General features: G+C 70.2%; 40 protein-coding genes. 19 read left to right on the forward strand and 21 right to left on the reverse strand.

Features of this window, described 5'->3' with window-relative positions:
* Positions 1–405: 405 nt before the first annotated feature.
* Entirely contained in the window at positions 406–1,047 is a 642-nt protein-coding gene (locus ADK57_RS42720; protein ID WP_053755157.1) for a DNA-3-methyladenine glycosylase, read from the reverse strand.
* Positions 1,048–1,257: 210 nt separating this feature from the next.
* Between ADK57_RS42720 and ADK57_RS42725 the strand changes: the two genes are divergently transcribed.
* The 3 genes from ADK57_RS42725 (at position 1,258) to ADK57_RS42735 (ending at position 3,275) form a co-directional block, all read left to right on the forward strand.
* Positions 1,258–2,040: a sporulation protein gene (locus tag ADK57_RS42725; protein ID WP_053755158.1), complete on the forward strand. Its 783-nt coding sequence runs from the start codon at positions 1,258–1,260 to the stop codon at positions 2,038–2,040.
* A gap of 43 nt (positions 2,041–2,083) precedes the next feature.
* Positions 2,084–2,623: a YbhB/YbcL family Raf kinase inhibitor-like protein gene (locus tag ADK57_RS42730; protein WP_053755159.1), complete on the forward strand. Its 540-nt coding sequence runs from the start codon at positions 2,084–2,086 to the stop codon at positions 2,621–2,623.
* Between the two features lie 145 nt (positions 2,624–2,768).
* On the forward strand, positions 2,769–3,275 hold the full coding sequence (locus ADK57_RS42735; protein ID WP_053755160.1) for an HNH endonuclease: 507 nt from the start codon (positions 2,769–2,771) through the stop codon (positions 3,273–3,275).
* A gap of 68 nt (positions 3,276–3,343) precedes the next feature.
* On the opposite strand, the gene ADK57_RS42740 is transcribed toward ADK57_RS42735, so the two are convergent.
* The 3 genes from ADK57_RS42740 to ADK57_RS42750 all read right to left on the reverse strand — a co-directional run bounded on the left by ADK57_RS42740 (position 3,344) and on the right by ADK57_RS42750 (position 5,756).
* Entirely contained in the window at positions 3,344–4,300 is a 957-nt protein-coding gene (locus ADK57_RS42740; RefSeq protein ID WP_053755161.1) for an SPFH domain-containing protein, read from the reverse strand.
* 141 nt (positions 4,301–4,441) lie between these two features.
* Positions 4,442–4,873, reverse strand: coding sequence for an NfeD family protein (locus ADK57_RS42745; protein ID WP_053755162.1), 432 nt, complete (start codon positions 4,871–4,873; stop codon positions 4,442–4,444).
* A gap of 85 nt (positions 4,874–4,958) precedes the next feature.
* Positions 4,959–5,756, reverse strand: a complete 798-nt coding sequence (locus ADK57_RS42750) for an ABC transporter ATP-binding protein (RefSeq protein WP_053755163.1) — start codon at positions 5,754–5,756, stop codon at positions 4,959–4,961.
* 151 nt (positions 5,757–5,907) lie between these two features.
* Between ADK57_RS42750 and ADK57_RS42755 the strand changes: the two genes are divergently transcribed.
* Positions 5,908–6,696, forward strand: a complete 789-nt coding sequence (locus ADK57_RS42755; RefSeq protein WP_053755164.1) for a hypothetical protein — start codon at positions 5,908–5,910, stop codon at positions 6,694–6,696.
* A 237-nt stretch (positions 6,697–6,933) separates the two neighbouring features.
* On the opposite strand, the gene chpE is transcribed toward ADK57_RS42755, so the two are convergent.
* From chpE to ADK57_RS42770, 3 genes are all read right to left on the reverse strand, one after another.
* A complete protein-coding gene (gene chpE / locus ADK57_RS42760; RefSeq protein WP_053755165.1) occupies positions 6,934–7,179 on the reverse strand; it encodes a chaplin ChpE in 246 nt (81 codons plus the stop codon).
* A gap of 157 nt (positions 7,180–7,336) precedes the next feature.
* Positions 7,337–7,978, reverse strand: coding sequence for a response regulator (locus tag ADK57_RS42765; RefSeq protein WP_053755166.1), 642 nt, complete (start codon positions 7,976–7,978; stop codon positions 7,337–7,339).
* Positions 7,971–9,149 carry a GAF domain-containing sensor histidine kinase gene (locus ADK57_RS42770; protein ID WP_053755167.1) on the reverse strand — a complete coding sequence of 393 codons (1,179 nt, stop codon included), beginning with the start codon at positions 9,147–9,149 and terminating at the stop codon, positions 7,971–7,973. The genes ADK57_RS42765 and ADK57_RS42770 overlap by 8 nt, the downstream gene beginning before the upstream one ends.
* Before the next feature lie 186 nt (positions 9,150–9,335).
* On the opposite strand from ADK57_RS42770, the gene ADK57_RS42775 reads away from it, so the two are divergent.
* The 3 genes from ADK57_RS42775 to ADK57_RS42785 all read left to right on the forward strand — a co-directional run bounded on the left by ADK57_RS42775 (position 9,336) and on the right by ADK57_RS42785 (position 12,174).
* The gene (locus tag ADK57_RS42775) at positions 9,336–10,031 is read left to right on the forward strand and encodes an SDR family NAD(P)-dependent oxidoreductase (RefSeq protein WP_053755168.1); all 696 of its coding nucleotides are present in this window, start codon (positions 9,336–9,338) and stop codon (positions 10,029–10,031) included.
* A complete protein-coding gene (locus ADK57_RS42780) occupies positions 10,028–11,125 on the forward strand; it encodes an S-adenosylmethionine:tRNA ribosyltransferase-isomerase (protein ID WP_053755169.1) in 1,098 nt (365 codons plus the stop codon). The genes ADK57_RS42775 and ADK57_RS42780 overlap by 4 nt, the downstream gene beginning before the upstream one ends.
* A 299-nt stretch (positions 11,126–11,424) precedes the next feature.
* Complete coding sequence (locus ADK57_RS42785; protein WP_053755170.1) at positions 11,425–12,174, forward strand: transglycosylase SLT domain-containing protein; 750 nt, start codon at positions 11,425–11,427, stop codon at positions 12,172–12,174.
* A gap of 84 nt (positions 12,175–12,258) precedes the next feature.
* On the opposite strand, the gene ADK57_RS42790 is transcribed toward ADK57_RS42785, so the two are convergent.
* Complete coding sequence (locus tag ADK57_RS42790; protein WP_053755171.1) at positions 12,259–14,826, reverse strand: FHA domain-containing protein; 2,568 nt, start codon at positions 14,824–14,826, stop codon at positions 12,259–12,261.
* A 240-nt stretch (positions 14,827–15,066) separates the two neighbouring features.
* On the opposite strand from ADK57_RS42790, the gene ADK57_RS49615 reads away from it, so the two are divergent.
* Positions 15,067–17,019, forward strand: coding sequence for a streptophobe family protein (locus ADK57_RS49615; protein ID WP_420711972.1), 1,953 nt, complete (start codon positions 15,067–15,069; stop codon positions 17,017–17,019).
* A 145-nt stretch (positions 17,020–17,164) separates the two neighbouring features.
* The gene (gene serB / locus ADK57_RS42800) at positions 17,165–18,379 is read left to right on the forward strand and encodes a phosphoserine phosphatase SerB (protein ID WP_053755172.1); all 1,215 of its coding nucleotides are present in this window, start codon (positions 17,165–17,167) and stop codon (positions 18,377–18,379) included.
* A 74-nt stretch (positions 18,380–18,453) separates the two neighbouring features.
* Here serB and ADK57_RS42805 read toward each other — a convergent pair whose 3' ends face one another.
* The 4 genes from ADK57_RS42805 to ADK57_RS42815 all read right to left on the reverse strand — a co-directional run bounded on the left by ADK57_RS42805 (position 18,454) and on the right by ADK57_RS42815 (position 20,919).
* Positions 18,454–18,972, reverse strand: coding sequence for a SixA phosphatase family protein (locus tag ADK57_RS42805; RefSeq protein ID WP_053755173.1), 519 nt, complete (start codon positions 18,970–18,972; stop codon positions 18,454–18,456).
* A gap of 65 nt (positions 18,973–19,037) precedes the next feature.
* The gene (locus tag ADK57_RS42810; RefSeq protein WP_053755174.1) at positions 19,038–19,244 is read right to left on the reverse strand and encodes a hypothetical protein; all 207 of its coding nucleotides are present in this window, start codon (positions 19,242–19,244) and stop codon (positions 19,038–19,040) included.
* A 180-nt stretch (positions 19,245–19,424) separates the two neighbouring features.
* The gene (locus ADK57_RS52140) at positions 19,425–19,541 is read right to left on the reverse strand and encodes an SGM_5486 family transporter-associated protein (RefSeq protein ID WP_086023195.1); all 117 of its coding nucleotides are present in this window, start codon (positions 19,539–19,541) and stop codon (positions 19,425–19,427) included.
* A gap of 67 nt (positions 19,542–19,608) precedes the next feature.
* Positions 19,609–20,919, reverse strand: coding sequence for a CynX/NimT family MFS transporter (locus ADK57_RS42815; RefSeq protein WP_053755175.1), 1,311 nt, complete (start codon positions 20,917–20,919; stop codon positions 19,609–19,611).
* A 70-nt stretch (positions 20,920–20,989) separates the two neighbouring features.
* On the opposite strand from ADK57_RS42815, the gene ADK57_RS42820 reads away from it, so the two are divergent.
* Positions 20,990–21,682, forward strand: a complete 693-nt coding sequence (locus tag ADK57_RS42820; protein WP_053755176.1) for a FadR/GntR family transcriptional regulator — start codon at positions 20,990–20,992, stop codon at positions 21,680–21,682.
* On the opposite strand, the gene ADK57_RS42825 is transcribed toward ADK57_RS42820, so the two are convergent.
* The 3 genes from ADK57_RS42825 to fabG all read right to left on the reverse strand — a co-directional run bounded on the left by ADK57_RS42825 (position 21,660) and on the right by fabG (position 23,673).
* Positions 21,660–22,007: a hypothetical protein gene (locus ADK57_RS42825; protein ID WP_053755177.1), complete on the reverse strand. Its 348-nt coding sequence runs from the start codon at positions 22,005–22,007 to the stop codon at positions 21,660–21,662. The genes ADK57_RS42820 and ADK57_RS42825 overlap by 23 nt on opposite strands.
* A gap of 173 nt (positions 22,008–22,180) precedes the next feature.
* Positions 22,181–22,948, reverse strand: a complete 768-nt coding sequence (gene fabI / locus ADK57_RS42830; protein ID WP_053755178.1) for an enoyl-ACP reductase FabI — start codon at positions 22,946–22,948, stop codon at positions 22,181–22,183.
* 5 nt (positions 22,949–22,953) lie between these two features.
* Positions 22,954–23,673, reverse strand: a complete 720-nt coding sequence (gene fabG, locus ADK57_RS42835; RefSeq protein WP_053755179.1) for a 3-oxoacyl-[acyl-carrier-protein] reductase — start codon at positions 23,671–23,673, stop codon at positions 22,954–22,956.
* Between the two features lie 240 nt (positions 23,674–23,913).
* On the opposite strand from fabG, the gene ADK57_RS42840 reads away from it, so the two are divergent.
* From ADK57_RS42840 to tyrS, 3 genes are read left to right on the forward strand one after another with little or no spacing between them, the layout of a single operon-like run.
* Entirely contained in the window at positions 23,914–25,437 is a 1,524-nt protein-coding gene (locus ADK57_RS42840) for a TldD/PmbA family protein (RefSeq protein ID WP_053755180.1), read from the forward strand.
* On the forward strand, positions 25,434–26,828 hold the full coding sequence (locus tag ADK57_RS42845; RefSeq protein ID WP_053755181.1) for a metallopeptidase TldD-related protein: 1,395 nt from the start codon (positions 25,434–25,436) through the stop codon (positions 26,826–26,828). Before ADK57_RS42840 ends, ADK57_RS42845 begins: the two co-directional genes overlap by 4 nt.
* Positions 26,829–26,871: 43 nt before the next feature.
* Positions 26,872–28,140, forward strand: coding sequence for a tyrosine--tRNA ligase (gene tyrS / locus ADK57_RS42850; RefSeq protein WP_053755182.1), 1,269 nt, complete (start codon positions 26,872–26,874; stop codon positions 28,138–28,140).
* Positions 28,141–28,198: 58 nt separating this feature from the next.
* Here tyrS and ADK57_RS42855 read toward each other — a convergent pair whose 3' ends face one another.
* Entirely contained in the window at positions 28,199–28,477 is a 279-nt protein-coding gene (locus ADK57_RS42855; RefSeq protein WP_053755183.1) for a GlsB/YeaQ/YmgE family stress response membrane protein, read from the reverse strand.
* Positions 28,478–28,722: 245 nt separating this feature from the next.
* Here ADK57_RS42855 and ADK57_RS42860 point away from each other — a divergent pair, with 245 nt between their 5' ends.
* Both ADK57_RS42860 and ADK57_RS42865 read left to right on the forward strand, forming a co-directional pair.
* Positions 28,723–29,121, forward strand: a complete 399-nt coding sequence (locus tag ADK57_RS42860; protein WP_199830803.1) for a DUF3099 domain-containing protein — start codon at positions 28,723–28,725, stop codon at positions 29,119–29,121.
* A gap of 243 nt (positions 29,122–29,364) precedes the next feature.
* Positions 29,365–29,583 (forward strand): hypothetical protein, encoded by a 219-nt coding sequence (locus tag ADK57_RS42865; RefSeq protein WP_053755185.1) that lies wholly within the window; start codon positions 29,365–29,367, stop codon positions 29,581–29,583.
* Positions 29,584–29,623: 40 nt separating this feature from the next.
* On the opposite strand, the gene moaA is transcribed toward ADK57_RS42865, so the two are convergent.
* The 3 genes from moaA to ADK57_RS42880 all read right to left on the reverse strand — a co-directional run bounded on the left by moaA (position 29,624) and on the right by ADK57_RS42880 (position 32,743).
* Positions 29,624–30,613, reverse strand: coding sequence for a GTP 3',8-cyclase MoaA (gene moaA / locus ADK57_RS42870; protein WP_053755186.1), 990 nt, complete (start codon positions 30,611–30,613; stop codon positions 29,624–29,626).
* A gap of 157 nt (positions 30,614–30,770) precedes the next feature.
* Positions 30,771–32,390 carry a cation acetate symporter gene (locus ADK57_RS42875; protein ID WP_053755187.1) on the reverse strand — a complete coding sequence of 540 codons (1,620 nt, stop codon included), beginning with the start codon at positions 32,388–32,390 and terminating at the stop codon, positions 30,771–30,773.
* The gene (locus tag ADK57_RS42880; RefSeq protein ID WP_053755188.1) at positions 32,387–32,743 is read right to left on the reverse strand and encodes a DUF485 domain-containing protein; all 357 of its coding nucleotides are present in this window, start codon (positions 32,741–32,743) and stop codon (positions 32,387–32,389) included. Before ADK57_RS42880 ends, ADK57_RS42875 begins: the two co-directional genes overlap by 4 nt.
* Before the next feature lie 253 nt (positions 32,744–32,996).
* Here ADK57_RS42880 and ADK57_RS42885 point away from each other — a divergent pair, with 253 nt between their 5' ends.
* The 4 genes from ADK57_RS42885 to ADK57_RS42900 all read left to right on the forward strand — a co-directional run bounded on the left by ADK57_RS42885 (position 32,997) and on the right by ADK57_RS42900 (position 38,700).
* Complete coding sequence (locus ADK57_RS42885; protein WP_053755189.1) at positions 32,997–34,526, forward strand: S8 family serine peptidase; 1,530 nt, start codon at positions 32,997–32,999, stop codon at positions 34,524–34,526.
* Between the two features lie 82 nt (positions 34,527–34,608).
* Positions 34,609–36,177 carry a S8 family peptidase gene (locus ADK57_RS42890; protein ID WP_199830804.1) on the forward strand — a complete coding sequence of 523 codons (1,569 nt, stop codon included), beginning with the start codon at positions 34,609–34,611 and terminating at the stop codon, positions 36,175–36,177.
* A gap of 92 nt (positions 36,178–36,269) precedes the next feature.
* Positions 36,270–37,592 carry a CoA transferase gene (locus tag ADK57_RS42895; protein ID WP_053755190.1) on the forward strand — a complete coding sequence of 441 codons (1,323 nt, stop codon included), beginning with the start codon at positions 36,270–36,272 and terminating at the stop codon, positions 37,590–37,592.
* Between the two features lie 100 nt (positions 37,593–37,692).
* A complete protein-coding gene (locus ADK57_RS42900) occupies positions 37,693–38,700 on the forward strand; it encodes a CopD family protein (protein ID WP_053755191.1) in 1,008 nt (335 codons plus the stop codon).
* 87 nt (positions 38,701–38,787) lie between these two features.
* On the opposite strand, the gene ADK57_RS42905 is transcribed toward ADK57_RS42900, so the two are convergent.
* Both ADK57_RS42905 and ADK57_RS42910 read right to left on the reverse strand, forming a co-directional pair.
* On the reverse strand, positions 38,788–39,462 hold the full coding sequence (locus ADK57_RS42905; RefSeq protein WP_053755192.1) for a lysoplasmalogenase: 675 nt from the start codon (positions 39,460–39,462) through the stop codon (positions 38,788–38,790).
* Positions 39,459–40,331, reverse strand: a complete 873-nt coding sequence (locus tag ADK57_RS42910; protein ID WP_053755193.1) for a sterol desaturase family protein — start codon at positions 40,329–40,331, stop codon at positions 39,459–39,461. Before ADK57_RS42910 ends, ADK57_RS42905 begins: the two co-directional genes overlap by 4 nt.
* Positions 40,332–40,521: the final 190 nt, after the last annotated feature.

Consider the following 40,521-nt stretch of genomic DNA (forward strand, 5'->3'; position numbering starts at 1 on the left):
CAGACGGGGTATCAACATATCTGGCGTTGACTTTTGGCACGCTGTTGAGTTCTCAAGGAACGGACGCTTCCTTCGTACTCACCCTCTCGGGCTTTCCTCCGGGCGCTTCCCTTCGGTCTTACGTTTCCGACTCTACCAGATCCTTTCGGTCCTGATTCCCTGTCGGCGGGATTTGCCGTGAGGCTTCGGCTTTCGCCTGTCGGCCTTTCGACATTCACTACGTTAGCCGACTCCCCCGCCAACTCATAATCGAGTCCCGCGAGTTCCGAATTCAGGCATGCGAGCACGCCGAATTCGCCCCCAGCGAGGGGGAGTCGTAGGTAGTGGTTTGGCCGCTCCGGCTGCTGGCGATCGCCGTACCCGGTTCAGCGGCTCGGGCCACGTTACGCATCTTCGGGGGGCGAGTCAACTTCGGCGGCGCCTGGGCACGTGGGCCCGATAGGGGCTCACCGTCGGGTCGTTGGCGATCCAGAAGCGCCAGGGATGGACGCCTCCGTCGCCGGCCACTCCGGTGCGCGGGCCGTTGCCTACCTGGTCGGGGGTCACGGGGGTACCCGCCAGGACCCGCAGAGGTGTGTCCCCGGCGGCACACGCGTCCGTGCCGTCCAGTGCGCGGTCCACGCCCAGGGCCGTGGCCAGTCGGGCCGGGCCTTTGGCCAGTTCCATGTCGTTTCGGGCCGAAAGTCGACGTTTGCGGGCCAGTTCGGCCCCTTCGACGATCTCGCCGGCGCGGAGGAGGACGGCGCTCGACTCCCCCTCCGGACCACACACCAGGTTCATACAGAACCACATGCCGTAGGTGAAGTAGACGTACACGTGTCCAGGCGGACCGAACATCACGCCGTTGCGGGCCGTGCGGCCGCGATAGGCGTGGGAGCCGGGGTCGTTCGGACCGTCGTAGGCCTCGACCTCCGTGAGGCGCAGGGTGATCGGACCGTCCGGGGTGGTGCGTACGAGCAAGCGGCCCAGGAGGTCGGGGGCGACCTCCAGTACAGGCCGGTCGAAGAACGCTCTGGCCAGGGGCGTACGGTCGGGGGTCGCGATCATGCCGTCCGAGGGTAGTGCAGACGGGTGGGTGCGACGGGGTGGTCAGGGGGCGTTCGCCTTGCCAGGGTGAGAGCCCGGAACCGGGCGCGGTCGGATCGCGTTTGTATGGATCAAGCACCCGCGCGCGTGAAGCGCCGGAAGCGTAAGAAGCAGGACGACGGAACCGATGGAACAGGCGGTGCCCGAGGGGCCGCTTGGAGAGGGAGAGACATGGCGTTCAAGAAGCTGCTCGCGAGCCTGGGTGCCGGCGGGGCTTCGGTGGAGACGGTGCTGACCGAGGTCAACGTCGTTCCGGGTGGTGTCGTCCAGGGCGAGGTGCGGATCCAGGGCGGGTCCGTCGACCAGCAGATCGAGGCGCTGTCGGTCGGGCTGCAGGCCAAGGTCGAGGTCGAGAGCGGCGACCAGGAGTACAAGCAGGACATCGAGTTCACGAAGCAGCGGCTCGGCGGTGCCTTCGAGCTGAAGGCGAACGCCGTGCACGTGGTGCCGTTCGGGCTGGAGATCCCGTGGGAGACGCCGATCACGATGATCGACGGCCGGGCGCTGCCCGCAATGCACATCGGGGTGACCACGGAACTGGAGATCGCCCGCGCGGTGGACTCCGGTGACCTGGACCCGGTCAACGTGCACCCGCTGCCGGCGCAGAAGGCGATCCTGGACGCCTTCATCCAGCTGGGCTTCCGGTTCAAGAACGCGGACATGGAGCGCGGCCACATCCGGGGTACGCGGCAGAAGCTGCCGTTCTACCAGGAGATCGAGTTCCTGCCGCCGCAGCAGTACCGGGGGCTGAACCAGGTGGAGTTGAGCTTCGTCGCGGACCAGAACGCGATGGACGTCGTCCTGGAGATGGACAAGAAGCCGGGCCTGTTCAGCGAGAGCAGCGACACCTTCCGCTCGTTCCAGGTGGGTCTGCAGGACTACCAGGGCACCGACTGGGCGGCGTACCTCAACCAGTGGCTGTCCGAGGTCGGCAGCAAGCGCAACTGGTTCTAGGCTCGGAAGCACTCACTCCAGAACCGATTCAGGAGGTACCGAGGTGACCGAGCTCAAGCGGCGGCCGCTCCCCCATGACTTCCACCCGCCCGTCCCGTCGTTCACGGTGACGAGCGAGGACGTCGCGGAGGGGGCGACGCTCAAGGAAGCTCAGGTCTACGCGGCCGGCAACACCTCGCCGCAGCTGCGGTGGGAGGGCTTCCCGGCCGAGACCAAGAGCTTCGCCGTGACGTGCTACGACCCCGATGCCCCGACGGGCAGCGGGTTCTGGCACTGGGTCGTGTTCGACATCCCGGCCTCGGTGACCGAGTTGCCGGTGGGTGCGGGCAGCGGCAAGTTCGAGGGGCTGCCGGAGGGTGCCGTACACGCGCGGAACGACTACGGGTCGAAGGACTTCGGTGGTGCCGCGCCGCCGCCGGGGGACGGGTCGCACCGGTACGTCTTCACGGTGTACGCGGTGGATGAGGAGAAGCTCGGTCCCGACTCGGACGCCAGCCCGGCGTACGTGGGCTTCAACCTGCGCTTCCACACGCTGGCGCGTGCCCAGCTGATCGGTGAGTACGAGGTGCCTGCCGAAGACTGACATTCACGGAACGTTTGCCCGCCTCTGGTCTTGGAAGTGATCAGGGGCGGGCATTTTTTATTGCGTTGTCCATCTCGGCATGCCCGGCCAGAGTTGATCCGAGCCCGCCAGGGGGTGGGCCGGTGCACACGGGAGGTGGGCTGACATGCGGGACACGCTGGTATTGAACGCGAGCTTCGAGCCGCTGTCGACGGTGACGTTGAACCGAGCCGTCGTTCTGGTGCTTCAGGACAAGGCTGTTGTCGAGCAGTCCCACCCCGAACTGCGCATGCGCGGAGCCGCGGTCGACATACCGGCGCCCCGGGTGATCAGGTTGTGCAGGTATGTACGGGTGCCGTTCCGAAGACAAGCCCCGTGGTCGAGGCGGGGTGTCCTGGTACGCGACCGGCACAGGTGCGCGTACTGCGGAAGGCGGGCGACGACCGTGGACCACGTGGTGCCGCGGTCGCAGGGTGGTCAGGACACCTGGCTGAACACGGTGGCCTCGTGCGCGCAGGACAACCACCGCAAGGCGAACCGGACTCCGGACGAGGCGGGTATGCCGCTGTTGCGGCTGCCGTTCGAGCCGAGTCCTGCGGACGCGATGCTGTTGTCGCTGGGCCACGAGGACTTCGGGGCACTGCCGGAGTGGCTGGCTCAGCCCGCGGCCTAGGCTGCACCTTACGTGGATCCGGGGCCCACCTCCGTCGGGAGGTGGGCCCCGGTCTCGTATGGCAGCCGTCAGTCGATCGACGGCTTCTCGCGGCGTTCCGTGCCCGTGCCGCCGTTGCCGGAGTTGCCTCCGCCGCCCGAACCGCCGCCCATGCCACCGAAGTTGCCCATGGCTCCGGACAGGCCCTTGAGGGCGTCGCCGATTTCGCTGGGGACGATCCAGAGCTTGTTGGCGTCTCCCTCGGCGATCTTCGGGAGCATCTGGAGGTACTGGTAGGACAGGAGCTTCTGGTCGGGGTCTCCGGCGTGGATCGCCTCGAAGACCGTACGGACGGCCTGGGCCTCGCCCTCGGCGCGCAGGGCGGCGGCCTTTGCCTCACCCTCGGCGCGCAGGATCTGGGACTGCTTCTCACCTTCGGCGGTGAGAATGGCGGCCTGGCGCGTACCTTCCGCGGTGAGGATCGCGGCGCGCTTGTCACGGTCGGCGCGCATCTGCTTCTCCATCGAGTCCTGGATGGAGGTCGGCGGCTCGATTGCCTTCAGTTCCACGCGGTTGACGCGGATGCCCCACTTGCCGGTGGCCTCGTCGAGGACGCCACGCAGGGCCGCGTTGATCTCCTCACGGGAGGTCAGGGTCCGCTCGAGGTCCATGCCACCGATGATGTTGCGGAGCGTGGTGACCGTGAGCTGCTCGATGGCCTGGATGTAGCTGGCGACTTCGTAGGTCGCGGCCCGGGCGTCGGTCACCTGGTAGTAGATGACCGTGTCGATGTTCACGACCAGGTTGTCCTGGGTGATCACCGGCTGGGGCGGGAACGGCACGACCTGTTCACGCAGGTCGATGCGGTTACGGATGGTGTCGATGAACGGGACGACGATGTTGAGGCCCGCGTTGAGCGTCCGCGTGTAGCGCCCGAAGCGCTCCACGATGGCGGCGCTCGCCTGTGGGATGACCTGAATCGTCTTGATCAAAGCGATGAAGACCAACACCACCAGGATGATCAAGACGATGATGACCGGTTCCATCGTGCTCCCCGTACCCTTCTCCGCCTCGGCGCTTTCGGAAGATCTTATGTCTGTTGAAGATCTTGCTGGTCGAGTCTGTCAGACCGTGATGTGCCTCGTGGGGCGTTCGGTTCAGTTACGTCATGCCTGTGTCCTGCAAGGTCACATGACGATCGCCGTCGCACCCTCGATCTCCACGACGTCCACTTCCTCGCCCACTTCGTAGGCGCGGTCGGTAGCAAGAGAGCGGGCGGACCAGACCTCCCCGGCGAGCTTGATCCGGCCGCCGGATCCGTCGACGCGCTCCAGCACCACGGCCTGTCTCCCCTTCAACGCCTCCACACCGGTGGCGAATTGGGGTCGCTGTGAGCGATGCCGGGCGGCGATGGGCCGTACGACGGCGATCAGGGCGACCGATACGGCGGCGAAGACGAGTACCTGGACGGTGATGCCCCCGCCGACCGCGGCCGTGACCGCCGCGGCGGCGGCGCCCGCCGCGAGCATGCCCAACTCCGGCATCGCGGTCACCACGAGCGGGATTCCGAGCGCTACCGCGCCGACGAGCCACCACACCCATGCGTCGATGTCGTTCACATGGTCATGGTAGGTCCGCAGGTACTGCCTCCGACAGGGCGCCGGAGCCTCGGAAGAGGCTTCTTGCCCAGGGGAGTTCGCAGGATCAGGCCATCGGGAGGCCCTGCGCGGTCCAGCGCTCGCCGACCTGTTCGACGACGAGCGGGAGGCCGAAGCAGAGGGAGAGGTTGCGGGAGGTGAGTTCGAGCTCCAGCGGACCGGCGGCGAGGACCTTGCCCTGGCGGATCATCAGGACGTGGGTGAAGCCGGGAGCGATCTCCTCGACGTGGTGGGTGACCATGAGCATCGAGGGGGCGATCGGGTCGCGCGCGAGACGGCCGAGACGGCGTACGAGGTCCTCGCGGCCGCCGAGGTCGAGGCCGGCGGCGGGCTCGTCGAGGAGCAGCAGCTCGGGGTCGGTCATGAGGGCACGGGCGATCAGGGTGCGCTTGCGCTCGCCCTCGGAGAGCGTGCCGAACTTGCGCTCCAGGTAGTCGCTCATGCCGAGGCGGTCGAGGAAGGCGCGGGCGCGCTGCTCGTCGATCTCCTCGTACTCCTCCTGCCAGCCGGCGGTCATGCCGTACGCGGCGGTCAGCACGGTCTGCAGGACCGTCTGGCGCTTGGGCAGCTTGTCCGCCATGGCGATGCCGGCCATGCCGATGCGGGGGCGCAGTTCGAAGACGTCGGTGCCGGGGGTGCCGAGGGTCTCGCCGAGGATGGTGGCGGTGCCCTTGCTGGGGTACAGGTAGCTGGACGCGACGTTCAGGAGGGTGGTCTTGCCGGCGCCGTTCGGGCCGAGGATGACCCAGCGCTCGCCCTCCTTGACCGACCAGGAGACCTGGTCCACCAGAGCCCGGCCCTCGCGGACCACGGATACGTCCTGAAGCTCCAGAACATCGCTCATGAGCGCGTTGTCTCCCCTTGCAGTGTGGCCGGTCTCGGCTGTCGCGTTCGCCTGTGGCGCGGTCCGCCGCGCCGGTGGGCGCAGCCCTCAAGGAAATCTACGCCACCGGTCGGCCGCTCCATTCCATCGGTCCTGTCCTTAGGGTGGAGGCATGCTCTCGGAACCACGCTCTGGACTCCTTGCCGCTTGGGGAAATGCCCTGTTGGCCGGATTTGTCTCACCGGACGACGCCGTACTCGCGATCGTCGGCGAGGACGCCGTGCACCGGGTGGAGGGGGTGCCGGGTGAGTCGGCGCCCGTGGGTCTCACGCTCGCGCTGGGGAGGCTGCGGTCGCTCGGTGTGACGGGGCTGCGGGTCGCGCTGCCTGCGCCCGGGCATCCGCTGGGGCTGAGCGGGCCGCCGGAGTTCAACGCGCGGGCGTTGGAGCCCGAGGAGGCGGTGATCTGTTACGGCGCCGCGCTCGGGCTGGTGCCCGAGGTGTACGAGGCCGGGCCCGACGGCGATGTCCATGTCGAGGTCGTGTGGCACTGCCTTGCCGTGCGGGAGGCGCCGCCCGCCGATGTGCCGTCGCTCGGGGAGGCCGAGCGGGAGCTGGCGGAGGCGCTGCGGGACGCGACCGAGGTGCTGACGCGGCTGGACGTGGCGGGGTCGGGACCGATGGCTGAGGCGGCGATCGACGCGTATCGGGCGCGGGCCGAGCGGGGGCGGGAGGTGTTGGCGCCGGGGTATCCGCCGCGAGCGGTGCGGGTGCTGGAGCTGGCGCAGCGGGTGGGGTTGCTGGTGTCGCTGGCGTACGAGCACGGACACGGGGGTGCGGTGAGCGCGTCCGAGATGTCGGCGCGGGGTGTGGCCTTGCGGCCGGTGGAGCGGACCGCTCGGCGGGCGACTGTGGCGGCGTACAACGCGTATGTGGAGGAGCGGGAGCGGGGCGTTCGCTGAGCGTCGGTGGTGCTGGTGAGCGATGTGGGTGCTCGGGAGTGGGCTGCGGGTCCGGGAAGGCATGAGGATTGCGTGTCCGACCCGGCCGCGGATCGTGCGCTGATCAAGGCCGGAGAGATCCGGAACGGTAAGGAAATTCGAGGCCAAGCGCCCGTTCGGATCATTCGAGCGAGAAGCTGACCGGCCTCCCGGGGAACCCCCGGGAGGCCGAAGTCATGACCTGCTCGGCGACTGGCGTCAGTGGTTGATGCCCAGGTTGCCGAAGGCGGGGTTCAGCACACCGATCACGTTCACGCTGTTGCCGACCGCGTTCACCGGGACGTGCACCGGGGCCTGGACGAGGTTGCCCGAGACGACACCCGGCGAGCCCACGGCCTTGCCGTCGGCGATCGCTCCGTCGGTGGCGGAGGCCATACCGGCACCGGCGGCGATCAGTCCACCGGCCACCATCGTCACGGCCGCTGCCTTCTTCAGGTTCTTCACTTCTGAGCCCTCCCTAGTGATTGCCGCGACAGTCGCCGCAGCACGCACTGGAGAACGGCGGAGGTCCGCGAAGGATGCGCCATCCGGGGGACATTCCCACGACGGTATGAATCTCAGTCCGGAGCGGAACCCTCCAGATTGCCGTACGGAACGATTGTCAGCCGGTCATGCCATGGCGTACGGCCCACAGAGCCGCCTGTGTGCGGTCCGCCAGGTCGAGCTTCATCAGGATGTTCGACACGTGCGTCTTGACGGTCTTCTCGGAGAGCACCAGTGCACGGGCGATCTCCCGGTTGGAGCGGCCGTCCGCTATCAGCCCGAGCACCTCGCGCTCCCGCTCGGTGAGCGAACCGCCTCTCCCCTGGCCGGAGTTGCTCTCCTCCTGGGACAACAGCGCACCCGCGACCTCGGGTTGGAGCAGGATGTGTCCCGCGTGGACGGAACGGATGGCGCCGGCCAGGGCGTCGGGGTCGACGTCCTTGTACACGTACCCCGCGGCGCCCGCGCGCAGGGCCGGTACGACCGTGCGCTGTTCGGTGAAGCTGGTGACGATCAGCACACGCGCGGGGTTGTTCAGCTCGCGGAGCTTGCGCAGCGCGTCGACCCCGTCCATGCCCGGCATCTTGACGTCCATGAGGACGACGTCGGGTTTCAGTTCCTCGGCGCGGGCGACGCCTTCGGCGCCGTCGGCCGCCTCGCCCACGACCTCGATGTCGTCCTGCACTTCGAGGAAGGTGCGCAGGCCCCGGCGGACCACTTGGTGGTCGTCGACGAGCAGCACCTTGATTGCGTCAGCCACCGGGGACCTCCATCTCGATGGTGGTGCCCTTGCCGGGCGCCGATTCCACGGTCAGTGCGCCGCCGGCCCCGCTCGTCCGGTCCCGCATGGAGACCAGGCCGAGGTGGCGTCCCGCACGGCGTATCCCCTGGGGGTCGAAGCCGCTGCCGTCGTCCGTCACCCGCAGGACGGCTCCGCCGCCGCGCCGGTCCAGGGTCACGTCGACATGCTCGGCGCCCGAGTGCCGCAGGGCGTTGTGCAGGGCCTCCTGGGCGACGCGCAGCACTGACTCCTCCTGGGCGGCGGGCAGGGCGCGCACTCCGAGGCTTGTGAAGGTCACGCGCGCGGCGTGGGCGCGGTCGAGGACCTGGATGTGGGTGCGGAGGGTCGCGACGAGGCCGTCCTCGTCCAGTGCCGCGGGGCGCAGCTCGACGACTGCCGCGCGCAGTTCGTCGGCGGCCTCGGCGGCGAGCACGGCCACCTGCTGCAGCTCGCCCTTGGCGCGGGACGGGTCGCGGTCGACCAGGGCCGCGGCGGCCTGGGCGGTCAGGCGCAGTGAGAACAGCTTCTGGCTGACCGCGTCGTGCAGTTCGTGGGCGAGGCGGGAGCGTTCCTCGGCGATGGTGAGCTCGCGGCTGCGTTCGTACAGGCGGGCGTTGGTGAGGGCGATCGCGGCGTGCTGGGCGAGGATCGCCAGGAGTTCCTCGTCCTCCTCGGTGAAGCCGCAGCTGCCTTCCGGCTCGGGGCGCGGGGGGTGTGGTGGGTTTCCCTCCGCAGGGCGCAGCTTGTTGGCCAGGAACAGCGCGCCGATGACCTCGTCGCCGTCGCGGATCGGCAGGCCCAGGAAGTCGGACATGTCGGGGTGGGCGGACGGCCAGCCCTCGAAGCGGGGGTCCTTGCGTACGTCGGCGATGCGCTCCGGCCTGGCCTCGTGCAGCATCGCGGCGAGGATGCCGTGCTGGCGCGGGAGGGGGCCGATGGCCTTCCACTGCGCGTCGCTGACGCCGTCGACCACGAACTGGGCGAAGCCACCGTGGTCGTCGGGCACGCCCAGGGCGGCGTACTGCGCGTCGAGCAGTTCGCGGGCCGAGGCGACGATCGTCTTGAGGACGTCGCGCACCTCGAGGTGCCTGCTCATGGCCAGCAGCGCCGTGCTCACCGCGGCGAGGCCGGACCGGGGGCCTTGACTCATGCCCTCACCGTACCGGCGGGGTGTGACAGTCCGTATCCGCCCTGTGGCGGCCGCCTCCTAGGCCGGGAGACCTAGGGCGAAGGGCCTCGCGGCTTTGCGGCCCGCGTCCGAGGCGGCGACCACTGCCCGGTTCCTACGTTGGGGGCACGCCGATCAGGAGGCGTCGAGGACGAGGGGACGTGTGTCATGCCGGTAGCGATCATCACGGGGGCCTCGAAGGGACTGGGGCGGGCGCTGGCCGACGCCCTGGCCGCCCGGGGCTGGGATCTGGTGCTCGACGCCAGAGGCGCTCAGGCCCTCACGGAGGCGGCGCGGGCCGTCTCCGCGCACGGGACGCGGGTGACGGCCCTGCCGGGGGACGTCACGGACGCCGGGCACCGGAGCGAGTTGGTGGCGGCAGCGTGGAAGCTCGGCGGGGTCGACCTGCTGGTGAACAACGCGAGCGCGCTGGGCGCCGAGCCGCTGGTGCGGCTGGAGAAGCTGCCCCTGGAGGGGCTGCGGCGGGCGCTGGAGGTCAACGTGGTGGCGGCGCTGGGGCTCGTCCAGGAGGCGCTGCCGCTGTTGCGGACGTCCGAGGCGGGCGCGGTCATCGCGGTCAGTTCGGACGCGGCCGCCGAGGCGTACGAGACGTGGGGCGGCTACGGGGCGTCCAAGGCGGCCCTGGACCATCTGGCGGCGGTGCTGGGCGAGGAGGAGCCCGGGCTGCGGGTGTGGGCGGTCGACCCGGGTGACATGGCGACGGACCTGTATGCGGCCGCCGTACCGGAGGACAGGGATCCGCGGCCGGATCCGGTCGGCGTGGTGCCGGCGTTCCTGCGGCTGCTGGACGAGCGGCCCGCGAGCGGGCGCTACGGGGCTCCCGCTCTGCTGGAGGAGCGATGACGCTGGCGGTACACGTCCCGGAGGAGCTGTCGGCGCGGGTGCCGGCCGAGCAGCGTGGGCCCGGGCTCGACCGGGATGCCGTACGGCTGCTCGTGTCACGAGGGACCGCGGTGTCGCACCACGCGTTCGTGGAGCTGCCCCGGCTGTTGCGGGCCGGGGACCTGCTCGTCGTGAACACCTCGCCCACGCTGGCCGCCGCCGTCGACGGGCGGGTCGGGCAGGCGCGCGTGGTGGTGCACTTCTCCACCCCCGGGGACGACGGGCGGTGGGCGGTCGAGCTGCGGGATCCCGACGAGAAGGGCACCACGCGCGCGCGTGCGGGCGGGCCCGCCGGAACGGAGGTGCGGCTGCCCGGGGGTGCGCCCGGTGGTGGGCGGCTGGTCCTGGAGGAGCCGCTGAGCACACAAGGCGAGCGGTTGTGGTGGGCGCGTGTGACGGGGGCGGAGGTCCTCGGCATGCTGAGGGAGCACGGGCGGCCCATTCGTTACTCCTACACGGAGCGGGACCAGCCGTTGTCCGTGTACCAGACGGTGTTCGCGCTGCCGTCGCCCGACGGAGCGGGCAGTGCGGAGATGCCGAGTGCGGCGCGGCCCTTCACCGCGCGGCTGGTGGCGGAGCTGGTGAGCCGGGGGGTGCAGTTCGCGCCGGTCACGCTGCACACCGGGGTGGCTTCGGCGGAGGCGCACGAGCCGCCGTATCCGGAGCGGTTCGCGGTGCCGGAGGCGTCCGCGCGGCTGATCAACGCGGTGAAGGCGGGGGACGGCAGGGTCGTGGCGGTGGGGACGACCGCCGTGCGGGCCGTGGAGTCTGCTGCCGGACCCGACGGAGTCGTACGCGCGCGTGCGGGGTGGACCGATCTCGTGGTGACCCCGGAACGCGGGGTGCGGGTGGTGGACGGGCTGCTGACGGGGCTGCACGAACCCGAGGCGTCGCATCTTCTGATGCTGGAGGCGGTCGCGGGGCGGGCGGCGGTCGACCGCAGTTACGGGGAGGCGCTGCGTGAGCTCTACCTGTGGCACGAGTTCGGGGACGTGCACCTCATCCTGCCGAAGGAGAGGCCTCACACAGAGCATTGCGTCAGCAACTCTTGGTGAGACTGCCGTGCCCCCGATGTGAGCCCGCACATAGGGCGCAGATCACGTACTAGGAGAAATAGGAGACAAACCCCTCCCGCGTGAACGGGGCAGACGTTCTGGTCTGTCCCGTTTTGCCCCTCCCCGATCCACTACCCGGGATCGTACGTCACACCTTTGCCTCGGGTTTTTGCGGCCGCTAAGAATGGCTGCCGTCGCTCAGAGCGCCGCGGGTTTTGCCCGCGGCGTTCGTGCCGGAAGCACCACCGTCCCCCACCGGACGCCGAGCGACTCCGCGCTATTCGAAGAGGTCCACGCACATGCTCAAGAACATCAAGACCCGAAGTCGTGCCCTGACCCGGACGCACAAGATCGCGATGACCGGTGTCGCCACGCTCGGCGCCGCCACCATCGCGTTCACCGCTGTTCCGGGCGGACAGACGACCACCGCCGAGGCGGCCGCCGCCCCGGCACGAGTGGCCTACAGCTCCGAGCAGCTCCAGGGCCTGCAGTCGGGTGTCACCGAGCAGCTCGCCGGTGCCGGCCTGAAGAGCCAGGCCGCCGAGGCGAAGAAGAAGGCCGAGGCGGACGCCAAGGCGAAGGCCAAGGCCGCCGCGGCCGCCGCGAAGAAGAAGGCCGCCGCGGCAGCCGCCAAGAAGAAGGCCGAGCAGGCGCGCAAGGCGAAGGAGGCCGCCAGCCGGTCCGCCAAGCGCGCCCAGGTCAAGGCCGTCGCCGCGAAGAAGAGCTACGCCAACAACCTCGACGGCTGGATCAAGGAGTCCCTGGACATCATGAAGTCCAAGGGCATCCCGGGTTCGTACAACGGTCTGTACCGGAACATCATCCGGGAGTCGTCGGGCAACCCGAACGCGATCAACAACTGGGACATCAACGCCATCAACGGCATCCCGTCGAAGGGGCTGCTCCAGGTCATCCCGCCGACCTTCAAGACGTACCACGTCCCGGGCACGTCCTGGAACATCTACGACCCGGTCGCCAACATCACCGCCGCCTGCAACTACGCGGCCGACAGGTACGGCTCCATGGACAACGTCGACAGCGCGTACTGAGGCCGCGCGGACCTCTTCACGCCGAAGGGCGGCACCCCCACCGGGGTGCCGCCCTTCACCGTCGTACAAGGCGTACGGCAGTGATCACTTGCGCATGACCTCGGGCTCGTGGCGGCGCAGGAAGCGGGCCACGAAGAAGCCGCAGATCACGCCGAGGACGATCAGGGCGGCCATGTCCATGCCCCAGGCGCCGACGGTGTGCTCCCACAGCGGGTCCGTGTCGCCGCCCTCCTTGGGCGGGCTGATCTTGTTGAAGTCCAGCGTGGCGCCCGCGGCGGCGACCGCCCAGCGGGACGGCATCAGGTACGAGAACTCGTTGACGCCGATCGAGCCGTTCAGGGTGAACAGGCAGCCGGTGAACACGACCTGGATGATCGCGAACATGACCAGCAGCGGCATGGTCTTCTCGGCCGTCTTCACCAGCGACGAGATGACCAGGCCGAACATCATCGAGGCGAAGCCCAGCGCCATGATCGGGATGGAGAGTTCGATCATGGTGGAGCTGCCGAGGACCAGGCCCTGCTCAGGGATCTCCCGGCTGGCGAACCCGATGACGCCGACCAGCAGGCCCTGGAACACGGTGATCAGGCCGAGCACGAACACCTTGGACATCAGGTACGCCGAGCGTGACAGGCCGGTGGCGCGCTCCCGCTCGTAGATGACCCGTTCCTTGATCAGCTCACGGACGGAGTTCGCGGCGCCCGCGAAGCAGGCGCCGACCGCGAGGATCAGCAGGACCGTGGTGGCCGTGCCGTTCGGGATGATCCGCCCGGTCTGCGGGTTGGCCGGATTGGGCAGCAGGCTGTTGCCCGAGTCGATGAGCAGGCTCACCGCGCCCAGGACCGCCGGCAGGATCACCATCAGCGCCAGGAAGCCCTTGTCGGAGGCGATCACCGAGGTGTAGCGGCGCACCAGCGTGACGAACTGGGACATCCAGCCCTGCGGCTTCGGCGGCTTCATCGCCTGCATCGGCGGCATCTGTACGGACTGCGGCGCAACGGCGTCGATGTCCGCGGCGTACATCTGGTAGTGCTGCGAGCCCTTCCAGCGGCCCGCCCAGTCGTAGTCGCGGTAGTTCTCGAAGGCGGAGAAGACATCGGCCCAGGTGTCGTAGCCGAAGAAGTTCAGCGCCTCCTCCGGCGGGCCGAAGTAGGCGACGCTGCCGCCGGGTGCCATCACGAGCAGCTTGTCGCAGATCGCCAGTTCTGCCACGGAGTGCGTGACGACGAGGACCGTACGGCCGTCGTCCGCCAGGCCGCGCAGCAGCTGCATGACGTCGCGGTCCATGCCCGGGTCGAGGCCGGAGGTCGGCTCGTCCAGGAAGATCAGCGACGGCTTGGTGAGCAGCTCCAGGGCCACGGAGACGCGCTTGCGCTGGCCACCGGAGAGGGAGGTGACCTTCTTCTCCTTGTGGATGTCCAGCTTGAGCTCGCGCAGCACCTCGCCTATACGGGCGTCGCGCTCGGCGGCCGTGGTGTCGGCCGGGAAGCGCAGCTTGGCCGCGTACTTGAGGGCCTTCTTGACGGTCAGTTCCTTGTGCAGGATGTCGTCCTGCGGGACCAGACCGATGCGCTGGCGCAGCTCGGCGAACTGCTTGTACAGGTTCCGGTTGTCGTAGAGGACGTCGCCCTGGTTGGCGGGGCGATAGCCCGTCAGCGCCTTGAGCAGCGTCGACTTGCCGGAGCCGGACGGGCCGATGACCGCGATCAGCGACTTCTCCGGGACGCCGAAGGAGACGTCCTTGAGGATCTGCTTGCCGCCGTCGACCGTGACGGTCAGATGGCGGGCCGAGAAGGACACCTCGCCGGTGTCGACGAACTCCTCGAGACGGTCGCCGACCAGACGGAACGTCGAGTGACCGACGCCGACGATGTCGTTCGGGCCCAGCAGCTGCGAGCCGCCCTTGGCGATCGGCTGGCCGTTGACGTACGTGCCGTTGTGCGAGCCCAGGTCGCGGATCTCGAAGCGGCCGTCGGGCGTGGCGTGGAACTCCGCGTGGTTGCGGGAGACCTGGAGGTCGGAGACCACCAGGTCGTTCTCCAGGGCGCGGCCGATACGCATGACGCGGCCGAGCGAGAACTGGTGGAACGTGGTCGGGCTGCGGTCGCCGTAGACCGGCGGCGCCCCCGCGCCACCACCGGGGCCCTGCTGCTGCGGGATCGACGGCGCCTGGTGGGCCTGTTGCGGCTGCTGCGGCTGCTGCGGCTGCTGCGGCTGCTGCGGCTGCTGCCAGCCGGCCGGCGGGGCCTGCTGCTGCGGCGGTGCCTGCGGCGCCCAGCCGGGATTCGCGCCCTGAGCCGCGTACGGCTGCTGCTGGGGCTGGGCCTGTGGCGAAGCCACGGCGGCCGCGGTGCCGGAGAGGCTGACCAACGGACCGTCGGTCGCGTTGCCCAGATGCACGGCCGTGCCCGGGCCGATCTCCAGGTGGTGGATCCGCTGCCCCTGCACGAACGTGCCGTTGGTGCTGCCGTGGTCTTCGATGACCCAACTGCGGCCGCTCCAGCTGATCGTGGCGTGACGCCAGGACACCCTGGCATCGTCGAGCACCACGTCCCCCTGCGGATCACGTCCGAGGGTGTATGGCCTGGACGGGTCGAGCGTCCAGGTCCGTCCATTCAATTCCAGTACGAGTTCCGGCACTCCATGCCCCACTGAGTAGTCCCCCGAGTTACCCCCAACACAGGGAGTCTAGGGATGTCGAACATCGTCGGGAACTATTTCAGGCTCGGCCCCCTGACCGAAAGTCGGGCCTTGTGAAGAAGGCATACGCCCGCTTCGGCTGTTTCCGTTGACGGGGTTGAAACCGGCCCGGAGAGTGGTAATCCACGCGAGGGGGACATGCGCGGCGACTCGGCCGCGTCGCGGATCGGGGGGTCTGCCATGAGTGCGTCCATGAGCGTCGAGACCACGAAGCCCGGCACGAGGCTGCCGTGGGGGGACATCCTGCTGTCCGCGATCGCCTGCGTGAGCTGGGCGTTGATCGGCATGGCGGGCACGGCCGCGCTCGGCCTGCATCTGCTCGAAGCCGATACGGCCGGTTCGCTCGGGCCGATGACCGCAGCGGTGGTGGCTCTTGGGGCGGGTGGTTCCGTCACGCCGTCCGGAGATGTGTCCGCGTTCGGTCTGACGGGCGCGGAGGCGGCCACCGCCATCGAGATCACGCCACTTGGGGTGAGCCTGGTCGGAGCGCTGCTGCTGTCGTGGTTCTTCCTACGGTCCCTGCGCGGGGCCGGAGTTGTGATCGCACCCTCCGAACTCCTCGCTCGTGCGGGCGCGGTGGTCGCGCTGTTCGTGGCGATGCTGGGCGGGCTGGCCTGGGCGGGACACGACATCATCACGATCGACGGAAGCGCACTGGGACTCGACGACCTGCCCGGCGGGGGTGGCGGCGGCATCGAGATCCCGGGGTTGGGCGACGTCGGGGACATCGGGGGGCTACTGCCCGACCAGGTCGGCGACCTCATCGACGCGAAGGCCGCGGTCGGCTTCACCGTCGACACCGCGCCGACGCTGCTCGGCGGGCTCGGCTGGTCGGCCGGGATCCTGCTGATCGCCCTGCTGGCCTCGCGCCGCACTCCGCTGCCGCGCGGTTGGGAGGCCGTGCACCGAGTCGTACGGCCGGCCGCTTCCGCCCTGGTCACGGTCCTGCTGGTGGCGGTGGCGGCCGGGTTCGCGGCGGCCGCGTACGCGGCGATCGGCGACGACCACCCGAAGCGGATCGCGGGGGCGGCGCTGCTGGGGGCGCCGAACGGCGTGTGGCTGGGCATCCCGATCGGCCTGTTCGTGCCGTTCGACGGCAGGGCGACAGGAGTGCTGACGAACTTCCTGCCGGCTCCGCTGGACGAACTGCTGAACTCCGAGTCCGACCAGTCCGTGACTCTGGGGCGGCTGGCGGACCTCGACGGGCGGGTGTGGCTGCTGGGGGTCGCGACGGCGCTGATGATGCTGCTGGCGGGGGTGCTGACGGCGGTGCGGACGCCGGTGGGTGTCGGGGGCGGCGGCGGTTCCGCGGTCGTACGGGATCCAGCCGTACGGGATCCAGCGGTACGGGATCCAGCCGTACGGGTACGGGATCCGGGCGCCCTCGGTTTCGCCGGGCGGTGTGCGCTGCGGCTGGGCATCGCCACGGCGCTGACCTTGCCGCTGCTCGCCTGGCTGACCGAGCTGTCCGTGGACGCCTCGCTGTCCGTGCTCGGCTTCGACGCGTTCGGCGCGGGGATCAACCTGCGCGGGAACCTCGGCATGGCGCTGCTGCTGGGCGCCGTGTGGGGTGCGGGCGCGGGTGCCGCCGGTGCGCTGCTCGCCCGGGCGGCCGGGGCGGCGGGGCGACAGGCGGCGCCGCCGGCACTGGGTGACGGGCGGTGGGGACAGGGGGCCGGGGGTGCCGGGCCTTCTGTGACGGTTGGGGGCGCCGGGCAGCTGACTGCCCCGTACGCAGGTGAGACCCGTGATTCTCATGAGGAACAGCAGAGGGATCCGCACGCGAGCGGGTCCGGGCCCTACGTCCCCGGCTCGCCGTACCGGCCGCCGAACCCTGCGACCAATCCGTATCTGCGGGTGCCGGACGAGTTACGGGAACCGGAGGACGCGCGGCCGGACGACGAGCCGCGTCGGCCCGGTGGCCCTCGGTCGCCCGGCGACGACGTGTATGGCGCGCCCACGATGGCCCGACCGATCGGGCCGCCGCCGCGGTGGCCCCGGAAGCCTTCCGGCTCACGGCCCGGGGAGCGGCCGTCGTCCGCGCCGGACGAGAGGCGGCCACCACCACCACCGCCACCGCCTCCTCCGCCGCCACCGCCTCCGCCTCCGCCTCCGCCTCCGGGGAGGCCGAAGGGACGCCAGTGATCCCCCGGGGGCGGCGCAGCCGTGCGCAGCGAAGACGTGGCCGGTACGTAAGGTCGGCGCCACCGGTCCGCCACCCAGTGTTCCGTGTCCGTCAGGCGGACCTCGGGCGCGGAAGGCACTGCGTGCCGGATACGGTGGGAACACCATGAGCGCTTCGCAGACCTCGTCCTCTGACGTCCCCACCCTTCTCGTCAAGATCTTCGGGAAGGACAGGCCGGGCATCACGGCCGGACTCTTCGACACCCTCGCCGCCTACTCCGTCGACGTGGTCGACATCGAGCAGGTCGTCACCCGTGGCCGGATGGTGCTGTGCGCGCTCGTGACCGCGCCGCCCAGCGGGCTGGAGGGCGAGCTGCGGTCCACCGTCCACAGCTGGGCGGAGTCGATCAAGATGCAGGCCGAGATCATCTCCGGCCTCGGCGACAACCGTCCGCGCGGGCTGGGGCGGTCCCTGGTCACCGTGCTCGGGCATCCGCTCACCGCGGAGGCGACGGCGGCGGTCGCCGCGAAGATCACCAAGGTCGGCGGCAACATCGACCGTATTTTCCGGCTCGCCAAGTATCCGGTGACGGCGGTCGAGTTCGCGGTGTCCGGCGTGGAGACCGGGCCGCTGCGCACCGCCCTGGTGACCGACGCGGCGGCGTTCGGCGTCGACGTCGCGGTGGTCGCGGCCGGGCTGCACCGCCGCGCCCAGCGCCTGATCGTCATGGACGTGGACTCGACACTCATCCAGGACGAGGTGATCGAGCTCTTCGCCGCGCACGCCGGCTGCGAGGACAAGGTCGCCGAGGTGACGGCGGCCGCGATGCGCGGGGAGCTGGACTTCGAACAGTCGCTGCACGCGCGCGTGGCGCTCCTCGAGGGACTGGACGCCTCGGTGGTGGACAAGGTGCGCAGTGAGGTACGGCTGACGCCGGGCGCGCGCACGCTGATCCGTACGCTGAAGCGCCTCGGCTACCAGGTGGGGGTCGTCTCGGGCGGGTTCACCCAGGTCACGGATGATCTGAAGGAGCGGCTCGGGCTCGACTTCGCCCAGGCCAACACGCTGGAGATCGTCGACGGCAAGCTGACGGGCAAGGTCACCGGAGAGATCGTGGACCGGGCGGGCAAGGCACGGCTGCTGCGCCGGTTCGCCGCGGAGGCGGGCGTACCGCTGGCGCAGACCGTGGCGATCGGCGACGGGGCCAACGACCTGGACATGCTCAACGCGGCCGGCCTCGGGGTCGCCTTCAACGCCAAGCCGGTGGTGCGGGAGGCCGCGCACACCGCGGTGAACGTGCCGTTCCTCGACACGGTCCTGTATCTGCTGGGCGTCACCCGCGAGGAGGTCGAGGCCGCGGACATGCACGAGGAGAGCTGAGTCCGTCCCCGCACCGAGAGCTGCGAAGGGCCCGGCGCCTGCGCGGTGCCGGGCCCTTCAGCGCGGAGAACGATTCAGTCGGACGGCGCCCAGTAGTCGGCCAGCGTGGCCACGCCCGGCTCCAGGGACTTCCAGGAGCCGTCGAACGACAGTACGGCGAAGGCGGCGGCCGGGAAGCCGCGGTCGCTCATCCGCTCGCGGGCGTCACCCTCGGCCGAGCCGGCCAGGATGTCGGCGAGGCCCTGGACGCCCGGGTTGTGGCCGATGAGCAGGACGTCCTGCGCGTCGTCGGGGGTCTCGTTGAGCAGGGCGATCAGCTCGCCGGGCGAGGCCTCGTAGATCCGCTCCTCGTAGACCGTTTTCGGCCGGTGCGGGAACTCATGGACGGCGAGCTTCCAGGTCTCACGGGTCCGGGTCGCGGTGGAGCACAGGGCCAGGTCGAAGGGGAGGCCGGTGTCGGCCAGCTTGCGTCCGGCGACTGCGGCGTCCATGCGGCCCCGCTCAGCGAGCGGCCGCTCGTGGTCGGTCACCTGTGGCCAGTCGGCTTTCGCATGCCGGAAGAGGACAATCCTGCGGGGTTCTGCGACGCTCATAGGATCCAGCTTCGCACGAAACAGGCCATAGGGCGCAGGTAGTTGACCGGCGGCTCCGGCTGTGTTCAGCGTGTTATCAGCTGCTGCACCCGTTCGACGAGATGGGTGACGGCGGGGTCGCCGGACGCCGCCTGCGCGTCCGTCGGGTTCAGGATCAGCACCAGGAGCACGATGAACGCGAGCGTCGGCAGCGCGAGGGCCCACCAGGGCAGCCGACTGTCGACGCCACCGCGGGTCGCCGGGTGGGGCCGGGTGTGCGTAGGAGCCGACATGGGTGCCTCCGCCGTCTTCGAGTGGCCTGTGCCCGCCTCTCGCGGTCACATCTCGAAGTTACGGAATCTCCGACCCTCAACCCATCCGGTGATCCACCCAGTTGACCCTGACACTCGCCCCCTAGGGGACAGGGGGGTTAGCCCCACCATCGGCCCGGCGGACGATCACGTGGGGCACGGTCACGGCGAGGCGATCGTCGCGATGATGGCGATGATCACGAAGATGGCGAAGAACGAGCCGAAGACGAGGAGCATCTTCTTCTGGCCGTTCTGGGGGTTCGGATCGAGCACTGGCATACGGCAAGTCTCGCACCCGTCGGCCGCCACGACTCCCCGGGGGTGGGCCGGCGGGCCCGCACACGGATCAGCGCGCCGCCTCGTCCTCCACCGTTCGGTCGCGTCCCGCCAGGACGCCCGCCGCCATCTGCGGGATCAGCAGGCCGGTCATGAGGGCGATCGGCAGGCCCCAGCCACCGCTGTGCTGGTACAGCACCCCGACCAGGAGCGGACCCGGGATGGAGATCAGATAGCCGGTGCTCTGCGCGAAGGCCGACAGCTGGGCGACGCCCGCACCGGTCCTGGCCCGCATCCCGACCATGGTGAGGGCCAGCGGGAAGGAGCAGTTGGAGACGCCGAGCAGGACGGCCCAGACCCAGGCGCCACCGGCCGGCGCGAAGTACAGACCGGCGTATCCGGCGAGACCGCAGAGGCCCAGGGCGATCACGACCGGGCCCTGGTACGGCAGCCGGGTGGCGACACGGGGGATGACGAAGGCCAGCGGCACCCCCATGGCCATCGTGACGGCGAGCAGCAGCCCCGCCGTGCCCGCCGGCACGCCCGCGTCCCGGAAGATCTGCGCCATCCACCCCATGGTGATGTAGGCGCCGGTGGCCTGGAGCCCGAAAAAGACGGCGAGCGCCCAGGCGGTACGGCTCCGGGTGATCCGCAGCGCGGGCGGTTCCTCGCGCGCGGGCGTCTTCTCGGCCGCCCCGGTCCCCCGGTCCCGTACGAGCGGAATCCACGGGACCACGGCCGCCGCCGCCAGGACCGCCCACACCGCGAGCCCCGACTGCCAGCTTCCGCCCAGCGCCTGCGTGACCGGCACGGTCACCGCCGCGGCGGTCGAGGTGCCGAGGGCGAGGGCCATCGAGTACAGGCCGGTCATGGAACCGACCCGGTCGGGGAACCAGCGCTTGACGATGACCGGCATCAGGACGTTGCTGACCGCGATGCCCATGAGGGCGAGGGCGCTGGCGGCCAGGAATCCGGCCGTACCGACCGTGTCGCCCGCGTAGGGCCGTATGAGCAGGCCGGCGGTGATGGCGGCCATGCCCGCGCACACCACCGCGCCCGGGCCGAAGCGGCGGGCGAGCCTGGGCGCCATGACGCCGAAGACGGCGAAACAGAGCGGGGGTACGGAGGTGAGGAGCCCGGCCACGCTGCCGCTCATGCCGAGGCCGTCGCGGACCTCTTCGAGGAGGGCGCCGAGGCTGGTGATGGCGGGGCGGAGGTTGAGGGCGGACAGCACGATGCCGACGACGACCAGACGCGTCGCCCACGCGCGCGTGGCGGCCCTTGTGGGCGCATCGGCCTCCTCGGCGTCGGTCGCGGCCGGGCTGCGTACGGTCGTGGACTTCATCGTCCGGGTTTCCTCACGTGCCATGAGGCCCATCATAGAATCATGGGATGATTGGTTGTCCATCCCCGGGCCGCCCGCTCCGGCCCCGCCCGTGCGAAGGTGTGCCATGCCCCTGAGCCATCCCCGTCGGTCGGCACTGTCCGAGCAGGTCATCGCCGCTCTGCGCACCCAGATCACCTCGGGCGAGTGGCCGGTCGGCGCCCGGATCCCGACGGAGCCCGAGCTGGTCGAGCAGCTCGGCGTCGCCCGCAACACCGTCCGCGAGGCCGTCCGGGCGCTCGCGCACAACGGCCTGCTGGACATCCGCCAGGGCTCCGGCACGTACGTCGTGGCGACGAGTGAGCTGGCCGGCGTGATGCACCACCGTTTCGCCGACGCGGACCCGCGGCACATCGCCGAGCTGCGCTCCACGCTGGAGTCGGCCGCCGCCAGGCTGGCCGCCGAGCGGCGCACGGAGAAGGACCTCAAGCAGCTGGACGCGCTCCTCGTGCGCCGTGAGGAGGCATGGGAGTCGGGCGACGCCGAGGCGTTCGTGACGGCGGACGCGACCTTCCACCTGGCGGTGGTGGCCGCCTCGCACAACGACGTGATGACCGCGATGTACGCGGACCTGGGCGAGGTGCTGCGGGACTGGCTGCGCGAGGACATCGGCGAGGAGCTGACGCCGGAGACGCACATGGACCACGCGCGGCTCGTCGACGCGATCCGCACGGGCGACACGGCGGCGGCCGCCCAGGAGGCCGCGAGCTATCCGTTCCTGTGCCGCCCGGGGCGGTTCAACGCCCCTTCCGGTGGCTGACCCACACCGAGCGGACCTCTTTCCAGCAGCGGCCGGTCAGGCGCACCGTCTGCGCGGGCCCGGCCTCGACCGGGGTGCCGTCACTGTCGACGTCCCACCAGCGGTCGCACTCGATGTGCAGACTGACGTCGTCGGGCCGCGGATACGGGTTGTGGCAGTACGCGATCACGTGGGAGCCGGTGACGCGGCTGCTGCACGCGGCCCCGAACGGCTCCGGAGCGGCGGCCTGCCGTCCCTCCACGCGTGCGTGCGGCTTCGCGTCGTACGGCAGGGACAGCACGAGACAGACGGCGGTCGCTGAGGCCAGGCTGCGGGACAGGCGCACAAGGGGGACCTCCTCGGCCGGGCTGGGGAGGGAGCGTGTGGTGAACGCGTAATCCAGAGTGCGCAGTTGCGGCCCCCGCCCGCCCGGCCGGGTAGGCCGAACGAGTGATGGGTGTGGGCCCGCCCTCGAAAGGACGCGGGCCCACACCCATCACTCGAGCCACAGCGGCAGCGTCACGCACCGATGGCGTGCAGACCGCCGTCCACGTGGATGATCTCGCCCGTGGTCTTGGGGAACCAGTCGCTCAGCAGCGCGACGACGCCCTTGCCGGCCGGCTCCGGGTCCTTGAGGTCCCACTCCAGGGGAGCGCGGGTGTCCCACACGGAGGCCAGCTCGGCGAAGCCCGGGATGGACTTGGCGGCCATCGAGCCGATGGGGCCCGCGGAGATGAGGTTGCAGCGGATGTTCTGCTTGCCCAGGTCGCGCGCCATGTAGCGGCTGGTGGCCTCCAGGGCGGCCTTGGCCGGGCCCATCCAGTCGTACTGCGGCCAGGCGTACTGGGCGTCGAAGGTGAGGCCCACGACCGAGCCGCCGTTCTGCATCAGCGGCAGGCAGGCCATGGTCAGCGACTTCAGGGAGAACGCCGAAACGTGCATGGCGGTGGCCACGGACTCGAACGGCGTGTTGAGGAAGTTGCCACCGAGGGCGTCCTGCGGGGCGAAGCCGATGGAGTGCACGACACCGTCCAGCCCGCCCAGCTCCTCGCCGACCAGGTCGGCCAGGCGCCCGAGGTGTTCGTCGTTGCTGACGTCGAGCTCGATGACCTTGGTGGGCTTCGGGAGCTTCTTGGCGATGCGCTCGGTCAGCGTGGGCCGCGGGAAGGCCGTCAGGATGATCTCGGCGCCCTGCTCCTGGGCCAGCTTCGCGGTGTGGAAGGCGATGGAGGACTCCATCAGCACACCGGTGATCAGGACGCGCTTGCCCTCGAGAATTCCGCTCATGGTGTTCAGTGACCCATTCCCAGTCCGCCGTCAACGGGGATGACGGCTCCAGTGATGTACGAGGCGTCGTCCGAGGCGAGGAACCGCACCGTCGCGGCGATCTCCTCGGGCTGCGCGTACCGCCCGAGCGGCACCTGCTTCACGATGCCCTCGCGCTGCTCGTCGGTGAGCACCTTGGTCATGTCGGTGTCCACGAAGCCGGGCGCGACGACGTTGAAGGTGATGTTCCGCGAGCCGAGCTCACGGGCGAGCGAGCGCGCGAAGCCGACCAGGGCGGCCTTGGAGGCGGCGTAGTTCGCCTGGCCGGGGCCGCCGTACAGCCCGACGACCGACGAGATCAGCACGACGCGGCCCTTCTTGGCGCGCAGCATGCCGCGGTTGGCGCGCTTGACGACCCGGAAGGTGCCGGTGAGGTTGGTGTCGATGACCGAGGTGAAGTCCTCCTCGGACATGCGCATCAGGAGCTGGTCCTTGGTGATGCCGGCGTTGGCGATCAGCACCTCGACCGGGCCGTGCTCGGCCTCGATCTCCTTGTAGGCCTGCTCCACCTGCTCGGTGTCGGTGATGTCGCACTTGACGGCCAGGCAGCCCAATTCCGTCAGGGCGGCCGGCGGCTCGCCCGAGCGGTACGTGATGGCGACCTTGTCGCCGGCGTCGGCGAACGCACGGGCGATGGCGAGGCCGATGCCCCGGTTGCCTCCGGTGACGAGAACCGAGCGGCTCAACGGATCACCCTTTCGATAGCGGTCTGACATACCCGCCCGGACACCTGGATGACAGGCGGCTTCCTCGAAAACCTATCGGTCCCGGCCCTCTCGCGGACAATCGGGCATCCACAGTGGCTTACCGCACCCACTGTCGGGTCCCTACAGAAAGTTGCGGAACTCCGCCGGAAACGTATGGTCCGCGGCCCCGCGCGCGCGACATGATCGGAGCCGACAGGCCACGACACCAGGGAGACCTCCGTGCCTCATACGATCGACGAAGCCTTCACGGCGCTTCCACTACGTCCCTTGGCCGACGCCGCGCTGGCACGCGCGCGTGCGCTGGGCGCGGAGCACGCGGACTTCCGGTTCGAGCGGGTGCGCAGTGCGTCCTGGCGGCTGCGGGACGCGAAGCCTTCCGGGACGTCGGACACCACCGATCTCGGGTACGCGGTGCGGGTCGTGCACGGCGGGACGTGGGGTTTCGCATCGGGCGTGGACCTGACGCTGGACGCCGCCGCCAAGGTCGCCTCGCAGGCGGTGCAGATGGCGAAGCTGTCCGCCCAGGTGATCAAGGCGGCCGGGTCGGACGAACGGGTGGAGCTGGCGGACGAGCCCGTGCACACCGAGAAGACGTGGATCTCGTCGTACGAGATCGATCCGTTCGCCGTGCCCGACGAGGAGAAGTCGGCGCTGCTGGCCGAGTGGAGCGCGCGGCTGCTTGCGGCGGACGGCGTGAATCATGTGGACGCCTCGCTGCTCACCGTCCATGAGAACAAGTTCTACGCCGACACGGCCGGGACGGTGACGACGCAGCAGCGGGTACGGCTGCACCCGCAGCTGACCGCCGTGTCCGTCGACGAGTCGAGCGGCGAGTTCGATTCCATGCGGACCATCGCGCCGCCCGTCGGGCGCGGTTGGGAGTACCTGACCGGCACCGGCTGGGACTGGGACGCGGAGCTGGAGCGGATCCCGGAACTGCTCGCCGAGAAGATGCGGGCGCCCAGCGTCGAGGCCGGCGTCTACGACCTCGTCGTCGATCCCTCCAACCTGTGGCTGACCATCCACGAGTCCATCGGGCACGCCACCGAGCTGGACCGGGCGCTCGGCTACGAGGCCGCCTACGCCGGCACCTCCTTCGCCACCTTCGACCAGCTGGGCAAGCTGAGGTACGGCTCCGAGCTGATGAACGTCACCGGTGACCGCACCGCCGAACACGGTCTGGCGACCGTCGGGTACGACGACGAGGGCGTCGAGGGACAGTCCTGGGACCTGGTGAAGAACGGCACCCTGGTCGGCTACCAGCTGGACCGGCGGATCGCGCGGCTGACCGGGTTCGAGCGGTCCAACGGGTGCGCCTTCGCCGACTCCCCCGGGCATGTGCCCGTGCAGCGCATGGCCAACGTGTCCCTGCAGCCGGACCCGGCCGGGATGTCGACCGAGGACCTCGTCGGGAGCGTGGACCGCGGGATCTACGTCGTCGGCGACCGCTCCTGGTCGATCGACATGCAGCGCTACAACTTCCAGTTCACCGGGCAGCGGTTCTTCAAGATCGAGAACGGGCGGATCACCGGGCAGCTGCGGGACGTCGCCTATCAGGCGACGACCACCGACTTCTGGGGCTCGATGGCCGCGGTCGGCGGCCCGCAGACGTACGTACTGGGCGGTGCCTTCAACTGCGGCAAGGCCCAGCCGGGCCAGGTCGCGGCGGTCTCGCACGGCTGCCCGTCGGCCCTCTTCAAGGGCGTCAACATTCTGAACACCACGCAGGAGGCCGGTCGATGAGCCCTCGTACGAACAAGCCGCACGAGATCGTCGAGCAGGCCCTCGCACTGTCCCGCGCCGACGGCTGTGTGGTCATCGCCGACGAGCAGTCGACCGCCAACCTGCGCTGGGCGGGCAACGCGCTCACCACGAACGGCGTCACCCGCGGCCGTACCCTCACCGTCATCGCGACCGTCGACGGCAAGGAGGGCACGGCCTCCGGTGTCGTCTCGCGGTCGGCCGTGACCGCGGACGAGCTGGAGCCCCTGGTGCGGGCCGCCGAGGCCGCCGCGCGCGGTGCCCAGCCCGCCGAGGACGCCCGGCCGCTGGTCACCGGCGTGCCTCAGGCACCCGACTTCACGGACGCGCCCGCCGAGACGTCCTCCGCCGTGTTCGCCGACTTCGCTCCGGCGCTCGGTGAGGCATTCGCACGCGCGCGTGCGGGCGGACGCGAGCTGTACGGCTTCGCCAACCACGAGCTGGTCTCCAGCTACCTCGGCACGTCGACGGGGTTGCGCCTGCGTCACGACCAGCCCAACGGGACGCTGGAGCTGAACGCCAAGTCGCCGGACCGTACCCGCTCGGCCTGGGCGGGCCGCTCCACCCGGGACTTCAAGGACGTCGACCCGGCGGCGCTGGACGCCGAGCTGGCCGTACGCCTCGGCTGGGCGGAGCGCCGTATCGAACTGCCCGCCGGGCGGTACGAGACACTGCTGCCGCCGACCGCCGTGGCGGACCTGCTGATCTACCAGATGTGGTCGGCGTCGGGCCGCGACGCGGCGGAGGGCCGCACGGTGTTCTCCAAGCCGGGCGGCGGCACGCGCGTGGGCGAGAAGCTCACCGACCTGCCGCTGACCCTGCGCAGCGACCCGAACGCGCCGGGCCTGGAGTCGGCCCCCTTCGTGCTCGCGCACTCCTCCGGGGGCGACCAGTCGGTGTTCGACAACGGGCTGCCGCTGACCGCCACCGAGTGGGTGCGCGAGGGCGAGCTGAGCAATCTGCTGACCAGCCGGCACAGCGCGGAGCTGACCGGGCTGCCGGTGGCGCCGGGCATCGACAACCTGATCCTGGACGGGGGCGAGGACCGGTCCCTGGAGGAGATGGTCGCCGCCACCGAGCGCGGTCTGCTGCTGACCTGCCTCTGGTACATCCGCGAGGTCGACCCGGCGACGCTGCTGCTCACCGGTCTGACCCGGGACGGCGTCTATCTCGTCGAGAACGGCGAGGTGAGCGGCGAGGTCAACAACTTCCGGTTCAACGAGTCGCCGGTCGACCTGCTGGGCCGGGCCGCCGAGGCCGGGCGCACGGAAAAGACGCTGCCGAGGGAGTGGAGCGACTGGTTCACTAGGGCTGCGATGCCGGCCCTGAGGGTGCCGGACTTCAATATGAGCTCTGTCAGTCAGGGCGTATAACCTCGTACCTGATTACGAGCGAACCCAAGGAGATACGAGAACCGTGACGGACATCGTCGACGAACTGAAGTGGCGCGGGCTGCTCGCCCTCTCCACTGACGAGGACGCATTGCGCAAGGCGTTCGCGGACGGTCCCGTCACGTTCTATTGCGGCTTCGACCCGACCGCGCCCAGCCTGCATCTCGGCAACCTCGTACAGATCCTCACGATGCGCCGGATCCAGCAGGCGGGCAACCGTCCGCTGGGCCTGGTCGGCGGCGCCACCGGCCTGATCGGCGACCCGAAGCCGGACTCGGAGCGCACGCTGAACGCTCCGGAGGTCGTGGCCCAGTGGGTCGAGCGGCTGCGCGGGCAGATCCAGCCCCTGCTGGACTTCGAGGGTCCGAACGCCGCGGTGATGGTCAACAACCTGGACTGGACCCAGGGTCTGTCGGCCATCGAGTTCCTGCGTGACGTGGGCAAGCACTTCCGGGTCAACAAGATGATCGCGAAGGAGGCCGTCGCCCGGCGGCTCAACTCCGACGCGGGCATCAGCTACACGGAGTTCAGCTACCAGATCCTGCAGAGCATGGACTTCCTGGAGCTGTACCGGAGGTACGGCTGCACGCTGCAGACCGGCGGCAGCGACCAGTGGGGCAACCTCACCTCGGGCACCGACCTGATCCACCGGGTCGAGCCCGACGCCGTGGTGCACGCCCTGGGCACGCCGCTGATCACCAAGGCGGACGGCACCAAGTTCGGCAAGACGGAGACCGGCACGGTCTGGCTCGACCCCGAGATGACCACGCCGTACGCCTTCTACCAGTTCTGGCTGAACGCGGACGACCGGGACGTCTCCAAGTTCCTGCGCATCTTCAGCTTCCGCTCCCGCGAGGAGATCGAGGAGTTGGAGAAGCAGACCGAGGAGCGTCCGCAGGCCCGTGCCGCCCAGCGCGCACTGGCGGAGGAACTGACGACGCTGGTGCACGGCGCCGACCAGACGGCCGCTGTGATCGCCGCGTCGAAGGCCCTCTTCGGCCAGGGCGAGCTGGCGCATCTCGACGACAAGACGCTGGCCGCGGCCCTGTCCGAGGTGCCGCACATCCAGGTCGCCGAACTCGGCCCGGTCGTCGACCTGTTCGCCGAGGTCGGCCTCGTGGCCAGCAAGTCGGCCGCGCGCCGCACGGTCAAGGAGGGCGGCGCCTACGTGAACAACGCGAAGGTCGCCGCGGAGGACGCCGTCCCCGCCAAGGAGGACCTGCTGCACGGGCGCTGGCTGGTGCTGCGCCGGGGCAAGAAGAACCTGGCGGCGGTCGAGGTCACGGGTTCCTAGAGACACCGAAGGGGGCGGCTTCCCGTGTGGGAGGCCGCCCCCTTCGCCGTGCCTGCCCTCAGGTTCGCTGCTTGTTGCGGCCGAGTGTCGCCATGTACATCATGTCGCCCAGGAAGACGATGACGACCGCGGCGATGAGCTGGAACAGATGCCGCATCCAGTCGATCCCGGAGGTGGCTTCGACGCCGGCGGCACGGGCGACGGCGTTGCCGACGATCGCGCCGAGGATGCCGAAGATCGTGGTCAGCCAGAGGGGGCTGTGCTGCTTGCCCGGGATGATCGCCTTCGCGATCAGGCCCAGTACGAATCCCACAATGATGGCCCACAACCAGCCCATGGCTGCCTCCTCGTACGGCTCGACGTGAGCATTACGCCCAGTGTCGGCCCGGTCGCCCTACGGTGCATGCCGGGTGCGGCCGTACGCGCTACGGCCGAGAGCGTTCGTCCTGGTTGGATGTGCCCCGGTCTCGAAGGCGGCGCAGGCCCGGCGTAACGTGGGTGATGTCCGGGTCCCGTTCCCCGACCGGGGGCGGACCGGGTGCGGGGCGGGGAGAGTCCGATGCGGGCGGATGGTGGAATGTGATGCGGAAGCAACATGGCGGCGGCAACGTCCAGGTGTTCCGGATCACCGGAGCCCGGACGAGCCTCCAGGAAGACGTGCGCGGACGGCAGCGCAGGTACGTCATCTCGATGACGGTCCGTACGCTGTCGGTGATCCTCGCGGTGTCGCTGTGGAACGTGGAACGGCACGTCGCGATCGTCGCCCTGGTGCTCGGGGCGGTCCTCCCCTATGTCGCCGTGGTGATCGCCAACGCCGGGCGGGAGAACGCGCCGTCGCTCCCGTCGACGTTCGTGGCCGCGCCCACCCGGCCGATGATCACTCCGCCTCGTGCGGACGACGGCTTCGCGGAACCCGTCCCGGAAGACGTCGTGGCCGACCCGGCGTCGGGTCCGCGGCACGAACCGCACGAACGGGCCTGATCATGCGCGTCGCCGACGGACGGTGAAGCGACGCCGAAGGGCGGGTCACAACCGGAAGTCAGGCCCTCGCCAAGCTCAAGAAAAGCTCAGATCAATCATGTTGTTCCAGTGCCGGGCGACGGGTTACCCGTGACATACTTCGTAGGCGCTCCGCATCCCCCGTCGGAGCGACGGACCGACGCCGGGCAGCTCCCCCCGTGGCTGCTCGGCGTCGCCTTTTTGATGCATCTGTGAGACGAACCAGTGAGTGACGAAACCCCGATCTGTTCCGCCAAGGGCTGTCGAGCCGACGCCGTATGGGTGCTGGCGTGGAACAACCCGAAGATCCATACGCCGGAGCGGCGCAAGACGTGGCTCGCGTGCGAGGAGCACCGGGAGCACCTGTCACAGTTCCTCGGGGTGCGGGGGTTCCTGAAGGACGTGGTCCTCCTGTCGGAGTGGGAGTCCTCCGAAGCCTCCTAGGGTCTGTTCGCCGCCGCCGGACGGACCCGGCCCGCGCCCCCTAGCCGCCGATCGCCGACATCGGCCGGTCCGGCTGCAGGAACTTCGGGTCGTCCAGGCCCGAGCCCGCCTTCTTGCCCCACATGGCCAGGCGCCAGATGCGGGCGATCTCCTCGTCGGGGGCGTCGGAGCGCAGGGCGGCGCGCAGGTCGGTCTCCTCGGTGGCGAACAGGCAGGTGCGTATCTGGCCGTCGGCCGTCAGGCGGGTGCGGTCGCAGGCCGCGCAGAACGGGCGGGTGACGGAGGCGATGACACCGACGCGGTGCGGGCCGCCGTTGACGAGCCAGCGCTCGGCGGGGGCCGAGCCGCGCTCGTCGGAGCCCTCTTCGGTGAGCTCGAAGCGGGTGCGGAGGGACGCCAGGATGTCTCCTGCCGTGATCATGCCGTCGCGCTTCCAGCCGTGCTGGGCGTCCAGGGGCATCTGCTCGATGAACCGCAGTTCGTAGTCGTGCTCCACCGCCCAGGCCAGCAGGTCCGGGGCCTCGTCCTCGTTCAGCCCCGGCATCAGGACCGAGTTGACCTTCACCGGCGTCAGAGCGGCGTCGCGGGCGGCCTCCAGGCCGGCGATGACGTCCTGGTGGCGGTCGCGACGGGTGAGGGTCTTGAAGACGTCCGGGCGGAGGGTGTCCAGGGAGACGTTGACCCGGTCCAGGCCCGCCGCCTTCAGGGCCGCCGCGGTGCGCTTGAGGCCGATGCCGTTGGTGGTCAGGGACATCTGGGGGCGGGGCTCGAGGGCCGCGACGCGCTCGACGATGCCGACCAGGCCGGGGCGCAGCAGGGGCTCACCGCCGGTGAAGCGGACTTCCCTGATGCCCAGGGAGGTGACGGCGATGTCGATCAGCCGCACGATCTCGTCGTCCGTGAGCAGGTCGGGCTTGGCGAGCCACTGCAGACCCTCCTCGGGCATGCAGTAGGTGCAGCGCAGGTTGCAGCGGTCGGTCAGCGAGACTCTCAGGTCGGTGGCCACCCGGCCGTAGGTGTCGATGAGCACGTGGGCCCCCTCCCTCGTCGCGGCTCCGTCATTTTCCGACACCTGCGAGCCTACGCGACCCCACTGACATCAACAGGGCCCGATCCCACGAGATAAGACGCGGCCGCGTCGTAGGGATCTACGACGCGGCCGCTCAGGGGGCGAACTCGGGTGGGACTCAGTGCGCGCCGGTGCCGGTCAGGGACCGTACCTCCAGCTCCGCGTACTTGGCGATGTCCGGCTCCTCCTTGGAGAGGATCGTGCCGAGCCAGCCCATCACGAAGCCGAACGGGATCGAGATGATGCCGGGGTTCTTCAGCGGGAACCAGGCGAAGTCGACGTCGGGGAACATCGCCTTGGGGTCGCCGGAGACGACGGGTGAGAACAGCACCAGGCCGACGGCGACGACGAGACCGCCGTAGATCGACCACAGGGCGCCCTGGGTGGTGAACCGCTTCCAGAACAGGCTGTAGAGGATCGTCGGCAGGTTGGCGGAGGCCGCGACCGCGAAGGCGAGGGCGACGAGGCCGGCGACGTTCAGGTCGCGGGCGAGGGCGCCCAGGAGGATGGAGACCGCACCGATGCCGATGGTCGCCAGACGGGCCGCCCTGACCTCCTCCTTCTCGGTGGCCTTCCCCTTGCGGATGACGTTGGCGTAGATGTCGTGCGCGAAGGAGGACGACGAGGCCAGGGTGAGGCCGGCGACCACGGCGAGGATCGTCGCGAAGGCCACCGCCGAGATCGTGGCGAGCAGGATCGCTCCCCAGGCGGAGTCGACGCCGCCGAGGTGGAGGGCGAGCAGCGGTGCCGCCGTGTTGCCGGACGGGTTGGACGCGATGATCTCGTCCTGCGAGATGAGCGCCGCGGCGCCGAAGCCGAGGGCGATGGTCATCAGGTAGAAGCCGCCGATGATGCCGATGGCCCAGTTCACGGACTTCCGGGCGGCCTTGGCGTTGGGCACCGTGTAGAAGCGGATCAGGATGTGCGGAAGGCCGGCGGTGCCGAGCACCAGGGCGATGCCGAGGGAGATGAAGTCCAGCTTGGTGGTGCCGGTGGCGCCGTACTGGAGGCCGGGCTCCAGGAAGGCGGAGCCCTTGCCGCTGTTCTCGGCGGCCGTGCCCAGCAGGTCGGAGATGTTGAAGTTGAACTTCAGCAGCACCAGGAAGGTGATCAGGATGGTGCCGCTGATGAGCAGCACGGCCTTGACCATCTGGACCCAGGTGGTGCCCTTCATGCCGCCGATGGAGACGTACACGATCATCAGGACGCCGACGAGGGCGACGATGAGGATCTTGCCGGTGTCGGACGTGATGCCGAGCAGCAGCGAGACGAGCACGCCCGCGCCCGCCATCTGGGCCAGCAGGTAGAAGATCGAGACGACGATCGTGGAGGTACCGGCCGCCGTACGGACCGGGCGCTGGCGCATGCGGTACGCCAGGACGTCACCCATGGTGTAGCGGCCGGAGTTGCGCAGGGGTTCCGCCACCAGGAGCAGTGCCACCAGCCAGGCGACCAGGAAGCCGATGGAGTACAGGAAGCCGTCGTAGCCGAAGAGGGCGATGGCGCCGGCGATGCCGAGGAAGGACGCGGCCGACATGTAGTCGCCGGAGACCGCAAGGCCGTTCTGGAAGGCGCTGAACTGCCGTCCGCCCGCGTAGAAGTCGGCGGCGTCCTTGGTCTGGCGGCCCGCCCAGACGGTGATGACGAGGGTCGCGACGACGAACACCGCGAACAGGGAGATGATCAGTGGCCGGTGCTCGCTGGCCTCGCCGGCAGCCAGGGTGATCGCGGGGCTCATGCGCCGCCCTCCATTCGGGACTTGATGGCCTCGGCCTTGGGGTCGAGCTTCGCGGCGGCGTGCCGCGAGTACCACCAGGCGATGAGGAACGTGGTGAGGAACTGGGCGATGCCGAAGACGAAGGCGACGTTGATGTTCCCGAAGAGCTTGGTGCCCATGAAGTCGCCCGCGTAGTTCGACAGCAGGACGTACAGCAGGTACCAGGCGATGAAGCCGACGGTCAGCGGAAAGGCGAAGGAGCGGTAGGAGCGGCGCAGTTCACCGAACTCCGCGCTCTGAGCCACCTCGCTGAACTCCTCGGGTGAGGGGAGTTTGTGTTGCTCTTTCGAGGGGGGCGGTGCGTCGGTGGCCACGGAGTCTCCTCGCGTTGCGGATGCGGTTGTGACGGGGATCGGGGGCGAGTGTCCTCGCGTTCCCTGTCCAAGGTCACGGCGGCGCGCAAGCCCCGGTTCAACAACGCGTGCTTCTTTCCGAAGTCACTTCGGGTAAGTCATTGCTGGCCAGCAACTTCGGGAGATAGCTTCGGCCCTGCACCACCCGTCATGTACCTGCCCGAGCACCACCTGTGCCTCGGGCTGTTTCGTTTCCGGATGATGTGGAGACCCCATGCCTCATCTGCGTTCCAGACGCCGCCTCGCCCTCGCCGTGCCCGTCGTGCTGTCGCTGACGGCCTCGCTCGGATTCCTGCCCGCGGCCGCGTCGGCCGCCCCGCAGGCGGAGCCCGCAGCGCAGGCGGTGGACGCGCCCAACCTGGCGTACGTCGTCAACACCAAGCTGGACCGCCGCACGATCGAAGCGGTGAAGAAGGCGGTGCCCGCGGCCGGCGGCACCGTCGTCATCACGTACGAGAAGATCGGCGTGATCGTCGTCCACTCGTCGAACCCGGACTTCGGCAAGGAGATACGCACGGTGCGCGGGGTGCAGTCGGCGGGTGTCACGCGCACCACGCCGCTGACCGCCGCGGGCTCCACGGACGAGGGCTCGGCGCAGTTCCTGTCGCAGGAGCAGGCCGCGAAGGTCGAGAGCGCGTCCGCGGCGACGCCCGACAGCGAGCCCCTCGAGGCCGATCAGTGGGACCTGAGGGCGATCGGCGCCGACAAGGCCGCCAAGATCAACCCGGGCAGCAGCAAGGTGACCGTCGCCGTGATCGACACCGGCGTCGACGACACCCACCCGGACCTCGCCCCGAACTTCTCCGCGTCCCAGTCGGCCAACTGCGTCGGCGGTGTCGCGGACACCAGTGAGGGCGCCTGGCGCCCGTACACGGCGGACGACTACCACGGCACGCACGTGGCCGGTGAGATCGCCGCGGCCCGCAACGGCATCGGTGTCGCCGGTGTCGCCCCGGGCGTCAAGGTCTCCGGCATCAAGGTGAGCGACCCCGACAACGGCCTCTTCTACCCGGAGAGCGTCGTGTGCGCCTTCGTGTTCGCCGCCGACCACGGCGTCGAGATCACGAACAACAGCTACTACGTTGATCCGTGGCTGTACAACTGCATGGACGACCCGGACCAGCGGGCCATCGTCGACGCGGTCAACAGGGCGCAGCTGTACGCGCAGAAGAAGGGTCTGCTCAACCTCGCCTCGGCGGGCAACTCCAACCACGACCTGGACTCCGACGCGATCGTCGACGCCACCAGCCCCGACGACTCCACGCCGGTCGAGCGGACCGTCGACCCGCACGAGTGCTTCGACGTGCCGACGCAGCTGCCGGGTGTCGTCACGGTCAGCGCGACGGGCGTCCAGAACCTCAAGTCGTACTACTCGACGTACGGCAAGGGCGTCATCGACGTCGCCGCGCCGGGCGGAGACCGGCTCTACCAGATCCCGGACACGCCGTCGAAGAACGGCCGCATCCTGTCCACCATGCCGAACGGCCAGTACGCCTTCCTCCAGGGCACGTCGATGGCTTCCCCGCATGCCGCGGGCGTCGCCGCGCTGCTGAAGTCGACGCATCCGAAGGCGACTTCGGCCCAGCTCCAGGTGCTGCTCAAGGCACAGGCGGACGCCACGGCCTGCCCGGAGTCGTACGACCAGGACGGCAACGGCACGCAGGACGCGGTGTGCAAGGGCGGCAAGTACAACAACGGCTTCTACGGGCACGGCATCGTCAACGCCCTGCGCGCGGTGAAGTGACCCGTATCCCCGGGCACCTCGCCCCCGCGGACTTCCCGCACGGTCCCTCTCATACCGCGAACGAACTGGAGACACTCACACCATGACAGCGCCTCACCCGCGCTACCGCCGCGCGGTGGCCCTCCCCCTCGGCATGGCCCTGACGACGGCCCTGGCGTTCCTGCCGGGCGCCACCGCGTCCGCGGCCGACGTGCCCGGCACCGTGGCCGGCGTCACCGGGGCCGTGAACGACGTCCTCGCCTCCGCGGCCACGGACGACGCCACCGCACTGAGCTACGTCGTGAACGTCCGTCCCGGGCACGGCCCTTCGGCGCACATCAAGAAGGCCATCGCCGAGGCCGGCGGCACGATCGTGACGTCGTACGACCAGATCGGCGTGATCGTCGTCCACTCGTCGAACGCCGACTTCGCCAAGACCATCCGCAAGGTGAAGGGCGTCGAGTCGGCCGGCAACACGCGCAACGCGCCGCTGCCCGCCCAGTCGACGACCGATCTGGGCACGCCGAAGGCGCTCAGCGCCACGGAGGTGGCCGCCGCCGAGGCCAGGGCCGCCGCCGGGCAGGACCCGTTGGAGCCGCTGCAGTGGGACCTGCCGGCCATCAAGGCGGACAAGGCGCACGAGAAGTCCCTCGGCAGCAGCAAGGTGACCGTCGCCGTGATCGACACCGGCGTCGACGACACGCACCCCGACATCGCGCCGAACTTCGACCGTGCCGCGTCGGTCAACTGTGTGACGGGCAAGCCGGACACGGCCGACGGGGCGTGGCGGCCGAGCGCGTCGGAGAGCCCGCACGGCACGCACGTGGCCGGTGAGATCGCGGCCGCCAAGAACGGCGTCGGCATGACGGGCGTCGCGCCCGGTGTGAAGGTCGCCGGCATCAAGGTGTCGACCACGGCCGGGTACTTCTACACCGAGGCCGTGGTGTGCGGCTTCATGTGGGCGGCCACCCACGGCGTCGACGTCACGAACAACAGCTATTACACCGACCCGTGGTACTTCAACTGCACGGACGACCCGGACCAGAAGGCGCTCGTCGACGCCGTCACCCGGGCCTCGCGGTATGCCGAGAAGAAGGGCACGGTCAACGTCGCGGCGGCCGGCAACGAGAACTACGACCTCGCGGCCGACGAGATCACCGACCCGGTCTCCCCGAACGACGCCACGCCTTCCGACCGGGTGATCGACCCGTCGGAGTGCTTCGACATACCGACCCAGCTGCCGGGTGTCGTGACGGTCGCGGCGACCGGCGCGAAGGGCATCAAGTCGTCCTTCTCCAACCACGGTCTGGGTGTCATCGACATCGCCGCACCGGGCGGCGACTCGACGGCCTACCAGACGCCGGCGCCGCCCGCGACGAGCGGTCTGATCCTGGGCACGCTGCCCGGCGGCAAGTGGGGCTACATGGCCGGTACGTCGATGGCGAGCCCGCACGTCGCGGCCGTCGCCGCCCTGATCAAGTCGACGCACCCGCACGCCTCTCCGGCCCTGGTGAAGGCGCTGCTGTACGCCGAGGCCGACGCCACGCCGTGCACGGACCCGTACGACATCAACAACGACGGCAAGATCGACGCCGTCTGCGAGGGTTCGAAGAACCGCAACGGCTTCTACGGCTGGGGTACCGCGGACGCGCTGGACGCGGTCACCAAGTAGCGCTCCTGCATTGACGGTTCGGGCCGGGCGGATTGATCCGTCCGGCCCGAACCCTTCTCATCTTGATCGGATCAATACTGCATAGTGCAGTCATGACTGACATCACGTATGTGGCACGGCAGAACGCCCTTGAAGGGCGGCTTCCCGTACGGGAGTTGGCGCGGGCCTGCGTCGGCGCGTGTGCGCTGGCCGCCGCCGAGCTGGGGGCACGGCGTGCCGGGCTCGCGGAAGTGCCCGTGGTTCGGGTGGACGACGGGGCCGTGGCGACGGCGTTCGTGAGCGAGCGGCATCTGTTGGTCGGCGGTCGGGCTCCGGTCACCTTCGCGCCGCTGTCGCGGTTCTGGCGGACGGCGGACGGGTGGGTGCGCACGCATGCGAACTATCCGCATCACCGGGCGCGGCTGCTGGCGGCGTTGGGGGTGCCGGAGGACGAGAGGGCCGTGACGGCCGCCGAGGCGGCGCTCGCCGAGCTGTCCGCCCTGGAGGCCGAGGAGGCCGTGTACGCGGCCGGCGGCCTCGCCGTCGCGCTGCGCACGCCCGAGGAGTGGGCCGCGCACGAGCAGGGGGCCGCGGTGGCCGGGCGGCCGCTGGTGGAGCGGGAGCGGCTGGATTCCGCACGCGCGCGTGCCCTGCCCCCGATCGACGCCGCACCCTTGTTGCCCGCCGCCGGGCTGCGCGTCCTGGACCTGACCCGGGTCATCGCGGGCCCGGTCGCCACCCGCACGCTCGCCCTGCTGGGGGCGGACGTGCTGCGCGTGGACGCGCCGCGGTTGCCCGAACTCCCCGACCAGCACGCCGACACGGGCTTCGGGAAGCGGTCGACGGCGCTGGACCTGGTGACCGACCGGCGTGCCTTCGAGGAGTTGCTCGCGCAGGCGGACGTGGTCGTCACGGGGTACCGGCCGGGTGCGCTGGACCGGTTCGGGCTGTCGGCGCAGGCACTGGCCGAGCGGCGGCCCGGGGTGGTCGTGGCGCAGTTGTCGGCATGGGGCGCGTACGGGCCGTGGGGCGGGCGCCGGGGGTTCGACAGCCTGGTCCAGGTGGCCACGGGCATCGCCGCGATCGAGGGTTCCGTGGCGGAACCGGGCGCGCTGCCGGCGCAGGCCCTGGACCACGGGACGGGCTATCTGCTGGCGGCGGCCGTGCTGCGGGCGCTGGCCGAGCAGTCCTGCGAGGGCGGCAGCCGGGTTGTCCGGCTGGCGCTGGCGCGGACGGCGCGGTGGTTGGTCAACGGCATCGAGTCGGAGGACGCCGGGCACACCCCGTACGACGGTCCCGGCCCCTGGCTGGCGGAGACGGACAGTCGGCTCGGGCGGTTGCGGTACGCCCTGTCGCCGGTCTCCTTCGAGGGCGGCCCGGCGGACTGGGCGCGACCGCCGGGGCCGTGGGGGTCGGACGCCCCGCGCTGGAACTGAGTCACGGTCGGGCCGCAAACGTACCGATGGGCGGCATGCCGTACGCCCAGTTGTTTTCCTGGACTTGCCCGGTTCTGTGACGGCTGGTGAAGACCTTGAGGTGACCTTGATAAGACCCACGCCCGGGGTGTCCGACGCAGGCGAGCCCGTACGGCGTCCCGGCACCGGCCGGGCCGTCGCCGTCCTGGTCCTGGTGGTGCTGGCCGCGCTGATCCCGCTGCTCGGACCGTCCGCGGCGCTGCACGACACCGGGGAGGCCGTCGCGCCCGGCGCCGGCGGTGTCGGGCTCCTGCGTACCGTGCTGCTCGCGGCGCTGTGCGTGCCGGTGGGCGAGTTGTTCGTACGCCGGCTGGTCCGTTCCGTGCCCGGCGCACCCGAGTCCGCGCCCCGCAGCTGGGCGCCCTGTGCGGCCGCGGCCGGTTTCGTCGCCGCACTGGGGCTCGCGTCGTTCGTGGCGACCGGGAACCTGGTGCCGGGCAGCGTCGCCGAGATCGACGTCGGCGGCCTCTACGCGTCCCGCGACGGCAAGCTCGCGCTGGTGGAGGTCAACGCCTTCCTCGCGGCCGGGCTGTGCGCCCTCTCGGCGCGGCCCGCGACGCAGGTGTGGCCGATGGCCGCGGTGGTGGTGGCGGAGGCCCTGCGCGCGCATCCCACGACCGAGCAGGGCCAGCTGGTCGGCTCCGGGCTGACGCTGGTGCATCTGACGTGCGCGGCACTGTGGACGGGCGGTCTGCTGTACGCCCTGCGGACGCTGCGGTGCTGGGGTCCCTCGGAAGCGGGCGCGGCGATGCTGGGGCTCTACGCGCGCGTGGCGGCCTTGCTGCTCGCCGCCATCACCGCTACCGGGGTGTGGAGTTCGCTGCGCCGGATGCCGTCGGACACGGTCCTGGAGCAGCTGACGACGACGGCGTACGGGCGCGTCCTGCTGGCCAAGGTGCTCCTCGTGGCCGCCGTCGCCGCGCTCGCCCTGTGGGCGCGGATCCGGCTCGGCCGCGCCACCGACCCGCTGACCGCCTGCTCGCCCGCGCGCGCGGAGGTCGTCGCGCTGGGCGTGGTGGTCGCGGTGTCGGGGCTGTTGACGGCGTTGCCGGTACCGATCCGCTGGTGAGGCCCTTCAAGGCCTCGGTCGGCCGCAGTTGGTGAACGTCCGGTCGAACATGACACCGCGGCCGGGACCGGTGCCTCCCGGGTGCACTCAGGGGGTGGTCGGGCGCAACTCACCGTACGTCGCCGCCGGCGCCGGGCGCGCTGCGAGGGCACCGAGTGTGCCGGTGACCAGCAGGAACTGCGCGGCAATATAGGTGAGCATGATCCACAGGTCGGGCCGCGGCGGCTGGGGCCAGTCTGCGACGCCGGTCGCGATCAGGGTGTCGGACAGCAGAAAGAGCGCACCGCCGAGGCCGGCGACGAGGCCGAACCGGGTGGCCGCCGCGTACGCCATGGCCGTGAGCAGGAGGCTGTAGCCGGCGACGGGGACGCGAAGACCGGCAGGCAGGTCCGGCCGGAGCAGGGCGACGGTGGCGACGAGGGCGGTGGCGTAGACGGGGACGAGCAGGCCCCCGCGCGCGCGTGCGCTGCCGTACGCCTTGAAGAGGAGGAGATAGCAGATGTGGCCGGCGGCGAAGGAGGCCATGCCGGCGAGGAAGGCCGGCTCGGCGTCGAACAGGAGCAGGGTGTCGCCGCCCCAGCCGAAGAGGAGTGCGGCGGGGAGGAGCCGGGGGGCGCCGGACAGGGCCGCGTGGGCAGCCAGCAGCGGCATCAGCAGGGGCTTGGCGACGGTGTGCCCCGGGTCGTGGCCGACCGCGAGGGAGACGAGGTCGAGGAGGGCGGCCAGGACGAAGGCGCAGAGGACGACACGGCGGACGCTCACGCGACCACGGTCTCCTCGGCCGCTTCCGGCGCGGGCGTGGGCGCCGGCTGCCACCCCGGCCCCCGGAAGACCCGCCCCGCCCGCTCGCGCCAACCGGCCGCCGCCTTCACGTCCTTGACGATGGCGACGTACTCATGAGTGGCCACCTTGAGCGGGTTGAACGTGTTGATGTTCTTGGTCAACCCGTAGACGGGCCGCACGGTCTCGGCGACGAATGATCCGAAGAGCCGGTCCCAGACGATGAGGATGCCGCCGAAGTTGCGGTCCAGGTAGCCGCCTTGGGATGCGTGGTGCACCCGGTGGTGCGAGGGCGTGTTGAAGACGTACTCGAACCAGCGCGGCATCCTGTCGATCCGCTCGGTGTGGATCCAGAACTGGTAGACGAGGTTCGCGGACGAGCAGAACGCGAGGGCGGCCGGGTGCACGCCGACGGCCACGAGGGGGACGTAGAACGGCCAGACGGTCAGCGAGGTCCAGGGCTGGCGCAGCGCGGTGGTGAGGTTGAACCTGCGGCTGGAGTGGTGGACGACGTGGCAGGCCCACAGGATGCGGATGACGTGGTGGCCGCGGTGGGACCAGTAGTAGAAGAAGTCCTGCCCGAGCAGCATCAGGGGGACGGTCCACCACAGCACGGGCACCCGCAGCGGGGTGAGTTCGTGGATCGCCGTGTAGAGGGCGACGATCGGGATCTTCCAGAGGAAGTCGAAGGCCAGGCTCCCGAGCCCCATGCCGACGCTGGTGGCCGCGTCCTTGGCCTCGTAACCGGCCGCGTCCTCGTCGGGATGGAGGCGGACGCTGATCATCTCGACCACGGTGAGCAGGACGAAGGCGGGTATCGACCACAGCACGACATCGGGCAGGTTCGGCATGTGGGAACCGTAGAACCGCTGGTCGGCCGCGGCTAGACGTTGTTACCCACAAGTATTACCGACGGTACGCGCTTGCTTGTTGGCGATCTCCACCAAGAGGCGGACCGGGCGTGCCCACGATGCCGCGCTCCGCCCCGCCTGACCCTCAAACCCCCGCCGCCCCCACCAGAGCCCCCGCCGCATACGTCAC

Origin of the sequence: Streptomyces sp. MMG1533 (genome assembly GCF_001279775.1) — a bacterium.
In the GTDB taxonomy this organism is placed as follows: Bacteria; Actinomycetota; Actinomycetes; order Streptomycetales; family Streptomycetaceae; genus Streptomyces.

Excerpts from the sequence above, each read along its gene's own strand:
- ADK57_RS42910 (WP_053755193.1), bottom strand. The coding sequence starts at position 40,331 with ATGCCGAACCTGCCCGATGTCGTGCTGTGGTCGATACCCGCCTTCGTC.
- ADK57_RS49615 (WP_420711972.1), top strand. The coding sequence starts at position 15,067 with ATGAGCGTCGAGACCACGAAGCCCGGCACGAGGCTGCCGTGGGGGGAC.
- ADK57_RS42875 (WP_053755187.1), bottom strand. The coding sequence starts at position 32,390 with ATGAGCCCCGCGATCACCCTGGCTGCCGGCGAGGCCAGCGAGCACCGG.
- ADK57_RS42895 (WP_053755190.1), top strand. The coding sequence starts at position 36,270 with ATGACTGACATCACGTATGTGGCACGGCAGAACGCCCTTGAAGGGCGG.
- ADK57_RS42855 (WP_053755183.1), bottom strand. The coding sequence starts at position 28,477 with ATGGGCTGGTTGTGGGCCATCATTGTGGGATTCGTACTGGGCCTGATC.
- ADK57_RS42845 (WP_053755181.1), top strand. The coding sequence starts at position 25,434 with ATGAGCCCTCGTACGAACAAGCCGCACGAGATCGTCGAGCAGGCCCTC.
- ADK57_RS42750 (WP_053755163.1), bottom strand. The coding sequence starts at position 5,756 with ATGAGCGATGTTCTGGAGCTTCAGGACGTATCCGTGGTCCGCGAGGGC.
- ADK57_RS42890 (WP_199830804.1), top strand. The coding sequence starts at position 34,609 with ATGACAGCGCCTCACCCGCGCTACCGCCGCGCGGTGGCCCTCCCCCTC.
- ADK57_RS42860 (WP_199830803.1), top strand. The coding sequence starts at position 28,723 with ATGCGGAAGCAACATGGCGGCGGCAACGTCCAGGTGTTCCGGATCACC.
- ADK57_RS52140 (WP_086023195.1), bottom strand. The coding sequence starts at position 19,541 with ATGCCAGTGCTCGATCCGAACCCCCAGAACGGCCAGAAGAAGATGCTC.
- ADK57_RS42725 (WP_053755158.1), top strand. The coding sequence starts at position 1,258 with ATGGCGTTCAAGAAGCTGCTCGCGAGCCTGGGTGCCGGCGGGGCTTCG.
- fabI (WP_053755178.1), bottom strand. The coding sequence starts at position 22,948 with ATGAGCGGAATTCTCGAGGGCAAGCGCGTCCTGATCACCGGTGTGCTG.
- ADK57_RS42885 (WP_053755189.1), top strand. The coding sequence starts at position 32,997 with ATGCCTCATCTGCGTTCCAGACGCCGCCTCGCCCTCGCCGTGCCCGTC.
- ADK57_RS42720 (WP_053755157.1), bottom strand. The coding sequence starts at position 1,047 with ATGATCGCGACCCCCGACCGTACGCCCCTGGCCAGAGCGTTCTTCGAC.
- ADK57_RS42820 (WP_053755176.1), top strand. The coding sequence starts at position 20,990 with ATGCCCCTGAGCCATCCCCGTCGGTCGGCACTGTCCGAGCAGGTCATC.
- ADK57_RS42785 (WP_053755170.1), top strand. The coding sequence starts at position 11,425 with ATGCTCAAGAACATCAAGACCCGAAGTCGTGCCCTGACCCGGACGCAC.
- ADK57_RS42805 (WP_053755173.1), bottom strand. The coding sequence starts at position 18,972 with ATGAGCGTCGCAGAACCCCGCAGGATTGTCCTCTTCCGGCATGCGAAA.
- ADK57_RS42770 (WP_053755167.1), bottom strand. The coding sequence starts at position 9,149 with ATGAGTCAAGGCCCCCGGTCCGGCCTCGCCGCGGTGAGCACGGCGCTG.
- ADK57_RS42755 (WP_053755164.1), top strand. The coding sequence starts at position 5,908 with ATGCTCTCGGAACCACGCTCTGGACTCCTTGCCGCTTGGGGAAATGCC.
- serB (WP_053755172.1), top strand. The coding sequence starts at position 17,165 with ATGAGCGCTTCGCAGACCTCGTCCTCTGACGTCCCCACCCTTCTCGTC.
- ADK57_RS42810 (WP_053755174.1), bottom strand. The coding sequence starts at position 19,244 with ATGTCGGCTCCTACGCACACCCGGCCCCACCCGGCGACCCGCGGTGGC.
- ADK57_RS42780 (WP_053755169.1), top strand. The coding sequence starts at position 10,028 with ATGACGCTGGCGGTACACGTCCCGGAGGAGCTGTCGGCGCGGGTGCCG.
- ADK57_RS42740 (WP_053755161.1), bottom strand. The coding sequence starts at position 4,300 with ATGGAACCGGTCATCATCGTCTTGATCATCCTGGTGGTGTTGGTCTTC.
- ADK57_RS42815 (WP_053755175.1), bottom strand. The coding sequence starts at position 20,919 with ATGATGGGCCTCATGGCACGTGAGGAAACCCGGACGATGAAGTCCACG.
- ADK57_RS42775 (WP_053755168.1), top strand. The coding sequence starts at position 9,336 with ATGCCGGTAGCGATCATCACGGGGGCCTCGAAGGGACTGGGGCGGGCG.
- ADK57_RS42735 (WP_053755160.1), top strand. The coding sequence starts at position 2,769 with ATGCGGGACACGCTGGTATTGAACGCGAGCTTCGAGCCGCTGTCGACG.